Annotated in this window: 51 protein-coding genes and 3 tRNA genes (2 of these 54 running past the window's edge); 28 read left to right on the top strand and 26 right to left on the bottom strand. The window is 69.7% G+C overall.

The features are described from left to right. From ACFY0K_RS30850 to rpmH, 7 genes are all read right to left on the bottom strand, one after another. On the bottom strand, positions 1-992 hold the 5' portion of the coding sequence (locus ACFY0K_RS30850; protein ID WP_093508184.1) for a ParA family protein. It extends 82 nt beyond the left edge of the window; 992 of the gene's 1074 nt are visible here — the first part of the coding sequence; it begins with the start codon at positions 990-992; the stop codon falls past the left edge of the window. 298 nt (positions 993-1290) lie between these two features. Beyond that, complete coding sequence (gene rsmG / locus ACFY0K_RS30845) at positions 1291-2007, bottom strand: 16S rRNA (guanine(527)-N(7))-methyltransferase RsmG (protein WP_351956821.1); 717 nt, start codon at positions 2005-2007, stop codon at positions 1291-1293. Between the two features lie 116 nt (positions 2008-2123). Beyond that, the gene (locus ACFY0K_RS30840; protein ID WP_294009301.1) at positions 2124-2636 is read right to left on the bottom strand and encodes a R3H domain-containing nucleic acid-binding protein; all 513 of its coding nucleotides are present in this window, start codon (positions 2634-2636) and stop codon (positions 2124-2126) included. A gap of 15 nt (positions 2637-2651) precedes the next feature. Continuing rightward, positions 2652-3989 carry a membrane protein insertase YidC gene (yidC, locus tag ACFY0K_RS30835; RefSeq protein WP_390642561.1) on the bottom strand — a complete coding sequence of 446 codons (1338 nt, stop codon included), beginning with the start codon at positions 3987-3989 and terminating at the stop codon, positions 2652-2654. Between the two features lie 3 nt (positions 3990-3992). Continuing rightward, on the bottom strand, positions 3993-4358 hold the full coding sequence (gene yidD / locus ACFY0K_RS30830) for a membrane protein insertion efficiency factor YidD (RefSeq protein WP_294011403.1): 366 nt from the start codon (positions 4356-4358) through the stop codon (positions 3993-3995). Continuing rightward, entirely contained in the window at positions 4355-4726 is a 372-nt protein-coding gene (rnpA, locus tag ACFY0K_RS30825; RefSeq protein ID WP_352355774.1) for a ribonuclease P protein component, read from the bottom strand. Before rnpA ends, yidD begins: the two co-directional genes overlap by 4 nt. A gap of 21 nt (positions 4727-4747) precedes the next feature. After that, positions 4748-4885, bottom strand: a complete 138-nt coding sequence (rpmH, locus tag ACFY0K_RS30820; protein ID WP_015659252.1) for a 50S ribosomal protein L34 — start codon at positions 4883-4885, stop codon at positions 4748-4750. 373 nt (positions 4886-5258) lie between these two features. On the opposite strand from rpmH, the gene dnaA reads away from it, so the two are divergent. From dnaA to ACFY0K_RS30775, 9 genes are all read left to right on the top strand, one after another. Beyond that, positions 5259-7214 carry a chromosomal replication initiator protein DnaA gene (gene dnaA, locus ACFY0K_RS30815; protein WP_390642560.1) on the top strand — a complete coding sequence of 652 codons (1956 nt, stop codon included), beginning with the start codon at positions 5259-5261 and terminating at the stop codon, positions 7212-7214. Between the two features lie 968 nt (positions 7215-8182). Beyond that, positions 8183-9313 carry a DNA polymerase III subunit beta gene (dnaN, locus tag ACFY0K_RS30810; RefSeq protein WP_365695064.1) on the top strand — a complete coding sequence of 377 codons (1131 nt, stop codon included), beginning with the start codon at positions 8183-8185 and terminating at the stop codon, positions 9311-9313. 188 nt (positions 9314-9501) lie between these two features. Next, positions 9502-10377 (top strand): phosphogluconate dehydrogenase (NAD(+)-dependent, decarboxylating), encoded by an 876-nt coding sequence (gene gnd / locus ACFY0K_RS30805; protein WP_382725191.1) that lies wholly within the window; start codon positions 9502-9504, stop codon positions 10375-10377. A gap of 91 nt (positions 10378-10468) precedes the next feature. Beyond that, positions 10469-11590 carry a DNA replication/repair protein RecF gene (gene recF, locus ACFY0K_RS30800; protein WP_390642559.1) on the top strand — a complete coding sequence of 374 codons (1122 nt, stop codon included), beginning with the start codon at positions 10469-10471 and terminating at the stop codon, positions 11588-11590. Beyond that, the gene (locus tag ACFY0K_RS30795; protein ID WP_390642558.1) at positions 11587-12120 is read left to right on the top strand and encodes a DUF721 domain-containing protein; all 534 of its coding nucleotides are present in this window, start codon (positions 11587-11589) and stop codon (positions 12118-12120) included. Before recF ends, ACFY0K_RS30795 begins: the two co-directional genes overlap by 4 nt. Positions 12121-12494: 374 nt before the next feature. Beyond that, entirely contained in the window at positions 12495-14576 is a 2082-nt protein-coding gene (gene gyrB / locus ACFY0K_RS30790; RefSeq protein WP_351956814.1) for a DNA topoisomerase (ATP-hydrolyzing) subunit B, read from the top strand. A gap of 42 nt (positions 14577-14618) precedes the next feature. Further along, positions 14619-17213 carry a DNA gyrase subunit A gene (gene gyrA, locus ACFY0K_RS30785; protein ID WP_351956813.1) on the top strand — a complete coding sequence of 865 codons (2595 nt, stop codon included), beginning with the start codon at positions 14619-14621 and terminating at the stop codon, positions 17211-17213. Positions 17214-17232: 19 nt separating this feature from the next. Next, the gene (locus tag ACFY0K_RS30780) at positions 17233-18012 is read left to right on the top strand and encodes a DUF3566 domain-containing protein (protein WP_390642556.1); all 780 of its coding nucleotides are present in this window, start codon (positions 17233-17235) and stop codon (positions 18010-18012) included. Positions 18013-18123: 111 nt separating this feature from the next. Then, positions 18124-18200 (top strand) — tRNA-Ile (locus ACFY0K_RS30775). A gap of 267 nt (positions 18201-18467) precedes the next feature. Here ACFY0K_RS30775 and ACFY0K_RS30770 read toward each other — a convergent pair. From ACFY0K_RS30770 to ACFY0K_RS30760, 3 genes are all read right to left on the bottom strand, one after another. Continuing rightward, positions 18468-22520, bottom strand: coding sequence for a WD40 repeat domain-containing protein (locus ACFY0K_RS30770; RefSeq protein WP_390642733.1), 4053 nt, complete (start codon positions 22518-22520; stop codon positions 18468-18470). A gap of 344 nt (positions 22521-22864) precedes the next feature. Further along, positions 22865-23359 carry a hypothetical protein gene (locus tag ACFY0K_RS30765; RefSeq protein ID WP_390642555.1) on the bottom strand — a complete coding sequence of 165 codons (495 nt, stop codon included), beginning with the start codon at positions 23357-23359 and terminating at the stop codon, positions 22865-22867. 124 nt (positions 23360-23483) lie between these two features. Continuing rightward, positions 23484-23933: a DoxX family protein gene (locus ACFY0K_RS30760; protein WP_388602565.1), complete on the bottom strand. Its 450-nt coding sequence runs from the start codon at positions 23931-23933 to the stop codon at positions 23484-23486. A gap of 228 nt (positions 23934-24161) precedes the next feature. Here ACFY0K_RS30760 and ACFY0K_RS30755 point away from each other — a divergent pair, with 228 nt between their 5' ends. Genes ACFY0K_RS30755 through ACFY0K_RS30745 form a run of 3 tightly spaced genes read left to right on the top strand, consistent with a single transcriptional unit; the run spans position 24162 to position 26631 of the window. Beyond that, the gene (locus tag ACFY0K_RS30755) at positions 24162-25373 is read left to right on the top strand and encodes an amidohydrolase family protein (protein WP_352355756.1); all 1212 of its coding nucleotides are present in this window, start codon (positions 24162-24164) and stop codon (positions 25371-25373) included. A 49-nt stretch (positions 25374-25422) separates the two neighbouring features. Further along, on the top strand, positions 25423-25638 hold the full coding sequence (locus ACFY0K_RS30750) for a ferredoxin (RefSeq protein ID WP_382725202.1): 216 nt from the start codon (positions 25423-25425) through the stop codon (positions 25636-25638). 3 nt (positions 25639-25641) lie between these two features. Next, positions 25642-26631 carry an FkbM family methyltransferase gene (locus ACFY0K_RS30745; RefSeq protein WP_390642554.1) on the top strand — a complete coding sequence of 330 codons (990 nt, stop codon included), beginning with the start codon at positions 25642-25644 and terminating at the stop codon, positions 26629-26631. Between the two features lie 53 nt (positions 26632-26684). Here ACFY0K_RS30745 and ACFY0K_RS30740 read toward each other — a convergent pair whose 3' ends face one another. The 3 genes from ACFY0K_RS30740 to ACFY0K_RS30730 all read right to left on the bottom strand — a co-directional run bounded on the left by ACFY0K_RS30740 (position 26685) and on the right by ACFY0K_RS30730 (position 28805). Next, complete coding sequence (locus ACFY0K_RS30740) at positions 26685-27434, bottom strand: glycosyltransferase family 2 protein (protein WP_390642553.1); 750 nt, start codon at positions 27432-27434, stop codon at positions 26685-26687. Positions 27435-27442: 8 nt separating this feature from the next. After that, positions 27443-28231, bottom strand: coding sequence for a GntR family transcriptional regulator (locus tag ACFY0K_RS30735; RefSeq protein ID WP_390642552.1), 789 nt, complete (start codon positions 28229-28231; stop codon positions 27443-27445). A gap of 232 nt (positions 28232-28463) precedes the next feature. Then, positions 28464-28805: a DUF6344 domain-containing protein gene (locus ACFY0K_RS30730; RefSeq protein ID WP_390642551.1), complete on the bottom strand. Its 342-nt coding sequence runs from the start codon at positions 28803-28805 to the stop codon at positions 28464-28466. A 351-nt stretch (positions 28806-29156) separates the two neighbouring features. Here ACFY0K_RS30730 and ACFY0K_RS30725 point away from each other — a divergent pair, with 351 nt between their 5' ends. Both ACFY0K_RS30725 and ACFY0K_RS30720 read left to right on the top strand, forming a co-directional pair. Beyond that, entirely contained in the window at positions 29157-29285 is a 129-nt protein-coding gene (locus ACFY0K_RS30725; RefSeq protein ID WP_003999697.1) for a DLW-39 family protein, read from the top strand. Positions 29286-29557: 272 nt separating this feature from the next. Further along, positions 29558-30826 carry a hypothetical protein gene (locus ACFY0K_RS30720; protein WP_390642550.1) on the top strand — a complete coding sequence of 423 codons (1269 nt, stop codon included), beginning with the start codon at positions 29558-29560 and terminating at the stop codon, positions 30824-30826. Here the strand turns inward: ACFY0K_RS30720 and ACFY0K_RS30715 are convergent. Both ACFY0K_RS30715 and ACFY0K_RS30710 read right to left on the bottom strand, forming a co-directional pair. Further along, positions 30790-32418 (bottom strand): protein kinase, encoded by a 1629-nt coding sequence (locus ACFY0K_RS30715; protein WP_390642549.1) that lies wholly within the window; start codon positions 32416-32418, stop codon positions 30790-30792. The two genes, ACFY0K_RS30720 and ACFY0K_RS30715, sit on opposite strands and share 37 nt — an antisense overlap. Positions 32419-32580: 162 nt before the next feature. Beyond that, positions 32581-33129, bottom strand: coding sequence for a DNA-binding protein (locus ACFY0K_RS30710; RefSeq protein ID WP_093500792.1), 549 nt, complete (start codon positions 33127-33129; stop codon positions 32581-32583). A 184-nt stretch (positions 33130-33313) separates the two neighbouring features. Here ACFY0K_RS30710 and ACFY0K_RS30705 point away from each other — a divergent pair. Continuing rightward, positions 33314-33386: transfer RNA gene (locus ACFY0K_RS30705), tRNA-Ala, on the top strand. Between the two features lie 83 nt (positions 33387-33469). On the opposite strand, the gene ACFY0K_RS30700 is transcribed toward ACFY0K_RS30705, so the two are convergent. Continuing rightward, positions 33470-34684: a DUF6183 family protein gene (locus ACFY0K_RS30700; RefSeq protein WP_390642548.1), complete on the bottom strand. Its 1215-nt coding sequence runs from the start codon at positions 34682-34684 to the stop codon at positions 33470-33472. Between the two features lie 145 nt (positions 34685-34829). After that, on the bottom strand, positions 34830-35531 hold the full coding sequence (locus tag ACFY0K_RS30695) for a DUF5324 family protein (RefSeq protein ID WP_390642547.1): 702 nt from the start codon (positions 35529-35531) through the stop codon (positions 34830-34832). Positions 35532-35821: 290 nt separating this feature from the next. Between ACFY0K_RS30695 and ACFY0K_RS30690 the strand changes: the two genes are divergently transcribed. After that, a complete protein-coding gene (locus ACFY0K_RS30690; protein WP_390642546.1) occupies positions 35822-36355 on the top strand; it encodes a peptidylprolyl isomerase in 534 nt (177 codons plus the stop codon). A gap of 99 nt (positions 36356-36454) precedes the next feature. Then, positions 36455-37354, top strand: a complete 900-nt coding sequence (locus ACFY0K_RS30685; RefSeq protein ID WP_390642545.1) for a rhomboid family intramembrane serine protease — start codon at positions 36455-36457, stop codon at positions 37352-37354. Positions 37355-37612: 258 nt separating this feature from the next. Here ACFY0K_RS30685 and crgA read toward each other — a convergent pair whose 3' ends face one another. Further along, positions 37613-37867, bottom strand: coding sequence for a cell division protein CrgA (gene crgA / locus ACFY0K_RS30680; protein WP_351956796.1), 255 nt, complete (start codon positions 37865-37867; stop codon positions 37613-37615). A gap of 152 nt (positions 37868-38019) precedes the next feature. Between crgA and ACFY0K_RS30675 the strand changes: the two genes are divergently transcribed. From ACFY0K_RS30675 to ACFY0K_RS30650, 6 genes are read left to right on the top strand one after another with little or no spacing between them, the layout of a single operon-like run. Continuing rightward, positions 38020-38844, top strand: coding sequence for a DUF881 domain-containing protein (locus ACFY0K_RS30675; protein ID WP_390642544.1), 825 nt, complete (start codon positions 38020-38022; stop codon positions 38842-38844). Between the two features lie 27 nt (positions 38845-38871). Further along, positions 38872-39555 (top strand): class E sortase, encoded by a 684-nt coding sequence (locus tag ACFY0K_RS30670; protein WP_390642543.1) that lies wholly within the window; start codon positions 38872-38874, stop codon positions 39553-39555. 52 nt (positions 39556-39607) lie between these two features. Continuing rightward, positions 39608-39769, top strand: a complete 162-nt coding sequence (locus tag ACFY0K_RS30665) for a hypothetical protein (protein ID WP_099930115.1) — start codon at positions 39608-39610, stop codon at positions 39767-39769. Further along, positions 39766-40404: an aminodeoxychorismate/anthranilate synthase component II gene (locus ACFY0K_RS30660; protein WP_352355730.1), complete on the top strand. Its 639-nt coding sequence runs from the start codon at positions 39766-39768 to the stop codon at positions 40402-40404. Before ACFY0K_RS30665 ends, ACFY0K_RS30660 begins: the two co-directional genes overlap by 4 nt. Continuing rightward, positions 40401-41432: a class E sortase gene (locus ACFY0K_RS30655; RefSeq protein WP_390642542.1), complete on the top strand. Its 1032-nt coding sequence runs from the start codon at positions 40401-40403 to the stop codon at positions 41430-41432. The genes ACFY0K_RS30660 and ACFY0K_RS30655 overlap by 4 nt, the downstream gene beginning before the upstream one ends. Positions 41433-41451: 19 nt before the next feature. Further along, a complete protein-coding gene (locus ACFY0K_RS30650) occupies positions 41452-42204 on the top strand; it encodes a class E sortase (protein ID WP_390642541.1) in 753 nt (250 codons plus the stop codon). Positions 42205-42294: 90 nt separating this feature from the next. Here the strand turns inward: ACFY0K_RS30650 and ACFY0K_RS30645 are convergent, their stop codons facing one another. From ACFY0K_RS30645 to ACFY0K_RS30615, 7 genes are all read right to left on the bottom strand, one after another. Next, on the bottom strand, positions 42295-43314 hold the full coding sequence (locus tag ACFY0K_RS30645) for a restriction endonuclease (RefSeq protein ID WP_390642540.1): 1020 nt from the start codon (positions 43312-43314) through the stop codon (positions 42295-42297). A 255-nt stretch (positions 43315-43569) separates the two neighbouring features. Further along, positions 43570-45561 (bottom strand): Stk1 family PASTA domain-containing Ser/Thr kinase, encoded by a 1992-nt coding sequence (pknB, locus tag ACFY0K_RS30640; RefSeq protein ID WP_390642539.1) that lies wholly within the window; start codon positions 45559-45561, stop codon positions 43570-43572. A gap of 169 nt (positions 45562-45730) precedes the next feature. Then, entirely contained in the window at positions 45731-47215 is a 1485-nt protein-coding gene (locus ACFY0K_RS30635; protein WP_351956788.1) for a penicillin-binding protein 2, read from the bottom strand. Continuing rightward, complete coding sequence (locus ACFY0K_RS30630) at positions 47212-48651, bottom strand: FtsW/RodA/SpoVE family cell cycle protein (protein ID WP_351956787.1); 1440 nt, start codon at positions 48649-48651, stop codon at positions 47212-47214. The genes ACFY0K_RS30635 and ACFY0K_RS30630 overlap by 4 nt, the downstream gene beginning before the upstream one ends. 27 nt (positions 48652-48678) lie before the next feature. Beyond that, positions 48679-50241, bottom strand: coding sequence for a Stp1/IreP family PP2C-type Ser/Thr phosphatase (locus ACFY0K_RS30625; RefSeq protein ID WP_390642732.1), 1563 nt, complete (start codon positions 50239-50241; stop codon positions 48679-48681). Between the two features lie 98 nt (positions 50242-50339). Further along, positions 50340-50864, bottom strand: coding sequence for an FHA domain-containing protein (locus ACFY0K_RS30620; RefSeq protein ID WP_093500760.1), 525 nt, complete (start codon positions 50862-50864; stop codon positions 50340-50342). Between the two features lie 10 nt (positions 50865-50874). Beyond that, positions 50875-51744 carry an FhaA domain-containing protein gene (locus tag ACFY0K_RS30615; protein WP_390642538.1) on the bottom strand — a complete coding sequence of 290 codons (870 nt, stop codon included), beginning with the start codon at positions 51742-51744 and terminating at the stop codon, positions 50875-50877. A gap of 419 nt (positions 51745-52163) precedes the next feature. Between ACFY0K_RS30615 and ACFY0K_RS30610 the strand changes: the two genes are divergently transcribed. Next, positions 52164-52247 (top strand) — tRNA-Leu (locus ACFY0K_RS30610). 254 nt (positions 52248-52501) lie between these two features. Here the strand turns inward: ACFY0K_RS30610 and ACFY0K_RS30605 are convergent. Continuing rightward, positions 52502-53071, bottom strand: a complete 570-nt coding sequence (locus ACFY0K_RS30605) for a TetR/AcrR family transcriptional regulator (RefSeq protein ID WP_390642537.1) — start codon at positions 53069-53071, stop codon at positions 52502-52504. A 490-nt stretch (positions 53072-53561) separates the two neighbouring features. On the opposite strand from ACFY0K_RS30605, the gene ACFY0K_RS30600 reads away from it, so the two are divergent. The 4 genes from ACFY0K_RS30600 to ACFY0K_RS30585 form a co-directional block, all read left to right on the top strand. Then, positions 53562-54497, top strand: a complete 936-nt coding sequence (locus ACFY0K_RS30600) for an NAD(P)H-binding protein (protein WP_390642536.1) — start codon at positions 53562-53564, stop codon at positions 54495-54497. A gap of 529 nt (positions 54498-55026) precedes the next feature. Beyond that, positions 55027-56490, top strand: coding sequence for a DUF2252 domain-containing protein (locus tag ACFY0K_RS30595; RefSeq protein WP_390642535.1), 1464 nt, complete (start codon positions 55027-55029; stop codon positions 56488-56490). 58 nt (positions 56491-56548) lie between these two features. Beyond that, entirely contained in the window at positions 56549-57028 is a 480-nt protein-coding gene (locus ACFY0K_RS30590; protein WP_351956760.1) for a hypothetical protein, read from the top strand. A gap of 9 nt (positions 57029-57037) precedes the next feature. Then, positions 57038-57324, top strand: partial view of a hypothetical protein gene (locus ACFY0K_RS30585; protein WP_351956759.1) — the beginning only. The gene runs 526 nt beyond the window's last position; 287 of the gene's 813 nt are visible here — the first part of the coding sequence; its start codon is at positions 57038-57040; its stop codon lies off the right edge, out of view.

The following is a 57324-nucleotide window of genomic DNA, read 5'->3' as shown; positions in this document are numbered from 1 at the left end:
TTCAGCGCGATTTCTCGGGCCGCCTCAAGGTACGAGAGGGCACCGCTCGATCCAGGATCGTATGTCAGTACCGTCTGCCCGTAGCTCGGCGCCTCGGAGATACGGACCGAGCGGGGAATGCTCGTCCGCAGCACCTCGTCGCCGAAGTGGCTGCGCACCTCGTCCGCGACCTGGGAGGCGAGACGCGTCCGGCCGTCGTACATGGTGAGCAGGATGGTCGACACGTGCAGGTTGGGGTTCAGGTGCCCCCGCACCAGGTCGACGTTCCGCAGCAGCTGGCCCAGGCCCTCCAGCGCGTAGTACTCGCACTGGATCGGGATGAGCACCTCGGCCCCCGCGACGAGCGCGTTGACCGTCAGCAGGCCGAGCGAGGGCGGGCAGTCGATGAGGATGTAGTCCAAGGGCTGCTCATACGCCTGGATCGCCCGCTGCAGCCGGCTCTCCCGCGCCACCAGGGACACCAGCTCGATCTCCGCACCGGCGAGATCGATCGTGGCGGGGGCGCAGAAGAGACCTTCGACGTCCACCACCGGCTGGACGACCTCGGCCAGCGGCTTGCTCTCGACCAACACATCGTAGATGGACGGGACTTCGGCGTGATGGTCGATCCCCAGCGCAGTGGACGCATTGCCCTGTGGGTCGAGGTCGATCACCAGGACGCGGCCGCCGTGCAGGGCCAGGGACGCGGCAAGGTTGACGGTGGTCGTCGTCTTGCCCACGCCGCCCTTCTGGTTGGCGACCACGATGACTCTGGTCTGCTCCGGGCGTGGCAGTCCTTCGCCGGCGCGGCCCAGAGCCTCCACCGCGAGTTGGGCAGCACGACCGATGGGAGTGTCGTCCATCGGAGGCGGTGTTTCACGTGAAACATCCGCCCCCATCGACTCGGTACGGGGACCGGGGACCGGATCGGTCATCGGTCCCGCGATGTTGGCGTCGGACCGCAAGGATTCACTCTCCTCGACTTCAGGCTCGCAATGAACAGAGCCTCCCATGTCTTCGGGGTCGTGAACCAGTGAGGCCTGTTGTTCTGTGGAGAAATCCACCTCTGTGGACAACTCCGTGCCCCTCAAGGGGGACGGAGTGTCACCAGAGGCCCCCTCTCCAAGGGCTCCGAGAGATTTTCGGTCGCGTGGATCGGCCGCAGCGCGGGTCCGACCGATGATGCCGTGCAGCAGAGAGCGACGTTTCACGTGAAACACGATGCACAGCGAGCAGTACCAAAAAGCCGCGACACTCCGTCATGCGTAGGTTTGGCAGCTTGTGTGGAGTACGTCTGGTCGTCAGGACGGATCAGCGGCGCCTACGTGCCCTCCCCGTCCGGGCCGCCTTAGCCCGCTTGGCCGCGAAGCGCACACCGCCCGGGCTCTCCCCGACCTCCACACGGACGACCGTGGACAGCGGATCCACCACGCCCTCACCCACATGCAGGATGGACGTGGACACCGCCCCGAGCTTGGTCAGCGCGGTGGCCGCGGCCTTCAGCTCCTCCTCCGCCGTGTCTCCCTTGAGGGCGAGCATCTCGCCGTAGGGGCGCAGCAGGGGGACGCCCCAGGTGGCCAGCCGGTCCAGCGGGGCCACGGCACGGGCCGTCACCACGTGCACCGGGGGCAGCTTCCCCATGACCTCCTCGGCGCGGCCGCGCACCACGGTGACATGGTCCAGGCCGAGCAGCTCGACGACCTCGGTCAGGAAGTTGGTCCGGCGCAGCAGAGGTTCCAGCAGGGTGATGTTGAGGTCCTCCCGGACCAGCGCCAGCGGAATGCCAGGCAGACCGGCTCCGGAACCCACGTCGCACACCGTCACCCCCTCGGGGACGGCCTCCGAGAGGACCGCGCAGTTCAGCAGGTGCCGCTCCCACAGACGGGGCACTTCCCGTGGGCCGATCAGACCACGCTGCACGCCTGCCTCAGCGAGCAGCTCCGCGTAGCGGACCGCATCGGCGAAGCGCTCGCCGAACACTTCCCGCGCCTGTTCGGGCGCCGGGGGGAGCTCCGCAGCCTCCGTCACGGGGACCGTCCTTCCGTACCGCGCCGGCGCTCCGCGCACCGGCCATCAGAACTACCAGGCTGACAAAGTTCGGCCCCGCCTGCTCAACAGACGGGGCCGGTAATGCGGGGGACCGCTCAGGCGGGCAGCACGACGACGAACCGCTGCGGCTCCTCGCCCTCAGACTCGCTGCGCAGCCCGGCGGACTTGACCGCGTCGTGCACGACCTTGCGCTCGAACGGGGTCATCGGCTTGAGCTTCACGGGCTCACCGGTGCTCTTCACCTCGGCGGCGGCCTTGGCACCCAGCTCGGAGAGCTCGGCGCGCTTCTTGGCACGGTAGCCCGCGATGTCGAGCATCAGCCGGCTGCGGTCACCGGTCTCCCGGTGCACGGCCAGGCGGGTCAGCTCCTGGAGCGCCTCCAGCACCTCGCCGTCGCGGCCGACCAGCTTCTGCAGGTCGCGGCCGCCCGAGTCGCTGATGATCGACACGGAGGCGCGGTCTGCCTCGACATCCATGTCGATGTCGCCGTCGAGGTCGGCGATGTCCAGCAGACCTTCGAGGTAGTCCGCCGCGATCTCGCCCTCCTGCTCCAGGCGGGTCAGGGTGTCTGCACCCTCGGCAGCGGCGGAGGTGGTGCCTTCCGTCACGGGATGGGCTCCTTCTTACTTCTTGGACGGGGACTTGGGGCGCTGCGGACCGCCCTTGCGTTGACCGGACTGGGCCCTGCTACGGCCGTTGGAGCCGCTCTTCGGGGCCTGCTTGGCGGCCGGCTTGGCGTCCTGCGGCTCGTCGGACTTCTCCAGCGAGGTCGTCTTGCCCTCCGAAGCCGACGGGCCCGAGGAGGCCGACGCGTCCGAGTCAACCGACGCGTCCGAGGCAACCGAGGTGGAGTCGCCGGCCGCCTTCGCCGCGCCGGACTGCCGCTGGGCCTTGGTCTGGCGCTTGGGCTGCTGGCGCCTGGCGGCGCCGGTGGTCGTGACGCCGTCCTCGGTCTGCGCGACGGCCTGAGCCTCGCCCTTCACCACGGTGCCGTCGGCCTGGGCCACGAGGCCGGCCTTGGTCAGCGCGTTGATGAACGAACGCTCGAACTCGTTGCGGTCCCGGCCCTTGGCGACGATCGCCTTGACGATGGTCTTCTCGCTGCGCCGACGGGTCTTGCCGTGGTGCGTGACGTGCTTGGTGAGGCGCTCCAGGTAGGCGGCCTGAGCCTTGGAACCCGGGGTCGGGTTGTTGCGGATGACGTACATCTGCTGGCCCATGGTCCACACGTTGGTGGTCAGCCAGTAGACGAGGACACCGACCGGGAAGTTGATGCCGAAGACCGCGAACATGACCGGGAAGACGTACATCAGCATCTTCTGCTGCTGCATGAACGGTGTCTTCACCGTGGTGTCGACGTTCTTCGTCATCAGCTGGCGCTGCGTGTAGAACTGCGACGCCGACATCAGGACGATCATGACCGCGGTGACGACCCGGACGTCCGTGAGGGAGGCACCGAGCGCCTCCACCTTCGAGGAACCGTCCGTGAACTTCGCGGCGAGCGGTGCCCCGAAGATGTGGGCCTTACGGGCGCTGTTGAGCAGCGACTCGTTGATGACGCCGATCGTCGAGCCCGTCGCGATGCCGTTGAGCACGTGGTACAGGGCGAAGAAGAACGGGGACTGCGCCAGGATGGGAAGGCACGAGGAGAGCGGGTTGGTACCCGACTCCTTGTACAGCTTCATCATCTCTTCGGACTGACGCTGCTTGTCGTTCTTGTAGCGCTCCTGGATCTTCTTCATCTCGGGCTGGAGCGTCTGCATGGCCCGGGTCGCCTTGATCTGCTTCACGAAGAGCGGGATCAGGCAGATGCGGATCAGGATCACCAGGGACACGATGGACAAGCCCCAGGCCCAGCCCGTGTCGGGACCGAAGATCTTCCCGTACACCGAGTGGAACTGGACGATGACCCATGAGACGGGTGTCGTGATGAAGCTGAACAGGCTGGCAATCGTGTCCACTAATCATGCTCCTTGGGCATGGGACGAAGTCTCTGCGGCCGGGCTCGAAGGAAGCTCGGAGGGAGTCTTCTCCTCGGTGGCCGGTTCGGCGGCGGAGGGCCCGCCCCTGCGTGCACGCCAGGCGTCACGCAGCATTTCGTGCCACCGCGGGCGCTTGCGCGGCGGAACATGGTCCACACCGCCGAGCGACCACGGATTGCACCGCAGGATGCGCCAGGCCGTGAGTGCCGTGCCCTTGATCGCACCGTGCCGGTCGATGGCCGTGTAGCCGTAGTGGGAACACGACGGGTAGTACTTGCACACCGGCCCCAGCAGCGGACTGATCGTCCACTGGTACAGCTTGATCAGAGCCAGTAGCGGGTACTTCATCGCGCGCCCCCTCCCAGCAGCCGCTCGATGGCGGCATCCAGGTCTCGGGCCAGCTGTGCATGGTCGGCGTCGCCCGCTCCGGGCAGCGCTCGTACGACTACCAGGCTACCGGGGGGGAACAGGGCGACTCGCTCACGCATCAGATGGCGCAGTCTGCGCTTCACTGTGTTGCGCACAACGGCACCACCCACGGCCTTGCTCACGACGAAACCCGCACGCGTCGGGGGAGCGCTCTCCCCAGGCGCGTGCGGGTCCGTGGCACCGCTACGAAGGTGGACGACGAGGGTCGGGCGACCTGCCCGGCGCCCCCGTCGTACCGCGGTCGCGAAGTCCTCGCGCCGCCTCAGCCGATGCTCGGTAGGCAGCACGACGTCATGACCTGATCGGGATCAGGCGGACAGGCTGGCGCGACCCTTGGCACGACGGTTCGCGAGAATCGCGCGGCCGGCACGGGTACGCATCCGCAGACGGAAGCCGTGGGTCTTCGCGCGACGACGGTTGTTCGGCTGGAAGGTGCGCTTGCTCACTCGGGGGCTCCAGAAATCAATCGGTGGTGGCGGGTGCCGTCCTGGCTGTCACCGTGCGCCCACGAGTAGCTCGCATCACGCCCGAGTGCACCGCTTCCCGATCACCTTCAGCGATCTGTGCCCATCGGAGGCAGGCGGCAGCAGCCATCGACAACTCGACCTGGTTACGGTACGCGGGGCTACGCCATTCGGTCAAACCAGCAGTGACCGAGAGACACTATCCACAGGCTGGGGACAACAACTTGAACCGCACCCGCCACGCTGACTACCGTGGCTGAACTCCGATTCGTTCCTTTATCCCCGCCCGACCTGATATTCATCCCGACCCGTCCTCGAACCACACGTTCGTGGGACCTGTGAGAGAGCGTGCCCTGTGGCTGACGTACCTGCCGATCTTGCCGCAGTGTGGCCACGAGTACTGGAGCAGCTCCTCGGCGAGGGCCGCGGACAGGGTGTGGAGGCGAAGGACGAGCACTGGATCAGGCGCTGCCAGCCGCTCGCGCTGGTGGCGGACACCGCTCTCCTCGCCGTACCGAACGAATTCGCGAAGAACGTACTGGAGGGCCGTCTCGCACCGATCGTCAGCGAGACCCTGAGCCGCGAGTGCGGGCGCCCGATCCGGATCGCGATCACCGTGGACGAGTCCGCGGGCGAGCCCCCGGCCCCGCCGGCACCCCCCGTGCAGAAGCAGCGCTACGACGAGCCCGAGCCCCCGTCGTCACAGTACGACGGCGGATACGGCCGGCACCGCGCCGAACAGCTGCCGGACCAGGGCGGCCGTGACCAGCTGCCCACCGCCCGCCCCGCCTACCCCTCGGAGTACCAGCGCCCCGAGCCGGGCGCCTGGCCGCGCCCCGGTCAGGACGAGTACAGCTGGCAGCAACCGCGGCTGGGCTTTCCGGAGCGCGACCCCTATGCCTCGCCGTCCCAGGACGGGTACCGCTCGGACGGCTACGGCGGCCAGGACGCGTACGCCCAGGAGTACCGCCCACAGCAGCCGCTGGACCGGCCTCCATACGAGCAGCAGCGTGCGGAGTACGAGCCGCCGCGCCCCGACTACGACCGCCCCGACTACGAGCGGCCCACCCACGACCGCTCCGAATACGACCGGCCCACCCACGACCGGTCCGACTACGACCGGGACTCCGGGCGCCGCGAGCTGCCCGAGCCCTCCGGCGGGCCGGGCCAGGGGCACCGCGGCGGTCCCGGACGGCCGGACCTGCCGGCCATGCCGAGTGCCGGCGGTCCCGGGCCGCTGGGCGCGAAGCCCGCGCCGGCCGGCGGCCCCGGTGAGCCGACCGCCCGCCTGAACCCGAAGTACCTCTTCGACACGTTCGTCATCGGCGCCTCCAACCGCTTCGCGCACGCGGCCGCGGTCGCCGTCGCCGAGGCGCCCGCGAAGGCGTACAACCCCCTCTTCATCTACGGGGAGTCGGGACTCGGCAAGACGCACCTGCTGCACGCGATCGGGCACTACGCGCGGAGCCTCTACCCGGGCACGCGCGTGCGGTACGTGAGCTCGGAGGAGTTCACCAACGAGTTCATCAACTCCATCCGCGACGGCAAGGGCGACAGCTTCCGCAAGCGCTACCGCGAGATGGACATCCTGCTCGTCGACGACATCCAGTTCCTCGCGGACAAGGAGTCGACGCAGGAGGAGTTCTTCCACACCTTCAACACGCTCCACAACGCGAACAAGCAGATCGTGCTCTCCAGCGACCGGCCGCCCAAGCAGCTCGTCACGCTGGAGGACCGGCTGCGGAACCGGTTCGAGTGGGGCCTGATCACCGACGTCCAGCCGCCGGAACTGGAGACGCGGATCGCGATCCTCCGCAAGAAGGCGGTCCAGGAGCAGCTGAACGCCCCGCCGGAGGTGCTGGAGTTCATCGCCTCCCGCATCTCGCGCAACATCCGTGAGCTGGAGGGCGCGCTGATCCGGGTGACGGCGTTCGCGTCGCTCAACCGGCAGCCGGTCGATCTCGGGCTGACCGAGATCGTGCTGAAGGACCTGATCCCCGGCGGGCAGGACTCCACTCCGGAGATCAGCGCGACGGCGATCATGGCGGCGACCGCGGACTACTTCGGGCTCACCGTCGAGGACCTGTGCGGAAGCTCGCGCGGCCGGCAGCTGGTCACGGCGCGGCAGATCGCCATGTACCTGTGCCGGGAGCTGACGGATCTGTCCCTGCCGAAGATCGGGGCGCAGTTCGGGAACCGGGACCACACGACCGTGATGCACGCCGACCGGAAGATCCGGGCGCTGATGGCGGAGCGGCGGTCGATCTACAACCAGGTCACCGAGCTGACCAACCGCATCAAGAACGGCTAGCGGTTCGGCCGACGGTTCCACGGCGTTCAGGGCGCCCTTGGGAGAGATCCCGGGGCGCCTTTTCGCGTTCTGGGGTGGCTCGGGAAGTGGTCTGCCGCGGGCCCGGAGGGGGCTTGTCGCGCAGTTCTCCGCGCCCCTGACGGCGCGCGTGCCCTGAACGGGGTGGCAAGCAGACGCCCCCCGCTGTTCGATTAACAGCCTGGTTACGGGCGTCCTCCACAGATTTGCCGGCTTTCTTGCGTCCACACCCTGGGGACTGTGAAGTTGTCCCGAGGGTCGTCCACAGGCTGGGGGTTGAAACCGCATCACGGCAGCTCAGGTGGCTGTGGAATCGTGGACAACGGATCTCCACAGACTGTGGACGAAGGAAAGATCCACAGGCTGTGTACGAAGTTGTCCACCGGTCGCCCACAGGGTGAGGGGCGGTTGTCCCCAGCGATCCCCGGCTTCTCCACACCGCTGTCCACTGTTCGGCAACGCGACGCGCCTGCTCACCGGGTCGAGTGAAAGGCGTCACACAAAGGTGCCGGGATGGGCTGTGGGAAAGGTGGGTAAAGCTGGGGACGGCGCTGGGGAGAAGTCCCCCCGGGCTGTGCACGGCGTGTGCAGAACTTTCCGTTCTCCACAGCGACACCCAGTTGTCCACCGGGTCCGCCCACAGGGGCAGTGGACAAAATCTCGGCCCTGAGCTGGGCAAACGAGGTTATCCACGGTATCCACAGCCCCTACTACTACTGACAACTAGAGAGAGCTGGGAATCCGTTTCGAAGAGGGCCCTGTGCACAACTCGCTCTCCGGCCTCTGACCGCGCCTCGTCACGACTTGACCGCGAGAGGCACCAGCTGTCAGTGCGGTGCGTCAGACTGGTCCCCGGTGTTCTTCCCCTCCCCGGGGCCGGCGACACCGGGACAGACGACGAAGACGCAGCAGGGCGAGAAGCCCCGGCGACAGCAGGAGGCGGGCTTACGGTGAAGATCCGGGTGGAACGCGACGTACTCGCGGAGGCAGTGGCGTGGGCGGCACGCAGCCTCCCGGCCCGTCCGCCGGCGCCGGTCCTCGCCGGCCTGCTGCTGAAGGCCGAGGACGGCCAGCTGAGCCTGTCCAGCTTCGACTACGAGGTCTCCGCGCGGGTCAGTGTCGAGACCGAGGTCGAGGAGGAGGGCACGGTCCTCGTCTCCGGCCGGCTGCTCGCCGACATCTGCCGCGCGCTCCCCAACCGGCCGGTGGAGATTTCCACAGACGGTGTACGGGCCACGGTGGTCTGTGGATCGTCCCGGTTCACGCTGCACACCCTGCCGGTGGAGGAGTACCCGTCCCTGCCGCAGATGCCGAACGCGACGGGCACGGTCCCCGGCGAGGTCTTCGCCTCCGCGGTCTCCCAGGTGGCCATCGCCGCCGGACGTGACGACACGCTGCCGGTGCTGACCGGTGTGCGCATCGAGATCGAGGGCGACACGGTCACCCTGGCCTCCACCGACCGCTACCGCTTCGCGGTCCGCGAGTTCCTGTGGAAGCCGGAGAACCCGGAGGCCTCCGCGGTCGCCCTGGTGCCCGCCAAGACCCTCCTGGACACCGCCAAGGCCCTCACGAGCGGCGACAGCGTCATCCTGGCCCTGTCCGGCTCCGGCGCGGGCGAGGGGCTCATCGGTTTCGAGGGCGCCGGCCGTCGTACCACCACGCGGCTGCTCGAAGGCGACCTGCCGAAGTACCGGTCGCTGTTCCCGACCGAGTTCAACTCCGTGGCCGTGATCGAGACCGCCCCCTTCGTGGAGGCCGTCAAGCGTGTCGCCCTGGTCGCCGAGCGGAACACCCCGGTGCGGCTCAGCTTCGAGCAGGGCGTGCTGATCCTGGAGGCCGGTTCCAGCGACGACGCACAGGCTGTGGAGCGGGTCGACGCGCAGCTGGAGGGCGACGACGTCTCCATCGCCTTCAACCCGACCTTCCTGCTCGACGGCCTGAGCGCCATCGACTCGCCGGTGGCCCAGCTGTCGTTCACGACCTCCACGAAGCCCGCGCTGCTGAGCGGCAAGCCCGCGCTCGACGCGGAGTCGGACGACGCGTACAAGTACCTGATCATGCCGGTGCGGCTCAGCGGCTGACCAGCGGCCGAGTTGTCCACAGCTGTGCACGGTGCCGGGTGTCCCTTGTGGGTATCCGGCATCGACGTCCGGTGGGTTTCCCCAGGTGAGCGGCTATGCCCACAACTGTGCGCAAAGGGCCGGGATTAGGCTCGGACGCGGGCACGAACGTGCCTCTCCTGCCACACCGCAACCTAAGGAACCAACTGATGGAGCTCGGTCTCGTCGGCCTCGGCAAGATGGGCGGCAACATGCGCGAGCGGATCCGCCGCGCGGGCCACACCGTCGTCGGATACGACCGCAACCCGGACCTCGCCGATGTCCACAGCCTGGAAGAGCTTGTGGGCAAGCTCAGCGGGCCGCGCGTGGTGTGGGTGATGGTCCCGGCCGGGGCGCCGACCCAGTCCACGATCGACGAGCTGGCCGAGCTCCTGGAGCCCGGTGACGTGGTCGTCGACGGCGGCAACTCCCGCTGGACGGACGACGAGAGGCACGCCGAGGAGCTGGCGGCCAAGGGCATCGGGTTCGTCGACTGCGGCGTCTCCGGCGGTGTCTGGGGCCTGGAGAACGGCTACGCCCTGATGTACGGCGGCGACGCCGAGCACGTCGAGACGGTCCGGCCGGTCTTCGACGCGCTCAAGCCCGAGGGCGACTTCGGTTCGGTGCACGCCGGCAAGGTCGGCGCGGGCCACTTCGCGAAGATGGTCCACAACGGCATCGAGTACGCGATGATGCAGGCCTACGCCGAGGGCTGGGAACTCCTGGAGAAGGTCGACTCCGTCACGGACGTGCGCGAGGTCTTCCGCTCCTGGCAGGAAGGGACGGTCATCCGTTCCTGGCTGCTCGACCTCGCGGTGAACGCCCTCGACGAGGACGAGCACCTGGACCGGCTGAAGGGTTATGCACAGGACTCCGGCGAGGGCCGGTGGACTGTGGAAGCCGCCATAGACAACGCGGTGCCGCTGCCCGCGATCACCGCCTCGCTGTTCGCGCGGTTCGCCTCCCGGCAGGACGACTCGCCGCAGATGAAGATGATCGCCGCGCTGCGCAACCAGTTCGGCGGCCACGCGGTGGAGGCGAAGTAGCACCGCAGCAGAGCCAGAAGAGCCAGCAGAACCGAGAAGCAGTACCGAGCAGAGACGAAGCAGCAGGTCACGGGGAGGTCGGCGAGAACCCATGCACGTCACGCATCTGTCGCTGGCCGACTTCCGCTCCTATGCCCGGGTCGAGGTCCCGCTCGACCCGGGCGTCACCGCCTTCGTCGGCCCCAACGGCCAGGGCAAGACCAACCTCGTCGAGGCCGTCGGCTATCTCGCCACCCTCGGCAGCCACCGGGTCGCCTCCGACGCTCCCCTGGTCCGCATGGGCGCCGACCGGGCGATCATCAGGGCGCAGGTCCGGCAGGGCGACCGGCAGCAGCTGGTCGAGCTGGAGCTGAACCCCGGCAGGGCCAACCGCGCCCGCATCAACAGGTCGTCGCAGGTCAGGCCGCGTGACGTGCTGGGGATCGTACGGACCGTGCTGTTCGCGCCCGAGGACCTCGCGCTGGTGAAGGGCGATCCCGGGGAGCGGCGCCGCTTCCTGGACGAGCTGATCACCGCGCGCTCTCCGCGGATGGCGGGCGTGCGGTCCGACTACGAGCGGGTGCTCAAGCAGCGGAACACCCTGTTGAAATCCGCCGCCCTCGCCCGGCGGCACGGCGGCCGTTCCATGGATCTGTCCACGCTCGACGTGTGGGACCAGCACCTGGCGCGGGCCGGCGCCGAGCTGCTCGCCCAGCGGCTCGACCTGGTCGCCGCGATCCAGCCCCTGGCGGACAAGGCGTACGAGCAGCTGGCGCCGGGCGGTGGTCCCGTCGCGCTGGAGTACCGGCCGTCGGCGCCCGGCGAGGCGCACACCCGTGAGGATCTGTACGTCCAGCTGATGGCGGCGCTGGCGGACGCCCGCAAGCAGGAGATCGAGCGGGGCATGACCCTGGTCGGCCCGCACCGCGACGACCTGGTGCTCAAGCTGGGGCAGCTGCCCGCCAAGGGCTATGCCTCGCACGGGGAGTCCTGGTCGTACGCGCTGGCGCTGCGCCTCGCGTCGTACGACCTGTTGCGTGCCGAGGGGAACGAGCCGGTGCTGGTGCTCGACGACGTGTTCGCCGAGCTGGACGCCCGGCGCCGGGAGCGGCTGGCGGAGCTGGTCGCGCCCGGTGAGCAGGTACTGGTCACCGCCGCCGTGGACGACGACGTACCGCACATCCTCACCGGTATGCGGTACGCGGTGGCCGACGGGACGGTGGAGCGGGCATGAGCACCGAAGGACCCGCGCCCAGTCCGCGGGAGGAACCCTCCGGTGTCGACCTCGCGCGCGTGGCGCTCAGGGCGGCCAAGGAGGCGGCACGCGCGCGTGGTGACGCGGCGCAGCAGAAGAAGCAGGCGCGGCGCGGTGGCCTGCGCTCCGGCGCGCGCGCCGACGGCCGCGACCCCATGGCGCTGGGTTCCGCGATCAACCGGCTGATCACCGAGCGCGGCTGGGAGACACCGGCCGCGGTGGGCGGGGTGATGGGCCGCTGGCCGGAGATCGTCGGCGAGGATCTGGCCAAGCACTGTGTGCCGGAGCGCTACGACGAGGACGAGCGGGTGCTGGTCGTCCAGTGCGACTCCACGGCGTGGGCGACCCAGCTGCGTCACCTCGCGCCCGCGCTGGTCGCCCGCCTGAACGAGGACCTGGGGCACGGCACCGTACGCCTGATCAAGGTGCTCAATCCCGGCGGTCCGGCCCGGCGCTACGGCCCGCTGCGCGCCCCTGGGAGCACGGGTCCCGGGGATACCTACGGGTGACTTACGTCACGATCCCGGCCGGGTGCGGTGCCGTTCCACGGCCGGCCCGGCTGATCGTCGTATGACCGCACGCGGTTGCGAATCGCGACCTGACGCCTGAGTAGCCAAGGGTTGACAGCCGGAAGCGCTGAGTGCCGCCGTGAGCCTCTTGGAGCCCCCATCCGCATATCGGGAGTCGGCACAGGCCGGTTCAGGGCGGCACATGCGGACTCAGGTACCGGCAAACCCCCATCACTGTCGGCGCTACCGGTAGACTGGAAGACAATCCCGCCCCGAACGTGGGGACCGTCCGGGAAAAGCTGAGCAACGCTGATCAAGGCTTACCAACGCAACATGCCGCAGCCGCTCCGGCAACCCGCCGACGAGCCCGGCTCGTGCTGTGCCAGAAAGGGCGCTTCGTGGCCGATTCCGGCAACCCCAACGAGAACATCCCGTCCACCGACGCCGGCGCGAACGGTGAGGCCGCTGGTTCCGGCGCCGCCTCCGGTTCGTACGACGCCAGTGCCATCACCGTGCTCGAAGGGCTGGACGCGGTCCGCAAGCGGCCCGGTATGTACATCGGCTCGACCGGCGAGCGCGGCCTGCACCACCTGGTGTACGAGGTTGTGGACAACTCCGTCGACGAGGCCCTGGCCGGCTACGCGGACACCATCGACGTGACGGTCCTGGCCGACGGCGGCGTGCGCGTCGTGGACAACGGCCGTGGCATCCCGGTCGGCATCGTGGCGTCCGAGGGCAAGCCGGCCGTCGAGGTCGTGCTGACCGTGCTGCACGCGGGCGGCAAGTTCGGCGGCGGCGGCTACGCGGTCTCCGGCGGTCTGCACGGCGTGGGTGTGTCCGTCGTGAACGCGCTCTCGTCCAAGGTGTCCGTCGAGATCAAGACCGACGGCCACCGCTGGACGCAGGACTACAAGCTGGGCGTCCCGACGGCTCCGCTGGCCAAGCACGAGGAGACCGGCGAGACCGGTACCTCGGTCACGTTCTGGGCCGACCCGGACATCTTCGAGACCACCGAGTACTCCTTCGAGACGCTGTCGCGGCGTTTTCAGGAGATGGCGTTCCTCAACAAGGGCCTGACGATCCGGCTCACCGACGAGCGCGAGTCGGCTAAGGCCGTGGCCGGGGCGGACGAGGCGGGTGCGGACGAGAAGGCCGAGGTCAAGACCGTCACGTACCACTACGAGGGCGGCATCGTCGACTTCGTGAAGTACCTGAACTCCCGCAAGGGAGACGTGGTGCACCCCACGGTCATCGACCTGGAGGCCGAGGACAAGGACAAGAGCCTGTCCCTCGAGGTCGCCATGCAGTGGAACAGCGGCTACAGCGAGGGTGTGTACTCGTTCGCCAACATCATCCACACGCACGAGGGCGGTACCCACGAGGAGGGCTTCCGCGCTGCGCTGACCTCGCTGATCAACAAGTACGCGCGCGACAAGAAGCTGCTCCGCGAGAAGGACGACAACCTCACCGGTGACGACATCCGCGAGGGTCTGACCGCGATCATCTCGGTCAAGCTGAGCGAGCCGCAGTTCGAGGGCCAGACGAAGACCAAGCTGGGCAACACGGAGGCCAAGACCTTCGTGCAGAAGGCGGTCTACGAGCACCTGAACGACTGGCTCGACCGCAACCCGGTGGAGGCCGCGGACATCATCCGCAAGGGCATCCAGGCGGCCACCGCGCGCGTGGCGGCCCGCAAGGCCCGCGACCTCACCCGCCGCAAGGGCCTCCTGGAGAGCGCCTCGCTGCCGGGCAAGCTCTCCGACTGCCAGTCGAACGACCCCACCAAGTGTGAGATCTTCATCGTCGAGGGTGACTCCGCCGGCGGCTCGGCCAAGTCCGGCCGCAACCCGCAGTACCAGGCGATCCTCCCGATCCGCGGCAAGATCCTCAACGTCGAGAAGGCGCGGATCGACAAGATCCTGCAGAACCAGGAGATCCAGGCGCTGATCTCGGCCTTCGGCACGGGTGTGCACGAGGACTTCGACATCGAGAAGCTCCGCTATCACAAGATCATCCTGATGGCGGACGCCGACGTCGACGGCCAGCACATCTCCACCCTGCTGCTGACCTTCCTGTTCCGCTTCATGCGGCCGCTGGTCGAGGCCGGGCACGTGTACCTCTCCCGCCCGCCGCTGTACAAGATCAAGTGGGGCCGGGACGACGTCGAGTACGCCTACTCGGACCGCGAGCGCGACGCCCTCCTGGAGCTGGGCCGGCAGCGCGGCAAGCGCGTCCGCGAGGACTCGATCCAGCGCTTCAAGGGTCTCGGCGAGATGAACGCCGAGGAACTGCGTGTGACCACCATGGACCAGGAGCACCGGGTCCTCGGCCAGGTCACCCTCGACGACGCCGCCCAGGCCGACGACCTGTTCTCGGTCCTGATGGGCGAGGACGTCGAAGCCCGCCGCGCGTTCATCCAGCGCAACGCCAAGGACGTCCGCTTCCTCGACATCTGAGTCGGTCTCAGCTGACCGCACCAGGAAGGATCTTCACCAGCTATGGCCGACGAGAACACTCCTGTCACCCCTGCAGAGGGCGGCGAACTGGCGATGCGCGTCGAGCCCGTCGGGCTCGAGACGGAGATGCAGCGCTCGTACCTGGACTACGCGATGTCCGTCATCGTGTCCCGCGCGCTGCCCGACGTCCGCGACGGACTCAAGCCCGTGCACCGCCGCGTCCTGTACGCGATGTACGACGGCGGCTACCGCCCCGAGCGCGGCTTCTACAAGTGCGCCCGTGTCGTCGGTGACGTCATGGGCAACTACCACCCGCACGGCGACTCCTCGATCTATGACGCCCTGGTGCGACTCGCCCAGCCGTGGTCGATGCGGATGCCGCTGGTGGACTCCAACGGCAACTTCGGCTCCCCGGGCAACGACCCGGCGGCCGCCATGCGGTACACCGAGTGCAAGCTGGCGCCGCTGTCGATGGAGATGGTCCGTGACATCGACGAGGAAACCGTCGACTTCACGGACAACTACGACGGCCGCTCCCAGGAACCGACCGTCCTGCCGGCCCGCTTCCCGAACCTGCTGATCAACGGCTCCGCCGGCATCGCGGTCGGCATGGCCACCAACATCCCGCCGCACAACCTTCGCGAGGTGGCGGCCGGTGCCCAGTGGTACCTGGAGAACCCGGAGGCCTCGCACGAGGAGCTCCTGGACGCGCTGATCGAGCGCATCAAGGGCCCCGACTTCCCGACCGGCGCGCTGGTCGTCGGCCGCAAGGGCATCGAGGAGGCGTACCGCACGGGCCGTGGCTCGATCACCATGCGTGCGGTCGTCGAGGTCGAGGAGATCCAGAACCGCCAGTGCCTGGTTGTCACGGAGCTGCCTTACCAGACCAACCCCGACAACCTCGCGCAGAAGATCGCCGACCTGGTGAAGGACGGCAAGGTCGGCGGCATCGCCGACGTCCGCGACGAGACCTCCTCGCGTACCGGCCAGCGTCTGGTCATCGTGCTGAAGCGGGACGCGGTCGCCAAGGTCGTCCTGAACAACCTGTACAAGCACACCGACCTCCAGTCCAACTTCGGCGCCAACATGCTGGCGCTGGTCGACGGCGTGCCGCGCACGCTGTCGCTGGACGCGTTCATCCGGCACTGGGTGACGCACCAGATCGAGGTCATCGTCCGCCGGACGCGCTTCCGGCTGCGCAAGGCCGAGGAGCGCGCCCACATCCTGCGCGGTCTGCTGAAGGCGCTGGACGCCATCGACGAGGTCATCGCGCTCATCCGGGCCAGTGAGACGGTCGAGATCGCGCGTACGGGCCTGATGGGTCTCCTGGAGATCGACGAGATCCAGGCCAACGCCATCCTCGAGATGCAGCTGCGGCGACTGGCCGCCCTGGAGCGCCAGAAGATCATTCAGGAGCACGACGAACTCCAGGCGAAGATCACCGAGTACAACGCGATCCTGGCCTCGCCGGAGCGTCAGCGTGCCATCGTCAGCGCCGAGCTTGCCGCGATCGTGGAGAAGTTCGGTGACGACCGCAAGACCATGCTGGTGCCCTACGACGGCGACATGTCCATCGAGGACCTGATCGCCGAGGAGGACATCGTCGTCACGGTCTCGCGCGGCGGGTACGTCAAGCGCACCAAGACCGTCGACTACCGGGCGCAGAAGCGCGGCGGCAAGGGCGTGCGCGGTACGAAGCTGAAGGAAGACGACATCGTCGACCACTTCTTCGTCTCGACCACGCACCACTGGCTGCTGTTCTTCACGAACAAGGGCCGGGTGTACCGGGCGAAGGCGTACGAGCTGCCGGACGCCGGCCGGGACGCGCGCGGTCAGCACGTGGCGAACCTGCTGGCCTTCCAGCCGGACGAGGCGATCGCCGAGATCCTCGCGATCCGGGACTACGACGCGGCGGACTACCTGGTGCTGGCCACCAAGGCCGGTCTGGTCAAGAAGACGCCTCTGAAGGATTACGATTCGCCCCGCTCCGGCGGTGTCATCGCGATCAACCTGCGGGAGCGCGAGGACGGTTCTGACGACGAACTGATCGGTGCCGAGCTGGTTTCGGCGGACGACGATCTGCTTCTGATCAGCAAGAAGGCGCAGTCGATCAGGTTCACCGCCTCCGACGAGACTCTGCGACCCATGGGCCGGGCCACTTCCGGTGTCAAGGGCATGAGTTTCCGTGAGGGGGATGAACTTTTGTCGATGAATGTTGTTCGACCCGGTACGTTCGTGTTCACTGCCACCGACGGGGGGTACGCGAAGCGGACCCGTGTCGACGAGTACCGCGTCCAGGGTCGCGGCGGCCTCGGTATCAAGGCCGCCAAGATCGTGGAGGACCGCGGTTCGCTGGTCGGCGCGCTGATCGTCGAGGAGAACGACGAGATCCTCGCCATCACCCTGTCCGGCGGTGTGATTCGCACGCGAGTCAGCGGGGTCAGGGAGACGGGCCGTGACACCATGGGCGTCCAACTGATCAACCTGGGCAAGCGCGATGCCGTCGTGGGTATCGCACGTAACGCCGAGGCCGGCAGCGAGGCGGAGGAAGTCGACGGCGTTGACGCCGTGGACGAGACCGCCGAGGGTGTCGCGACCAGCGGCACGGACGAGGGTGAGGCGCCCTCGGCCGAGTAGGCACGAGGAGTGAGTCATCGTGAGCGGAGCCACGGGCGCCGGATCGGCCGGTACCTCGACGGGTACGGATGCGGACGGCGGCGGCCGTGGCTCCGCCGCGTCCGACGGGGGCGGTGCGCCGCAGCAGGCGGACACGCACACGACCCAGCTGAAGGCGATCAAGGCGCCCGCGAAGGCGCCCGCGTCCGACGCACCGGGAGCGCAGGGGGGAACCGTGACCGACACCCGAGGGGCGGCCGCGCCGGGCGACCGGCCGGCGCCCGCGCAGCAGCAGGGGGCCTCCCCGCTGCCCGGGGAGCGGCGTGCAGAGCAGCCCGCCGGGCCCTACCACCCGCCGCAGGCCTATCCGGCGGCGCAGCCCGCCCAGGCGCCCGCGGGAGGCGTACGACGGCCGCGCACGGGCGCCGCCGGGGCGCGCACCGCGCCGCGCACCCGCAAGGCCCGGCTGCGGGTCGCCAAGGCCGATCCCTGGTCGGTGATGAAGGTCAGCTTCCTGCTCTCCATCGCGCTGGGCATCTGCTCGATCGTGGCGGCGGCGGTGCTGTGGATGGTCCTGGACGCGATGGGCGTGTTCTCGACGGTCGGCGGCACGATCTCGGAGGCGACCGGTTCGAACGAGTCGAACGGCTTCGACCTCCAGGCGTTCCTCTCCCTCCCGCACGTCCTGACGTTCACGGCGATCATCGCGGTCATCGACGTCGTCCTCGCGACGGCGCTGGCGACCCTCGGCGCGTTCATCTACAACCTCTCCGCGGGGTTCGTCGGCGGCGTCGAGCTGACCTTGGCCGAGGACGAGTAACGCCGGTCCAAACCTCTCCTGACGATCCCCCGACAACCGATTTTGGGACTGCCCCGGTCGTGCGCTAATCTTCAGGAGTCAGCGCGCGGGACATACACCGCAGAGCGCGGCGGGGCTATAGCTCAGTTGGTTAGAGCGCATCCCTGATAAGGATGAGGCCACAGGTTCAAATCCTGTTAGCCCCACCAGCACGAAGACCCCCGGTCCGAATGGACCGGGGGTCTTCGCTTTGGTGTTCCGTCGTCTTCGCCGTGTTCGCCGGCGTTCGTCGTCTTCATCGGTGTTCACAGGCGGGCCCGGGCATGAAAAGGCCCGGCCGCTGGCGACGGGGGATGCACCAGCGACCGGGTTGTGGCCAGCCTAACAAGGTGGCCTGTGCGGCGGGAGTCAACTTCTCGGCCGTCGTGAGCAGTTGTGATCGGGATCACTCAAGTGCGGTCAGAGGTGGGGACGGATCAGGCGTCACAGGGCGGGTCGTAGGCGAGACGGGGGAGGTACTCGCGCCATTTGGCGGGTGTCAGGACGTTGCGGGTGACCGCGCAGATGCGGTTGACCGCCTGGTCGACGCCGAGGCTCCACAGCCGGACCGTGTCGGCGCCGCTGGAGACGCCCAGCATGTTGCTCCGCGGGCTGAAGGAGAGGAAGTTGCCCGTCTTGGCGTTGGGGCTCATGGACTGGCCTATGGGGTGGGCCGAGGAGGGGGACGACACGTTCCACAGGCGGACCGTGTTGTCGTTGCCGCCGCTGGCCAGGGTCCCGCCGTCGCGGCTGAAGGTCAGGGAGACCACCGCCTCGGTGTGACCGGTGAGGGCGGAGCCGAGCCGGGTCGCGTGGGCCGGGTCGGAGACGTTCCAGAGGCGGACCGTGTCGTCGTCGCTGCCGCTGGCCAGGGTGTGGCCGTCGGGGCTGTAGGCGAGGGTGTTGATGGGGCCCAGGTGGCCCTTCAGGGGGCCGTCCAGGGGCCTGGCGCGGGTCCGGTCGGAGACGTTCCAGAGGCGTACGGTGCCGTCCGCGCTGCCGCTGGCCAGGGTGCGGCCGTCGGGGCTGAAGACGAGCGCGTTGACGTAGCCGGTGTGGCCCTTGAGGGGCTCCCCGAGCCGCGTGGGGTGGGCGGGGTCGCTGATGTCCAGGAGCTGGACGGTGCGGTCGTCGTAGTCGGCGGCCACGGTCCGCCCGTCGGGGGTCAGCGCCAGCGCCTCGGAGCCCGCGTACCGGGTGTTCAGCCGGACCGGCGCACCGTACTGGGCGGGGTGCGCGGGGTCCGAGACGTTCCACAGTTGCACCCAGCTGAGGTTGTTCTCGCTGGTGAGGATGATCAGGGTGCGGCCGTCCCGGGTGAACACCATCGAGCGCAGGTCCCGTGACCCGGTCGTGAACGGCTTGCCGAGCGCGGTGGGCCGGGCCGGATCCGTGATGTTCCACAGCCGCATCCTGCTGTCCCCGCCGCCGGTGGCCAGAACCCGGCCGTCCGGGCTGAACGCCCCTGCCGCGCCGATCATGTCCGAGCCCGGGATCGACCACAGCCGCACCTTGCCGTCACCGCTGCCGGTCGCGAGGGTGTGACCGTCGGGGCTCCAGCCGACGGCGTACATCTCACCGCTGCTGCCCGCGAGCGGCTCACCCACCTGGGAGGGGAAGGCCGGGTTGCCGACGTTCCACAGGCTGGCCGTGGAGTCCGCGCTGCCCGCGGCGAGCATGGAGCCGTCGGGGCTGAAGGCCACCGACCAGACGGGCCCGGTGTGGCCGGTGAGCGGCGCGCCGAGGGCCTTGGCGTGTGTCGGGTCGCTGACGTCCCACAGACGTACGGTGTCGTCCTTGCTGCCGCTGGCGAGGGTCCGGCCGTCCGGGCTGAAGGCCACCGAGTGCACGGTCGCGGTGTGTCCCGTGAGCGGAGCGCCGACGAGCTCGGGACGGCGGGGGTCGGAGACGTCGTACAGAAGGATCGAGTTGTCGTCGCTGCCGGCCGCGAGGGTGCGGCCGTCGGGGCTGAACGCGATGGAGCGCACGGCCTCGGTGTGGCCGGTCAGGGTGCCCAGCGAGGTGGGGTGGCGCGGGTCGTGCACATCCCACAACCGGACGGTGTGGTCCTCGTCGGCGGCGGCCAGGGTCTTGCCGTCCGGGCTGAAGGCGACGAGGTAGACCGTGCCGTCGTGCCCGGCCGGCGGTGTGCCCAGGGAGGTGGGGTGCCGCGGGTCGGAGACGTCCCACAGGCGCACGGTGCCGTCGTCGCCGGCGCTGGCCAGGGTCTTGCCGTCCGGGCTGAAGACCGCGCTGGAGACCCAGCTCGTGTGGCCGAGCAGGGGCTTGCCCAGCGCCTTCGGCCGGGTCGGGTCGCTGACGTCCCACAGCCGGACCGTGCGGTCGTAGGCGGCGGTGGCCAGGACCTTGCCGTCGGGGCTGAACGTGGTGAGGTAGACGGCGCCGGTGTGGCCGAGCAGCGGGGTGGCCAGCGGGGCGTTGACGATGGATATCAGGCGGTTGTTGGCGCCTTCGTCGTCCTTGCGCAGGTCGTGGGCCACCAGGTCGAGCTGGGCGGAGAGCGACGGGTCCGAGTACTGGAATCGGTCGGCCTCCGCGACCACCCGCTCGAACACCGCGTCGTCCCGCTGCTGACGGGCGATCACGGCCGAACCGGCCGCCAGTACCGCGAGCACGACCAGTGCCGACACGGCGGCCCGGCTGATCCACACCGTGCGCCGGCGCAGCCGTACCGAGGCGGCCAGGAACTCCACCGCGCTGCGGGTCAGGAAGGTGTCACCGGCCGACTTCGCCCAGGTGTGGGCCTGTTCCAGACGGGAGCCCCGGTAGAGCAGCGCGGAGTCCTGCGACGACTCGTCCCAGGCCCGGCCGTCCTCCTCCAGGCGCTGGCGCAGCAGATTGCCGTTGCGGTCCTCGTCGAGCCAGTCGCGCAGCCGGGGCCAGGCGTGCAGCAGCGCCTCGTGGGTGATCTCCACGGTCTCGGCGTCGAGGGTCACCAGCCGGGCCCGGACCAGGGCTTCGAGCGACTCCTCCGTCTTGTCCGGGTCGGTGGATTCCGCGGCCAGCTGGCGTCGGGTGCCACGCCTGCGGGTCGCCTGGGTGTCCTCGCCGAGCCGCACCAGGCGGAGCAGGAGCAGCCGGGCGGCGCTGCGGGCGGCCGGGTCCAGGCTCGACCAGGCGCGTTCGGCGGTCGCCGCGACGGCGCCCTGGATGCCGCCGGCCGCCCGGTAACCGGCCAGTGTCAGCCGGCCCGCCTTGCGGCGCTGCCAGGTGGCCAGCAGGGCGTGGGAGAGGAGGGGGAGGACACCGGCGTCATGGGCGCCACGTGGGCCGTCCGCGCTCACCTCACGGACGATCAGCTCGGCGAGACCGGGTTCCAGCTCCAGGCCCACGGCCTTGGCCGGACCGGTCACGGCCTCGCGCAGTTCGGTGGTGGTCAGCGGGCCGAGCACCATGTGCCGGTGCTGGAGCGCGTCGGCCAGTTCCGGGTAGCCGAGGCACTGCTCGTAGAAGTCGGCGCGGATACCCAGGACGACGAGGGCGGCCGCCGGTTCACCGGGGGCGGCGGGGTTGCTGGCCGCGTGCAGCAGCTGCACGAAGGAGCGCCGGTCCGCCTCGTCGGTGCAGAGGGTGAAGGTCTCCTCGAACTGGTCGACGATCAGGACCGGGCGGGCCGGCGGAGCCTGAAGGGCTGGAGGAGCCGGAGCCGCAGAGGTCTGCGCGGGCGGTCGTGTTTCACGTGAAACATCGATGGCTGAGTCGGCCGTGGCCCGTCGGGTCCCCGTCTGCTCGGCCAGCTCGGGCAGGCGGCGGGTCAGCTCCTTCACGGGGTCCGCACCCGGGAGGAGGTGAAGTATGCGGCGCGGGCGGTCGAGGTCCCCCTCGTCGGTCAGGGCGCCGTTCTGGACCGCGGTGACCAGGCCGGCGTTCAGCAGCGAGGACTTTCCCGCCCCCGAGGCGCCGACCAGCATCACCAGGCCGCCACCGCCCGACTCCGCGGAACGGAGCTGGGCGACCAGCGCGTCGGTACTGCGCTCCCGCCCGAAGAACCAGCGGGCGTCCTCACGGCGGTAGGAGGCCAGACCCCGGTACGGGCAGACGCTGTCAACCGACGGGGGCCGTTCCGTCTCCTCGGCCGCTTCCGGGGCGGGCAGTTCGCCGACCGGATCGGCCACGGCCCGCTCCCACAGCTTCTGCCACTGGAGCATGTCGTAGAGTCCGCCGGACACCGGTGTCGGCTGGGCACGACGGGCCTGCGGGATCAGGACCTGCAGGACGGCGGAGAGGGCGACGAACTGCGCGGGCACGTTCTTCGCCCGCCGCCAGTCGCTGATCCGCTGGGCGGAGACCCGCACGGGCCGGCCCCGCTCGTCGACGCGATGCAGCCGGTCGACCGCCTCGGCGACGCGCTTGAGCGGGGGATTACCGGCCTCCCTGTACAGCAACGCGAGGCGTTCCGCGAAGGCTGTGCGTGCCCCTGCGTCGGGACCCAAGGCTCTCCACTCCCTACTTCCTCCGTTGCGCGCCATCCGGACCGGAAAACCCACTTTATATGGCTGACCTGCGGCGAAGCCCTGGACCGGACGTCATGCCCTCCTCATACGGGCCCCTCGGCTGGCAGGATTTCGCCTCAGCAACGCGGTGATCGGGGGGCGCCCCGGCAGCCCGACCAGCCCAGCATTCGCAGAGACAGCTCACGGCACCGCACGTTCTCGGTCACCTTCGGCCGGCGGCCCTCCGCCGGAGCGGCCGTACCACGCGAACTGCTCCCGCCACTGAGCCGGACTCCGGCCTCAGGCGGCGGTCCTGCACCTCCCGCGCCGTTCGGCACCGGTCCCCACGTGGGGAGGGACCGGTGCCGAACGGCACGGGATCACATCCAGCCCGCGGTGCGTGCCGCCGCGACGGCCTGTTCCTCCGCGTCGTCCGCCTGCGCGTTCAGGGCCAGGTCCCGTCCGGCCGCGATGCCGGCGGCCGCCGTCGCCGCCGCCTGGGACGCGGTGATGGCCGCGCGCAGGGCCGAAGCCGACCCCGTGCGGCCGTCCTGCAGGGAGGCGGCCACCTGTGCGGCCAGCGCCGCGGTGGCGGCGGCGTTGCGGGCGCAGCGGGCGTCCGCCGCCGGGTCGGGTGTGGTGCCGGCGAGGGCGCCGAGCGACTGGGCCGACAACCGGAGGGCGTTGGCGGCTCGGCCGACGGGACTCGTCGGTACGGTCTGGGCGGCGCCCGGGGCGATTCCCGCGTGGCGGCAGGCGGCAACCGCGCGCTCGTAGGCGCTGTGGGCGCGGGCCGCGTGCAGCACTCTCAGGGTTTCCGCCGAGGGGGAGCCGGAGGGGGAGCCGGAGGGGGGCGTCGAGTGGTCGGTCGTCATCTGTGCCTCCTCGTCGGGAGTGCCGTGCCGGGGCCGGCCGGACGGTCGCTGCGGGTGTGTGGGGGCTGGGCGCGCAGTTCCCCGCGCCCCTTTCAGGGGCGCGCCACAGCGGGGCTCCCGTCGGTCAGCCGAACAGACCCAGTGCCGAGTCCACCGACCAGGTCTGCCAGTTCATCGCGAACAGGCCGACCAGGGAGATCAGGGCCATCATCAGGTTCTGCCCCTGCTCCGCCCAGTCGTGGATCATGAGGACCAGGTAGATCAGGTTGAGCAGGAACCCGGCCGCCAGCGCGATCGGCGTGAGGAAGCCGGCGACCAGTCCGAGGCCGAGGGCGAGCTCCGCGTAGGCCACGACGTAGGCCATCAGCCGCGGGCGTGGCGCGACGACGGTGTCGAAGCCACGCCGGACCACCGGCCAGCGGTGCTTCTCCGCGACACCGGCCGCCCACCGGATGCCTCCGCCGCCGAACCACTGCTTCTTGTCCTTGTGCCGCCAGCTCTCCAGCCACCACAGACCGAGCCCGATGCGGAGCACCGCGAACCATTCGGCACCGTTCAGCAAGGCTGATCGCATCTCGCACCCTCCCCGGAACCCCGTGGACAACTTTCTGACGGCTCGTCAGTTCAGCGGAAGGCGGCGTGCGTCGCAAGAGGGAGGGCGGGACGAACTCCGGGTGGCGGGCGGGGTGCGGGGTGCGGTGGGCCTTGCTGGTGCGGGCTCCTGGGCCTAGCCTGAATGCCGACGGCTTATCTGATGGACCGTCAGATAATTTCGGAACTCCGCAGGCAGCAGGGGGTAGGCATGGCAGAGAACGCGACCGGCACCCAGGATCTGCCCAGGGTGATCAGCGTGGACGACCACGTGATCGAGCCCGCCCACCTCTTCGAGCGGTGGCTGCCGGGCAAGTACCGCGACAAGGGGCCGAAGCCCTTCACCGCCGGCATCGGCGAACTCGCCTACGTCGGCGGCAAGTACCGCTTCACCACCGACCCCGCGGGCCAGACCACCGACTGGTGGGAGTACGAGGGCCTGCTCTTCCCGTACAAGCGCATCATCGCGGCCGTCGGCTTCTCGCGGGACGAGATGACGCTCGACGGCATCACCCGCGAGCAGATGCGGCGCGGCTGCTGGGACCCCAAGGCCCGCCTGGAGGACATGGACATGAACCATGTCGAGGCCTCCCTCTGCTTCCCGACCTTCCCCCGCTTCTGCGGGCAGACCTTCGCCGAGGCCGACGACAAGGAGGTCGCGCTGGCCTGTGTCCGCGCCTACAACGACTGGATGGTCGAGGAGTGGTGCGGGGACAGCGGCGGCCGGCTGATCCCGCTCTGCCTGATCCCGCTCTGGGACGTCGACCTGGCCGTCGCCGAGATCCGGCGCAACGCCGAGCGGGGCGTCCGGGCGGTCACCTTCAGCGAGATCCCCACCTACCTGGGCCTGCCGTCCATCCACTCCGGCTACTGGGACCCGTTCTTCGCGGCCTGCGAGGAGACCGGGACGGTCGTCAACATGCACATCGGCAGCAGCTCGCAGATGCCGGCCGCCTCGCCCGACGCGCCGCCCGCCGTCCAGGCCTCGCTCAGCTTCAACAACGCCATGGCCTCGATGATGGACTTCCTCTTCTCCGGGGTCCTGGTGAAGTTCCCCCGGCTGAAGCTCGCGTACAGCGAGGGTCAGATGGGCTGGATCCCGTACGCCCTGGAGCGCGCCGACGACGTCTGGGAGGAGCACCGGGCCTGGGGCGGGGTGAAGGACCTGATCCCCGAGCCGCCCTCGACGTACTACTACCGGCAGATCTTCTGCTGCTTCTTCCGGGACCGGCACGGCATCGAGGCGATCGAGACGATCGGCGTGGACAACGCGACCTTCGAGACGGACTACCCGCACGTCGACTCGACGTGGCCGGAGACCAAGCGGGTGGCGCAGGAGCACGTGGGCGGCCTGGACCCCGAGATCGCCTACAAGCTGCTGCGCGGCAACGCGATCCGGATGCTGGAGCTGCCGTTCACCTAGCCGGTGCGGCGCCGGTTCAGCGGGTCCCCGGCTGGGCAGGGGACCTTCCATGAAGGTCTCCGTCGACGCCGACGTCTGTTATGGGTCGGGTGAGTGTGCCTTCCGGGCACCCGCCGTGTTCGGTTTCGAGGACGGGTACGGTTTCGTCCTGCCCGGACGCGAGGAGTACGGGAAGCCCGGGGACGACGACGAGCTGATCCGGGACATCGCCGAACGCTGCCCGTCGCAGGCGATCCGGATCAACGGCCGAAGGGTCACCGACTAGCGGATGAGCACCGCCCCCACCGAATCCAGCCGACTCGCCGAACCCGGCCGCCGCACCGAACCCGGCCGACTCGCCGAACCCGGCCTACTCACCGAACTCCTGGTGACCCTGGGCCGCCGCTACGTCCGTGACTTCCCGGGCCCCTGGGGCAAGACCCTCGCGGCCCGCGCGCTCAACCCCTACCTGCGCGACCACCCCCGGCGGCGCGTCGTGGAGACGCTCTCCGGCGACCGGTTCGCGGTCGACACCCAGGACCTCATCCAGCGCTACCTGTACCTCTTCGGGGTGTGGGAACCGCACATGACCCGCTGGCTGCGCGGCCGGCTGGCGCCGGGGGACTGCTTCGTCGACGTCGGCGCCAACATCGGCGTCTTCAGCGTCCTCGCCTCGCGGCTGGTCGGTGAGCGGGGCCGGGTGGTGGCCGTCGAGGCCTCCCCCGCCTTCCACCGCCGCCTCGAGCAGCAGAGCGCGCTCAACGGCTGCCGGAACATCCGCGCGGTCAACGCCGCCGTCTCCGACGCCCACCGCACCCTGACCTTCGTCCTCGCCAGCTCCCGCAACATGGGCGCCAACAGCATCGTCCCGTGGGACGGCCCGGCCGAGTCCAGTTTCGACATCGAGGCCGTGCCGTTGCCGGAACTGCTGCGGCCGGAGGAGATCGAGACCGCGCGGGTCGTCAAGATCGACGTGGAGGGCGCCGAGGGCGCGGTGGTGCGCGGGCTCGCCCCGCTGCTGGACAAGCTCCGCCCGGACGCCGAGATCACCGTCGAGGTCACCCCCGACCGGATGGCCCAGCTGGGCGACTCCGCGGACGACCTGCTGCGCACCATGACCGACGCCGGCTACCACGTCTACCGGCTCGCCAACAGCTATGCGGCCGACAGCTACCCTCGCGCCCTGTACGGCGAACCGGTGGTCCCGGTCCGCTGGGACCGCCCGGTGACCGAGGAGAGCGACCTGGTGTTCTCACGGGTGGACGCGGCGACCCTGTGAGCGGCGTGGCGCGGCGCGGCGGAGCGGTCGCACCGCGTACGCCGGCCGTACCGTCACCCGTACCGCCACCCGAGCTCCGCCAGTGCCCGGGCCCGTGCCGCCACGACCGTCATGCGGGCCTCCCGCTCCGCCGGGTCGGTGTGGGCGGGACGGCCGGTGACCTGGCCCTCCCACTTGCGGTAGAGCAGCCCGACCTCCGCCGAGAACCAGCCCCGGCTGACGGCGTCCAGGGCGAGCAGCAGCCCGGTGTCCTCGGAGGCGGGCAGCGCCATCCAGCCGCCGAGGGCCAGCAGCAGCTCGCGGCGGACGAAGAGGGTGGCCGGATGGACCTGGGCGAGGAAGCCGTTCGCCGTCCAGTGGCCGAGCACCGTCCCGCGCTCGATCGGCCCCTCCTCCGGATCGCCCGGGAAACCGGCCGTGGAGCCGTCCGGCAGCAGGTCCAGAGCCCGTGAGGTGGCCCAGCCGAGGTCCGGGCGGTCCTCCAGCGCGGCCAGGTCACGGCCCAGCGCACCCGGCGGCAGCTGGTCGTCGGCGTCGAGGACCTTGACGTACTCCCCCTGTGCCCGGGCCAGTGCCATGGTGCGCGCGACCCCGGGACCGCCGGCGCGGCCCTGCCGGAACGACACCCGTGCGTCGTCGGGGACGTAGCCGTGGACCTCTTCGCCGTGTCCGTCCTCCTGGATCAGCCACTCCCACTCCCAGCCGTCCGGCAGCCGCTGCTCGCACAGCGACTCGTAGGCCTCGGGCAGAAAGCGGGCCGACGGCGCGTGGACCGCGGTGACGACGGTGATGCGCCGGGTCACGGCAGCACTCACCACCTTTCCAGACGTGTGGTGAAGAGCAGCTCGGTGCGGTCGCCGGGGAGCGTGACGGCGGTGATGTCGACGATGCGGTCGTGGATGTCGTACGACTTCTTGCGCAGCAGGATCACCGAGGTGCCGACCGGCAGGTCCAGCTCCCGGGCCTCCTCCGGCGTCGGGGGCCGGGCGGTGAAGCGTTCCTCGACGCGGTCGACCTCGATGCCGACGGTGTGGAGCTGGTTCTGGGTGCCGCCGGGCCAGGGTTCGTTGGCCTCGTCCAGGAGGTCCGGGTTGGCCGCGATCAGGTCGCGGACGAGGTAGGAGGTCACCAGGCTGAACGGGGCGGTCTCGGCGGCGTGCCTGGTCCGGTAGGTGCGCTCCAGGAGCACGGTGCCCTCCGGCACCCCGAACGCGCCGGCGAGGTCGCCGGGCGCGGTCAGCTCGCGGTAGCGGGCGTAGAAGACCAGGTCGTCGATGACCAGGCCGGTCTCGCGCTCGGTCGCACCGGTCTGGGCCCGGGCGGCCTCCGGCATCAGGGCGCGGTCCTTCTCCCACTGGTGCCGTTCGTTGTCGCGGACCGCGCGGGTGCGTGGGCGGCGTACGAAGGTGCCGCTGCCGTGCCGCTTGTCGATCAGACCCTCCGCGCTGAGCAGCCGCAGCGCGTTCTGGATCGTCGGGACGCTGCGCCGGTAGTACCGGGCCAGCTCCGCCTCGGAGGGCAGCCGGGCGCCGGGCTCGCGCTCGCCCTGCCTGATGGAGCGGCGGAGGTCGTCGGCGATCTCCTCGTACGCCTTGGGCACATGATCAGGCTACGACTCCTCAAGAGGAGTTGATGAGTCGAGTCCGGGCGTGCGGAGACCCGCGGCCGGGTCGGTCCCGTCGCGGGTCTGTGTCGCAGTAGGCGCTGGTACGTACGCAAGTCGCCCTGCGCCGTTGCGTCCGAGTCGTCTGTTACTTCTGCTACTTCTATTACATCTGTTAGGTCTGTTACATCTGTTACGTCTGTCGCTTCTGTGGCTTGTGCCTGCGAGATCAGCAGTCGAGCGGTGCCGCGGGGGGTTCGGCCGTGGTCTCCGACTCGGTGGTGTCCAGGGGGCGGTGCCGGCAGCTGGGGGTCTTGCCGTGGGCCTCGGCCCGGATCCGCTGCTTCATCGTGGGCGGGAGGGACCTTGCCTGGGACCAGAGCCAGTGGGTCTGTGCCGGGATCGTCACCCGGTCCGTGCCGTGCTCCTCACCCGTGCTGTTGCGCGGGGTCTCGGTCTGCGATACCGCGGTGGCGGTGGTGGCGGAGACGAATCCGAGCGCCGTGCACAGCGCGAGGAAGGCGGTGACGATGGCGGTCCACAGCTTCATGACCTTGGAGTTCCGGGCCATGGCCCCTCACTTTCGGGTTGGGCGATTTGCGTACTTTCCTCATGATGTGTATAGGGCTTGCGAAGTGGGGGACGTCGGCCTGTGGCGCGTCGATGTTCTGATGAACACCACACGGATGGGTGCATGGCGTGGGAAAAATCCCAAGAAACACCCCCGAAGGCAGCCGAGAGGGCGCAAAGTAACCGTCCGTGGAGGTGTGATCACCCTCCGATCGGAGCGGTCCGACCTCGTGCAACGCCTTGCGGCGGACCGGAGTTGGGGGTCGGATGCCAGGTCACCGATCGATATCGGTCGGTGTGTATAGTCGGGCGCCAGAGGTCCCCTACGTCAAGGAAGAGACGAGGTCGCGCGGTGAAGAAGCTTCTCCTGGTCGCACTGGCCGCCATCGGCGGGCTCCTCGTGTACCGCCAGATCCAGGCGGATCGCGCCGAGCAGGATCTGTGGACGGAGGCGACTGACTCCGTGCCCACGGGTTCGTGAGTACCGACAACAGACGACACTGAGACCCCGGCCGCCGGTGCGGTCGGGGTTTTGCGTTTCCGGGGCGGCCGGCCCGGTGCGGGGGTTGCGGGCGCTGCCGGTGGGGCGTTACGAGCAGGGTGTTTCGGACGGTCGCGCGGATCGCCGGGTGGCGCGGGGGCGCGCGGGGCAGTATGGGGCCCGGCCGGGCCGTGACTTCCGCGGTCGGCGGACGACGACTGGGGGCACGCGTGATACGGCGGTGGCGTACGGCGGCACGGCGGGGCATCTGCGTGGCGGCCGCCCTCGCACTGACGGCGCTGCTCCCGGCCCTTTCCGCCGAAGCCGACGGCGGCAGCGGCAGCGGATACGCCTTCGCCCCCGGCGCCCGCACCGTCACCGGAGCGGCGAGCACCACGGACGCCGTACCACTGGAGCCCGGCACGACCTACCGCAGCACCCTCCCCGACAAGGGCGAGCTGTACTTCCGCCTCGAACTCACCGCCGGCACCTCGGCCTACGTCCCCGTCACCGCCGTGCCGCCCTCCACCGCCACCGTCTCCGCCAGCGACGGCATCGAGGTCTCTATCGAGGACGCCAACGGCTCCGCCTGCGACTACGACAGCGCCCGCTTCGGCGCCGGGCTCAGTCCGCGGCCGGTCACCGCGGTGGGGCGGCGGGACGCGGGCAAGGCGTTGTGCCGGGACGCGGGCACCTACTACGTGGTCGTCGAGCGGGCCGTCTCCGGCTCGCGGACCACCACCCCGGGCAGCTGGGACCTGGAGATCGCCCCCGTCACCGAACCTGCCCTGGCCAAGGCCGACGCCACCACCGCCCCCGGGACCTGGAACTCCGCGTCACCCGAGCCGCCCACCTCGGACCCCCACCACCGCACCGGGGGCGCCGGCTTCACCACGGCCCGCACCCTGGACCAGGGCGTCTGGAAGACCGGCATCACGCCCGGCCAGACCCTCTACTACGCCGTCCCGGTCGACTGGGGCCAGCAGCTCCACGTCACCGTCGACCTCGGCAGCACCGGAGGCGACGCCCACGGCTATGTCAGCGCCGCGCTCAACCTCTCCCTCTACAACCCGGTCCGCGGCTACGTCGACGACGTCTCCCTCGGCTACGACGGCACCCAGAAGTCGTCCTCCCTCGAACCCCTGCCGCCGGTCGCCTACGCCAACCGGTACGCCGTCTCCGGCACGCAGAACGCCGTCCGGTTCGCCGGCGCCTACTACCTCGTCGTCCACCTCACCGGGCAGACCGCGGACACCTTCGGGAAGGGGCCGTACGGCGTCACCCTCCGGGTCCGCGTCGGCGGCACCCCGAACTCCGGCCCCGTGTACGCCGGTTCGCCGGTCCCGAAGGGCATCTTCGGCGTGTCCTGGAACCGAGGGGGCCTTTTGACCCCGGCCGACGGCGACGACGACACGGCGCTGCGGGCACTCGCGGCCGGCGGCATCGGCACGGGCACGGCCCTGCTGCTCGTCCTCGGCCTGTGGACCCTGACCGCGCGGCGCGCTCAGAGCCGGGCCAGCGCCCAGAAACCGACGGCGTAACAGGCCAGCGCGAACAGCAGGATGGGCACGGCCGCCCTGGCCGGCGGACCGGGCCGGGGCGCCCGCCGCCGACGCCGGCCATGGGTGCGGACCGACGGCGGCGAGGTCTGCGGATCCCGCGCGGTGTACGTGGCCGTGGGGGTGGGGGTGGGGGTGTCGGCGTGCGGCCGGACCGGGGGGAGCGGCTGGGCGGGGGACCAGGACGCGTGGGCCTGCGGGGTCTGGTCGGCCGGTGGCCGGGCGTACTGCGGGTACGGCGGGGTCGGCTCGGGCCGCACGGCGGCGGGGGCCGGGGTGACCGGTGTCCGGGGTGGGGGGAGCCGGAAGCTGCCGGTGTCGGACATGGCGGCGGGGGCGGCAGCGGTTCCGCCGCCGAGGGTGCCGTCGGCGCCGCCCGCCGGGTGCTCTGCGGCGCTCCCGGTCCCACCGGTCTCGGTACGGTCAGCCCCGGTCCCCGTCTCGGTACGGGGGTCGGCCCCGGTACCGGGCGTCGCGGGAGCCGGCCTCGCAGCGGCCGGGCCCGGGTCCGCCTGCGTCCCCGTCCCCGCCGGACCGGCCGGTTCCCCGGCCCTCTCCCGGCCCGGGGCGTCCCCGGCCGCCCGTTGCCCCGTCGCGGTCGCCGCGTCGGGATTCGGCGCGGCCGCTCCCCGCGCACGGGGCCCCGTCGAAGTACCGGACACCACCCGGGCCGTGTCGACCCCCGAAGCCGGACGCACCGGCCCGGTCGGCCCGAACCCCGGAGGCAGCGGCCCCAGTTGGTCGAAGATCTCGATCGACTCGTCGTCGGCGTCCGTCTCCGGGAGGAGTTCGCGGGCCTCGGCGAGGGCCCTGCGGGCTCCGGTCGCCGTGCGGAAGCGGGCACGTGGGTCCGGCTGGAGAAGACTGGCGACGACCTGCCAGAGCGGGTCCGGGATGCCCTTGGGCGCTCCCGGGGTGCCGTGTTCGGCGAAGTACTGGACGAGCGCCTTGGCGTCGGGTTTGGCGCCCTCCAGGAGGTACAGGGCGACCAGGCCGACGGCGAACAGGTCGGCCGTGAAGTCGGGTTCGGCGCCCAGGAGTTGCTCGGGGGCGATGTAACCCGGCGTACCGACGACGAGGTTGGTCTCGGTCAGCCGGGCCTCGCCGAACCGCATGGCGATGCCGAAGTCCGACAGGCGCAGCCGGGGACGGCCGGTACCGGTCGCTTCCAGCAGGATGTTCGCGGGCTTGACGTCCCGGTGGACCACACCCTCGGCGTGCACCGCGGCGAGGCCGGCGAGGAGCTGGTCGAGGAGGGTGCAGACGAACAGCGGGGGCAGGGGACCGTAGTCCCCGACGAGGTGGACCAGCGAGCCGCCGGCGACCAGGTCCATCGTGAACAGGACCTTGTCGTCGTCGGCGGCCCAGCTGGCCGGAGCCAGGACATGGGGGTGGTCGATGCGCAGCGCCTGCTCCCGCACGAAGCGCAGGAGCGCGTGGGCGTCGCTCTGCTGGAGCACCTTGGCCGCCACATAGCGCTTGCGCCGGTGGTCCCAGGCGCGCCAGACGGCGCCCACTCCGCCATGACCGATCGGGTCGGCCAGCTCGTACCGGCCCGCGAAGACCTCACCCATGACTGCCCGTGCCCCTCCCCCTCGGGTTCCCTGCCACCCCCCTTGCCTGCTACCCCCGTTGCTTCCCCCCGATGAGCGATACGACCCCTCTCGCGTGCCCCCGCCGTCCAGGCTTGGCCCCGCCCGGTTCACCGGACCCCCTCCGGTGCGCCGGGCCGAGGCTCAGCTCTGGTGCGACTGGTAGTGCGTGACCGCGTCCGACGTGCGGCCGGCCCCGTACACCCGGAGGAACTCCGCGAGCTCCGGGTGGGACGGAGCGAGTGTGTCGGCCGCGTCGATGATGTCACCGGCGGCGGCCACCGAGCGCAGCAACGACTGGATCTCGCGAACCACCCGCTTGACCGTCGGCGCCCCCGAACCACTGGTCGTCTGCGTGGTGTTGCTGAGCACCGAGCCCCCCTGGGACTTCTTGATCTCGTCCATGCGCTCCGTCGCCTCGGCCGCGCTCACGCTGCCGTCCGCGACCTGAGCCGAGAGGTCCTGGAGCAGCTGCACCCGCTGGACCACGGCCGGGTTGCCGATCTTCGCCCGCTGCCCGCTCATCAGCTGCGACAGCATGGGCGCGGACAGTCCGAGGACCGCCGCGAGACGTGCCTGGTTGAGCCCCAGGTCGTCGATGAGCTTACGGAAGAGCGCCCCCAGCGGCTCTCCGTACCAGTTCCGCTGCAGCTCCCGCGCTCTGGCGGTGGCTTCCTGCTGTGCGGCGTCCATTGCGTCTCCCCATCGCTTCCCCAAAAAAACCACGGTTCGCTACAGCGAACCCCGCCGAGCATCTTACGGAGAGTGGTCATCTGCGGGGACCCCCAATCTTTTTGCGAGGTACGGGGGGTGACCCGGTACTCTGGTCTGCGGCACCGACCTCGCGGACCTTCCGCCGGCCGGTCGCTTCCCGTACGGGGCCTTAGCTCAGTTGGTAGAGCGCCGTCTTTGCATGGCGGATGTCAGGGGTTCGACTCCCCTAGGCTCCACAACAGACCCCTCTGACCTGCGGAGACGCAGTCAGGGGGGTCTCTTTTTGCCTCCCTTCCGGTCGACGGCTCTCGTGGAGGGATCAGTCGGTGTCCGTGGCGGTGAGGACCGCGATCTCCTGCCCGCCCGCGCGCAAGACGGCCACAGCCAGGTCCCAGGCCACCAGGCAGAACCAGTCCGACGACGGGTCGGCCACGAACCAGTGCGCCTGCTCGACCAGCCTGGCCGTGTGCCCGATCGGCGCGTCCGGAGCGGCGCCGACCAGGCCGCCGAGGGAACGCCAGGCAGCGAGCCGCCCATACGCACCGAACCTGGCGTTGCCGTAGGCGGGACTGCGCACCGCCGCGGTGAGCAGTACCCGCAGCACCCTGCCGGAACTGGCCGGGTGCAGCCGGACCCTCGTCTCTCCCGCGGGCCACGCGGTGAGCGGCAGCCGCTCGAAGACGACTGCGAAGTCGTCCGGTGAGACGGCGGAGGCGGACCAGAACTCCTGCGCGGCGACCACGCCGTTGGACTCCTCCACCCAGTGCCGCACCGCGGCGCTCATGGCCTCGGCCGACTCCGCAACGGTGATCTCCGCCGGATCGGCCGCGCCGCCGCGCCGGCGCATCTCCGGCGAGACACGGAGTCCGGGCTGGTCGCTCTGCCTCTCCACCGCTGCCGGGGACAAGGCCCACGTCCAGTCGGGCGGGGCGTGCGGCGGCCGGAGCAGCGCCCGCTCCGCCGGCAGCAGGTACAGCGGCAGCGGCGCGAGCGGATGCCCCTCCGCCACGAGCGCCTCGCCGAAGAACTGCAGAACGGGGTGCTCCGGGACTGCGACGCCCCGGAGCACCAGCTCCTGCAGCAGGCAGGCCTTGAACTCGTCCGACGCCGCGCTGCCGAGCTGCTCGCCGTAGACGGCCGGGACGATGTCCGCGGGCCGGTGCCCCAGGGCCACCAGGTGGGCCAGGCGCCGCTCGGCCCGGGTCTGTGCCGGCCCTCCGGCCTGCACGCTGACCGGCAGGCACAGCAACGCGCGCAGGCTCTGCCGCCCCTCCGATGCGGCAAGAGCTGTCTGCAACCGGTCGAGCAGGAAGACGTGTGCGGACGGATCCTCGCCTCCACGGGAGGCCCGCCGGGCGAGCTCCGCGCCGAGCAGCGTCGTCCACTCGAAGTCCCCGGACGAAACCCGATGCCGGATCTCCTCACCGAGTGCGCTCGCGGCCGAGAAGCCGCCGTCCAGGAGTTCTTCGATCCGTCGAGTCGTGTCGCCGTCCATGGTGGAGTCACTCTGCCGCACGATCGTCCCGGCGGACATCGATTTCCGCTTCGGCCCCTCTGTGCTCCACAGCAAACCCCCCTGACCTGCGTAAACGCGGTCAGGGGGGGTTGCGGGTCCCGTCCGTGCGGTCAGCCGTCCGGTTTCACGTGAAACGACGTGCGCCCAAGCGCGGCCGACCGGCTCAGCGGTTCTTGTCGTCCCGGGACCGGGACCCGTGCTCCTCGGCCTCCTTCGCCTGGACCTCGGGGTCGAGCGGGGAACTGCCGTCCACCGAGCCGAGACGGCCCGCGTCCGGGACCTCCGTGGCGGCCGGGGGCTCGACCAGCCAGTCCGGGTTGGCCTGCTTGTCCCACCACTTCCAGGCAGCGAAGGCCGCACCGGCCAGCACGCCGAACACCGCGAACGCCTTGAACGCACGGCCGCACGACGACCGCCGCTGATTCCGGCGGGCCAGCTTCTCGATCTGATCGGCCGAAACGTTGCCGCGCAGCGCGGCCAGCGCGGCGGCACCCCGCGCGGTCGCCTCCTCACGGACCGGCACGGCTGCCGCCACCGCCTGCTCGATCCTCGGGCGCGAGTAGTCGGCGGCCTGTCGGGCGGCCTTGCGTGTCAGGTCGGCGGCGTCGTGCGCCGCCTGGTCCATCCTCGGCGGTACATGGGTGCGGGCCTGCTCCAGGCGCGGCACGAGACGGGCGTCGTACTGGACGCGGGCCTGCTCAGCGGCCTGCGACACCACGGGCGCGAGCCGTACGCGTGCCTCCTGTGCGTAGTACGCGGCACGCTCCTTGGCCGTGTCGGCGTAGGGCGCCACCGCTTCCGCGGCGTGCCGCACGCTGTCCTTCGCCGAACTGGTCGCGGCGCGCACGCTGTCTTTGCGGGTCACGGGTTTCCTCCTCCTCGGTGGCGTACGGTAATTCGACTTTCCACCCTTTTACGGATCATGCCTGTCCGCGCGCCGGGCGGCGCGCGAGGACGGGCATACGGGTGCAACCAGAGCTAAGAGGGGCTTGTCCACGACAATGCCACGGATCGACGCCACGCGCCCCCGCATGACAGAAGGGGTTCCGCAAGTGATTCGTGAGGATCCGCGCCCGGAAGCTCCAGGCGGGCATCGAAGACGCCGTACCGTGCGAGGATCGGGGCACTGAACCCGAGCACAACGGAAGGCAGACCGTGGCCGAGCAGCTCTACGCCACCCTGAAGACCAGCCTCGGCGACATCGAGGTCCGGCTCTTCCCGAACCACGCGCCCAAGACGGTCAGGAACTTCGTCGAACTGGCGCAGGGTGAGCGTGAGTGGACCCACCCGGCCACCGGCGCCGTCACCACCGACCCGCTCTACGACGGCACCGTCTTCCACCGGGTCATCAGCGGCTTCATGATCCAGGGCGGCGACCCTCTCGGCACCGGCATCGGCGGCCCCGGCTACAAGTTCGAGGACGAGTTCCACCCCGACCTGCGCTTCGACCGCCCCTACCTGCTCGCCATGGCCAACGCCGGCCCCCGCACCAACGGCTCCCAGTTCTTCATCACGGTCAACCCCGCTCCCCACCTCAACCGCAAGCACACCATCTTCGGCGAGGTCGTGGACCCGGCCGGCCAGAAGGTCGTGGACAGCATCGCCGCCGTCCCCGTCAGCGGACCCAACAAGCGGCCGGTGAACGACGTGGTCATCGAGACGGTCGTCGTCGCGAAGCGCGCCGGCTGACCGGGGACGAAAGGAAAGCACCCGAAGGGAACCAAACGCCCCGCTCGTCCGTAAGGATGAGCGGGGCGGAACACTGCCCACGACGAGCGAGGGGACCCCATGGAGGACCAGGCGACAGGCAGCGCGCGCGACGCCCACAGCCTGCCCAAGTGCTACCGGCACCCGGACCGGGAGACCGGCGTGCGCTGCACCCGCTGCGAGCGCCCCATCTGCCCCGAGTGCATGGTCAGCGCCTCCGTCGGCTTCCAGTGCCCCGACTGCGTCCGCGGCACCACCGAGGGCCACAGCGGCCCGCCCCCCGCCGCCTCCCGGCCCCGCACCCTCGCCGGCGGCACGATGACCGCCGACCCACGCCTGCTCACCAAGATCCTGATCGGCATCAACATCGCCGTCTTCCTGGTCGAGCTCTCCGTCGGCAACAGCTTCACCAACCGGTTCGACCTGATCGGCCAGGCCTATTTCCCGCAGTACGGCGACGTCGAGGGCATCGCCCAGGGCCAGTACTACCGCATGCTGACCTCGATGTTCCTGCACGACAGCTCGAGCCCCATGCACATCGTGTTCAACATGCTCAGCCTCTGGTGGATCGGCGGCCCCCTGGAAGCCGCCCTCGGCCGCGCCCGCTACATCACGCTCTACTTCGTCTCCGGACTGGCCGGCAGCGCCCTCACCTATCTGCTCGCCGCCCAGAACCAGCCCTCGCTCGGCGCCTCCGGCGCGATCTTCGGCCTCTTCGGCGCCACCGCGGTGCTCATCCGCCGGCTCAACTACGACATGCGGCCGATCATCGCCCTGCTGGTGATCAACCTCATCTTCACGTTCAGCGGCGGCATCGCCTGGCAGGCCCACATCGGCGGCCTGGTCGCCGGTGTCGTCACCGGCTACGCGATGGTGCACGCCCCGCGCGAGCGGCGGAACCTGATTCAGTACGGCACATGCGCCCTGGTGCTGGTGGTGGCGGTCGTCCTGACCCTGGTCAGAACCGCTCAGCTCACCTGATCACGGCGGCTCACCGCACCGATACCGAACCGTTGTCCACAGTCGGTCGCGGATCTTGTGCACAACGTGCGCGCACAACTGTGCCCCCTGCCTCTCACTTGCGTTTCCGCAGGTCAGGTAGGGGGCGAACAGTCAGGCGAAGGGTGTTGTGGTAGTCGTACCGGCGTCAACACCCAACGGGTTATCCACAGATCGTCTTCTTTTCCCCAGGTCCATACACAGGCCTGTGGATAACTCAGCGGATAACCCTGGGCAGAGCTACTTCCACTGCGTGGAGACGCCGAAGCCGGCCGCGATGAAGCCGAAGCCCACGACGATGTTCCAGTTGTCGAGGCTGTCGATCGGCAGTGAACCGTCGGTCACGTAGAAGACGACGATCCAGGCCAGCCCGATGAGGAACATGGCCAGCATCACCGGCGCGACCCAGGCGCGATTGTTGAGCTTGATGGCGGTCGCCTGCTTCGCCGGGGGCGGCGTGTAGTCGGCCTTCTTGCGGATACGTGACTTCGGCACGAGGGTCTCTCCTGTCGATGCGCTGCGTGGCCGCGCAGGTAACTGGGTCGGGCTCGGGGCAGCGTACAAGGGGACAGTAAGGGCAGACTGAGCGCTCCCCCGGGCGTCCGTTAGCGTAGTGCTTCCGTGGCGCTGAAGGAGATAAGGGTACGTTGAGCAATTCTGCCGACTCCAACGCGACCGGATCAACGGGTTCCGGCCCCGTCGGCGAGGGCGGTTCCCGGCCCGGCCTCCGCCCACGCTTGCGGCCAGGCTTCCGTCCGGCGCGGATCCTCACCGTGGGCGTCTTCGCCCTGGCCGGTCTGCTCTTCTTCACCAGCTTCAACACGGCCAAGGGCACCGACATCCGCTCGGACGACAACCTGCTCAAACTCTCCGACCTGATCCAGGAGCACAGCCGCAAGAACAAGGAGCTGGACGAGTCCAACGCGAGCACCCGTGACCAGAACGAGAAGCTCGCCAAGCGCGACGACGGCTCCACCAAGGCCCAGGACGACCAGCTCGCCGGCCTGGAGAAGGACGCGGGCACCCAGAAGCTGACCGGCAAGGCGATCACCGTCACGCTGAACGACGCCCCGCCGAACGCCACCGCCAAGCTTCCGGGCTACCCCGAGCCGCAGCCCGACTACCTGGTCATCCACCAGCAGGACCTGCAGGCCGTGGTGAACGCCCTGTGGCAGGGTGGCGCCCAGGGTGTCAAGGTCATGGACCAGCGGCTGATCTCCACCAGCGCCGTGCGCTGCGTGGGCAACACGCTGATCCTCCAGGGCCGGGTCTACTCACCGCCGTACAAGATCCAGGCGATCGGCGACCCGGCGAAGATGCAGAAGTCGCTCGCGGACTCCGAGGCGATCCAGAACTACATGGTGTACGTGAACGTGTACGGACTCGGCTGGAAAGTGACCGAGGACGGAACGGTGACTCTTCCGGGCTACTCGGGCACAGTGGATCTGCACTACGCGAAGCCCGTGGAGTAAGCAGCTCGTCACTTTCTGGAGCCGCCGGTGCGCGTGATCGTCAGGACCGTCAGCGAGCTCTGCATCACCGTCGGCACGCTCATCGTGCTCTTCGTCGCGTACGTGCTGTTCTGGACCGGTGTGAAGGCCGACAGTGTGATGCACGACCAGATCGACCAGTTACAGCGGCAGTGGTCGGCGAAGGCGACGGTGCACCCCACGGCGAAGGCGAGTACCGCACCCGTGATCCCCGCCGCGTACCACTACGGCAGGCCCTTCGCGATCATGTACATCCCCCGGTTCGGTTTCACGTGGAACAAGCCGGTCCTGGAGGGCACCGGCACCGATGTGCTGAAGAAGGGCCTCGCCCACTACGCCCGGACCGCCGGGCTGGGCCAGGTGGGCAACTTCGCGGTCGCCGGCCACCGGCGCACCTACGGCGACCCGTTCCTCGACTTCCCGGAGCTGCGCAAGGGCGATGCGATCGTCCTGACGGACGGGACGACCTGGTTCACGTATCGGATCGACAAAGGGCCCTACAAAACAGTTCCGACGGACGTTGAAGTGATCGACCCTGTGCCACGTAAGTCGGGGTATACGCGTCCGGGGCGCTATCTCACGCTGACCACGTGCGATCCGGAATGGGGGCACAGCCATCGGCTGATCGTCTGGGCGCACTTGGACTCCACACAGCCCGTGGAGTCAGGCAGACCCAAGGCGCTGCGCCGTTAGTCTGGTGCAGTACGGCGGGATTCTGGTGCCGTGGTGGAACGGAAGGGACGGCATGTACGGCTGGATCTGGCGGCATCTGCCGGGCAACGCGTGGGTGAAGGCGCTGATCTCACTCCTGCTGGTCCTGGCCGTGGTCTACGTCCTCTTCCAGTACGTCTTCCCCTGGGCCGAACCGCTGCTGCCCTTCAACGATGTGACGGTGGACAACCAGTGAGCGCGCGGATTCTCGTCGTCGACAACTACGACAGCTTCGTCTTCAACCTGGTCCAGTACCTGTACCAGCTGGGCGCCGAGTGCGAGGTGCTGCGCAACGACGAAGTGTCGACGGCGCATGCCCAGGACGGGTTCGACGGGGTGCTGCTCTCGCCCGGTCCCGGGACGCCGGAGGAGGCGGGCGTCTGCGTGGACATGGTCCGGCACTGCGCCGCGACCGGCGTCCCGGTCTTCGGCGTCTGCCTCGGCATGCAGTCGATGCAGGTGGCGTACGGCGGTGTGGTGGACCGGGCGCCGGAGCTGCTGCACGGCAAGACCTCGCTGGTCGAGCACGGTGGCAAGGGCGTCTTCGCGGGCCTGCCCTCGCCCTTCACCGCGACCCGCTACCACTCGCTGGCCGCGGAGCCGGCGACGGTGCCGGCGGAGCTGGAGGTGACCGCCCGCACCCACGACGGGATCATCATGGGCCTCAGGCACCGTGAACTCCCGGTGGAGGGCGTGCAGTTCCATCCAGAGTCGGTTCTGACCGAGCACGGGCACCGGATGCTGGCCAACTGGCTGGTGGAGTGCGGTGACCAGGGTGCCGTGGCGAGGTCGGTGGGGCTCGCCCCGGTGGTGGGCAGGGCCACGGCGTGACCGCGCTGCGCCCCGAGCGCGAGACCGGTGCCTCGTACGGGGGTCAGCCGTACGAGGGGTCAGGCGCGCTCGGGGAGACGGCGTTCCTGCCGCCCCTTCCGCAGATCGACGAGGAGACGGTCGCGCTGCGGATCCCTGATCCGCCGCCCATATCGGCCTCTGCGGGCACAGCAGCCCCTTCAGGCACGGGAACCCCAGGAGGCGGCCGAGCGGCCCGCAGAAAGGCCGCCAAGCGGCGCGGCGGGCGCCATGGCGGCGCACCGGAGACCGTGTCGCCGGAGAACGCCGCGCCCGGCGCCGCGCCGGGGCGGCCGCTCTCCCGGGTTGAGGCCCGTCGGCAGCAGCGGCTGCGCAAGCCCAGTCCGGCCGTCATGGCGAGCCGGGCCATAGGCGAGGTGTTCATCACCACGGGTGTGCTGATGCTGCTGTTCGTCACCTACCAGCTGTGGTGGACGAACGTCCGCGCCCACGCCCAGGCCGGCAGCGAGGCCAGCAGTCTGCAGAAGGACTGGGCGAGCGGCAAACGCGCCCCCGGTGTCTTCGCGCCCGGGCAGGGCTTCGCCATCCTGCACATCCCCAAGCTGGACGTGGTGGCGCCGATCGCCGAGGGCGTCAGCAACAAGAAGGTCCTCGACAAGGGGATGGTCGGGCACTACGGCGAGGGCGCGCTGAAGACCGCGATGCCGCAGGACAAGACCGGCAACTTCGGTCTGGCCGCGCACCGCAACACGCACGGTGAGCCGTTCCGGTACATCAACAAGCTGGTGGCCGGTGACGCGGTCGTCGTCGAGACGCAGGACGAGTACTACGTGTACAAGGTGACGTCGATGCTGCCGGTGACGTCCCCGAGCAACGTGAGCGTGCTGGACCCGGTGCCGAAGGGTTCGGGATTCACCCAGCCCGGCCGGTACATCACACTCACCACCTGTACACCGGAGTTCACCAGCAAGTACCGGTTGATCGTGTGGGGCAAGATGGTCGAGGAACGCCCGCGCAGCAAGGGCAAGCCGGACGCGCTCGTCGAGTAAGGGCAGAGGCAGAGGAACTGTGGCAGCGACCACCGACGACACCGAAGAGCAGACCGACGCGCCCGACGCGGCGCCCGCCGCGCGCCGCCGGCCGACCGGCCCGATCGCCATGGCGGTCAGCGTCTTCGGTGAACTCCTCATCACGGCGGGCCTGGTGCTCGGCCTGTTCGTCGTCTACTCGCTGTGGTGGACGAACGTGATAGCGGACCGCAAGGCCGACCGGGCGGGCGAGAAGGTCCGGGAGACCTGGGCCCACCAGCAGGACACCGGTCCAGGCGCGCTGGACACGAAGAACGGCATCGGCTTCCTGCACGTGCCGTCGATGAAGAACGGCGAGGTCCTGGTCGAGAAGGGCACGTCCACCGACGTCCTGAACAACGGCGTGGCCGGCTACTACACGGACCCGGCCAAGGCCGTGCTCCCCACCACCGGCAAGACCGGCAACTTCACCCTCGCCGCGCACCGCGACGGCCACGGCGCCAAGTTCCACAACATCGACAAGGTGAAGGTCGGCGACCCGGTCGTCTTCGAGACCCGCGACGACTGGTACGTCTACAAGGTCTACGACATCCTTCCCGAGACCTCGAAGTACAACGTCAAGGTCCTCTCCCAGATCCCCAAGGAGTCCGGCAAGACCAAGCCGGGGCACTACATCACCCTGACGACGTGCACGCCGGTGTACACGAGCCGCTACCGCTATGTGGTCTGGGGCGAGCTGGTCCGCGTGCAGAAGGTGGACAGCAAGCGCACGCTGCCGAAGGAACTGAGCTGACAGGCCTGCTTGCTGGGCATCTGTCGCCTAGCATGGCGGAGGCCCGAAGCCGCAACTAGGACTTGCGGCTTCGGGCCTTGTTGCTCGGGGTCACCTCAGGCCTTTGAGGGGTGCTCCCGCGCTCCACGCCTCCAAATCGTGGCGGTCCACCATGACGACCCCGCTCAGTTCGGCGATGGCCTGGGCTTCGCTGCTGCAGTTGCAGGTGGCTACGAAGAGGGCGACATCCACTCGATCGACTGCTCGTGCGGCGCCCGCGAACTTCTGCATGTCGGCGCTGCGGATGGATCGTCGGCTCGTGTGGTTCTTGCACTGTACGGCCACGGTGCGTCCCTCGGCGGTGCGTGCTGTGACGTCGATGCCTCGGTCTTTGTGTGCCTGTCGCACGACGATGTCCGTGCAGCCGTCGCGGCGCAGGAGATCGGCGACGTGTCGTTCGAGTGCCTGCCAGGTCATGCCCTTGAGCTCCGCGGAGACTTCTGGAGCGCGTCCTTCCTCCAGGAAGCTGATGCGCCGGTGGTGCTGGCACAACCTGCGTTCCACGTGCTCGATGTCCTGCCGGAGTTCGAGGAGCTCGTGGCGGTGTTCGCCGGCTGAGGCAATGAGGGCGTTGAACATCGGAACGACGGTCTTCCCGAGGATGTGGGTGATGCGCTGGTCGATGCGGTCGTCGAGAGACGCGACGTGGGTCGCGACCGGGTTTTCCACAGACTGTGTCCGGGCCAGGTACTCCATGTCGAGCAGGTACACACGTACCTGACGTGCGACTTCGCTGTCGCGGAGCAGCATGGCGACGTTGAGGACGCCTCGGCGGGAGAAAAGGGCGAGGGATGCGGTGCGCGACTGAATCCCACTGAGTTGCTTGAAGTCACTCAGTTCCGGGCCTGTCAGCACTCGATAGCCGTTCGCTTCCAACTCCGCCCTGTGATCATGCACCAGGGCCCGGACTGCCTCGGCTGTGACTTCGAAGTACGCCGCCACCATCGCCGTGGTCACATGCATCCCGTCCGGCAGCAGTGACAGCGCCTTCACCCTGTCGAGCACGTCGGTGCGGTCCAGCACGCTGTTGCGCAGGCTCTGCGATTCCAGTAGTGCCGATTCGTTGATCACGCTCTGCCCCTTCGATCGTGATGTGGCCAGACGGCCAGGGCAGAGCTGCGAGTCCCCACCCGATCTGATCAACGACTTGTCGGAGGGGAAGGCACGATCGATACCAGAGCGGATGTTCAAGGGCAGCGTGTCCTGCGCGGGTGCATGAAGCGCTCGGCCCCGCCGAGCCGAAGCTCGGCGGGGCCGAGGAGAGCCTGTCTTGGGCTGACCAGGAGCTTCGCCCTGGCAGGCTCCTTTGTCGATGCGTGCGGAACGTCAGCCGAAGGTACCGCCGAAGAAGTTGGTACCGCCGTTGTTGCCGCCGTTGTTGCCGTTGCCGACGCTCTGCGTTGTCAGCGTGATCGTCGTGCTGCCGGGGTCGGTTTCGGGGGTGTTGGCCGCCGGGTCCTGGCCGGTGACGATCGCGTTGTCGCTGGAGTCGCCGTTGATCTGGATCTGGGTGAAGCCGACCGCCTGCAGGGTCTGCCTGGCCTGCTTCACGGTCTGACCGAACACGCTCGGCACGGCCGTCTGCTGCTGGGCCTTGCCGATCTGGATGTTCACCGTGGAGTTCTTCTTGACCTGCGTGCCCGCCTGCGGGTCGGTAGAGACGACCTTGTCGACCTGGTTGGGGTCGGTGGTGGCCACGTCGGTGCAGTTGCCGACAAGGTTGTTCTGCGCCATCTGGGCCTTGGCCGCGTCACAGGTCTGGCCCGTGACGTCCGGGACCGTGGACTTCTCCTCGGCCTTGGCGACGGTGAGGGTGATCGTGGTGCCCTTCTCCACCTCCGCGCCGAGGGTCGGGTTCTGCTCCAGGACCGTGCCCGGGTCCTCACCGGAGACCTGCTGCTTCGTCTTGACGACGAACTTGTACTTGTCGCCCTCGAGCGTGGTCTTGGCGTCGTCGATGTTCTGGCCGACGACGCTCGGTACGACCACCTTGGGTGCGCCCGTCGACACCACCAGGTTGATCGTGTCGCCCTTGTGCACGTCCGAGTTCGCCGCGGGGTCCTGGGAGCAGACGCTGCCCTTGGGCGCGTTGTTGCAGGTCTTCCGGGTCGGCGTACCCAGCTTCAGGCCCGAGTTGTCGGCCATCTTCTGCGCGTCCGCGTAGGTGTGGCCGACGAAGTCCGGGGCCGCGAAGGGTTTGTCCGCACCGCCCCCGCTGACCACCCATTTCCCGATCAGGATCGAGCCGACCAGCACGAGGATGCCCGCGACCACGAGCAGGATCGTGGACGTGTTGTTCTTCTTTTTCTGCTGGCGGCGGCGGTCCGGGCGTTCGTCGTAGCCGTAGCCGCCGTCGTCCGGGTTCATCGGGGGGAGCATGGTGGTGGCGCCGGCGTCGGAGCGCATGGCCGTGGTCGGCATGTCGTCCGGGTAGCCGCCGTAGCCGACGGAGCCCATGGCCGCGGTGGCCGCGACCGGCTGGCCGTCCAGGCACGCCTCGATGTCGGCGCGCATCTCGTCGGCCGACTGGTATCGGTAGTTCGGGTCCTTGACCAGGGCCTTCAGGACGATGGCGTCCATCTCGGGCGTGATCTCGGGATCGAAGACCGACGGGGGCTGGGGCTCCTCGCGGACGTGCTGGTAGGCGACCGCGACCGGGCTGTCGCCGACGAAGGGCGGCCGTACCGTCAGCAGCTCGTAGAGGAGGCAACCCGTCGAGTAGAGGTCCGAGCGGGCGTCGACCTGCTCGCCCTTGGCCTGCTCCGGGGAGAGGTACTGGGCGGTGCCGATGACGGCCGCCGTCTGGGTCATGGTCATGCCGGCGTCGCCCATGGCGCGGGCGATGCCGAAGTCCATGACCTTGACCTGGCCGTTGCGCGTCAGCATGACGTTCGCCGGCTTGATGTCACGGTGGACGATGCCGCTGCGGTGCGCGTACTCCAGGCCCTGGAGGATGCCGATGGTCATCTCCATCGCGCGCTCGGGCAGCAGCTTGCGCCCGGAGTGCAGCAGCTCGCGCAGCGTCGAGCCGTCCACGTACTCCATGACGATGTACGGGATCGAGACCCCGTCGATGTAGTCCTCGCCCGTGTCGTAGACCGCGACGATCGCGGGATGGTTGAGCGAGGCGGCCGACTGGGCCTCCCGGCGGAACCGGGCCTGGAAGGACGGGTCGCGCGCGAGGTCCGCGCGCAGCGTCTTCACCGCCACCGTGCGGCCGAGCCGCGTGTCATGGGCGAGGTATACCTCCGCCATGCCACCACGGCCGAGCACGTGGCCCAGCTCGTACCGGCCGCCGAGGCGACGCGGCTCTTCCATAGTTCCCTACCAGCCCTCTCCGTCGGTCCCGACCGGCACGGGTGTGCGGTCGGAGGCTGCCGTCCGGGCCTACCGTACCCGGCTGTGTTTGTGTGACCTGGCCAAGCCCGTAACCCGATACAGGACCGGTATGTCAACGTGCACCGATGTGAAGGGGACGTGAGCGGGGTCACTTCTTGGAGTTGATGACCGCCTCCATCACGCTCTTCGCGATCGGGGCCGCCAGGCCGCCGCCGGAGATGTCGTCACGGTTGGCCTGGTCGTCCTCGATCACCACGGCGACGGCGACCGGCTTGCTGCCGTCGGGGAGCTTGGCGTAGGAGATGAACCAGGCGTAGGGGTTCGCGCTGTTCTCCACGCCGTGCTGGGCGGTACCGGTCTTGCCGCCGACGGTGATGCCGTTGATCTGCGCGTTCTTGCCGGTGCCGTCCTTGACGACCGTCTCCATCATGGACTGCAGGATCTGGGCGTTCGAGGAGGTCAGCGGCTGGCTCATCTCCTGGGGGTCGGTCTGGGAGACGGTGTCCAGGTTCGACGACTGCAGCTTGTCGATCATGTACGGCTTCATCAGCTTGCCGTCGTTGGCGACCGCCGAGGCGACCATGGCCATCTGCAGCGGGGTCGCGGCGGTGTTGTACTGGCCGATCGAGGAGAGCGCGGTCTGCGACTGGTTCATGTTGTCCGAGAAGACCGAGGCGCTGGAGCGGACCGGGGTGAACTGCTCGGCGTCGAAGCCGAACTTCTTCGCCTCGGCGAGCATCTTGTCGTTGCCGAGATCGGCGCCGATCTTGCCGAAGACGGTGTTGCAGGAGTACTTGAGCGCGTTCCGCATGGTCGCGTTCTTGCAGGGGATGTTGCCCTCGTTCTTCAGCTCGGTGGTGGTGCCGGGCATGACGTAGGGCAGCGGGGAGTTGGTGTTGTCGTCGGCCGACTTGTAGAGCCCGTTCTCCAGGGCGGCTGCGGCCGTGACGACCTTGAACGTGGAGCCAGGCGGGTAGGTCTCGCGCAGCGCCCGGTTCAGCATCGGGTCGTTCGGGTTGTATTTCTTCTGCAGCTTCTTCCAGGCCGCGGCGTCGGTGTCCGAGGCGCCGGCGAAGCTGGAGGGGTCGTACGACGGGTAGGAGGCGAGGGCCAGGATCTTGCCCGTGGAGGGCTCGAGCGCGACCACCGCGCCCTTGCCGCCCTGTGCTTTCAGGCCGTTGTACGCGGCCTTCTGCGCGGCCGCGCTGAGGGTGGTGACGACGTTGCCGCCCTGCTTCTGCTTGCCCGTGATCATGTCGAGGGTGTTGCGGAAGAAGAGCCGGTCGTCGTTGCCGGTGAGGATGCCGTCCTCCACGGACTCCATCAGGTTGGCGCCGAAGGCCTGGGAGGCGAACCCGGTGACCGGCGACCACATGGGGCCGTCCTTGTACGTGCGCTTGTACTTGAGGTCGTTGAGACCGGAGGAGTTGGTCGCCGTGGAGCCGGTGATCGGGTTGCCGTCGACGATGATGTCGCCGCGCGGGGTGGAGTAGCGGGCGATGGTGACGCGGCGGTTGAGGGTGTCCTGGCGCAGGGTGTCGGCCTTGACGTACTGGAGCCAGTTGTCGCGCAGCAGCAGGGTGAGGACGAGGAGGCCGCAGAAGATCGCGATTCGGCGCAGGGGCTTGTTCATGACGGGCGGACCACCTGGGTCATCTCGGCATCGGGGTTGCTGACGGGGGCGGGCGCCGGGCGCCGTGCGGTGTCGCTGATTCTGATGAGGATGCCGATGAGCGCCCAGTTGGCGATCACGGACGAACCGCCGTACGCCAGGAACGGCATCGTCATACCGGTCAGCGGGATCAGGCCCATCACACCGCCCGCGACGACGAAGACCTGGAGGGCCATCGCGCCGGAGAGGCCGACGGCCAGCAGCTTGCCGAAGGGGTCGCGGGCGGCGAGGGCGGTGCGCACGCCGCGCTCCACGATCAGGCCGTAGATCAGCAGGATCGCCATGATGCCGGCCAGGCCGAGCTCCTCGCCGAAGGTGGCGAGGACGAAGTCGGAGTTGGCGGCGAACCGGATCAGGTCCGAGTGGCCCTGGCCGAGACCGGTGCCGAGGGTGCCGCCGGAGCCGAAGGCCCACAGGGCCTGCATCGACTGCTCGGAGTGGCCGGCCACGCCCTGCTGGCTGAGCTTGTACTCCTTCAGCGGGTTGAGCCAGGCCTGGACGCGCTGCTGGACGTGCGGTTCGAAGCTCGCGACACCGACGGCGCCGGCCGCGGACATCAGCAGACCGAAGACGATCCAGCTGGTCCGCTCGGTGGCGACGTACAGCATGATGACGAACATTCCGAAGAACAGCAGCGAGGTGCCGAGGTCGGTCTCGAAGACCAGGATCAGGATCGAGATGAACCAGACGACCAGGATCGGGCCGAGGTCGCGGCCGCGGGGCAGGTAGAGGCCGATGAAGCGGCGGCTGGCGAGGGCGAGCGCGTCGCGCTTCACCATCAGGTAGCCGGCGAAGAAGATCGCCAGGACGATCTTCGCGAACTCACCGGGCTGGATGGAGAACCCGGCGACCGAGATCCAGATCTTCGCGCCGTAGATGTTGGCGCCGAGGCCCGGCACGAGCGGCAGCAGCAGCAGGGTCAGCGCGCCGACCATGGAGATGTACGTGTAGCGCTGCAGGACGCGGTGGTCCTTCAGGAAGATCAGCACCACGATGAACAGGGCGATGCCCATCGCGGTGTACATCAGCTGGCGGGGTGCCGCCGTGCCCGCCTGCTTGATGGACTGCAGCAGCTTGGACTGGTCCAGCCGCCAGATGACGACGAGCCCGAGGCCGTTGAGGAGCGTGGCCAGCGGCAGCAGCAGCGGGTCGGCGTACGGCGCGAACCGGCGTACGGCGAGGTGGCCGACGCCGGCCAGCAGCCCGAGGCCGAGACCGTAGCTGAGCAGGCCGGCCGGCACCTTGTTGTCGATGGCAAGGCCCACGTTGGCGTAGGCGAACACCGGGATGACGACGGCGAACACCAGGAGCGCCAGCTCGGTGTTGCGTCGGCTGGGTGCGCCGATGGCACCGATCGTGGACGTGTGATGGGTCGAGCTGTTGGTGGAACTACTCATCGTGTGACGGGGCCTCTCACGGCTTGCCTACTGCTTACCGCACAGCGAGACGACCTTCTGCTCATCCTCCGAGAGGGTGGGGCCGGGGCTGGGGGTCGCTGAGGGGGACGGGGACGGTGACGCCGTGGAGGACGCCGAGTGCGAAGGGCTTGGCGAGGCCTTGGACGTGAGAGAGGTCTTGGTGGTTCCCGTGGTGCCGCCGGCCTCGCCCTGGCCGGTCTTGGAGCTCGTCCTGGACTCGGCGGCGGTGCGCTCCGACTCCTTCTTGCAGGCGGAGGCCTGCACGGCCAGCTCCTGGACCTTCGACCGGGCGTCCTTGATGCCGCCCTCGGCGATGGTCGCCTTGACCTGCTTCTGCTGGTAGGGCGGCAGGTACTTGAGTTCGATCTCGGGGTGGTCCGTCTCCACCTTCGACAGCGAGACCCAGGCCAGGTCCTGGCTGATGCCCTGGTAGAGCGCGACGTGCTCGCCGTTGGCGCCGACGTAGTACTGCGTCTGCGTCCAGCGGTAGCCGCCGTACAGGCCCCCGCCGATCACGGCGAGGGCGAGCACGCTGAAGAAGGATCTCTTCAGCCACTTGCGGCCCTTGCGGGGCTTGACGAAGTCGTCGTCGGTGTAGCCGCCGAAGCTGTCGGTGGGGACGTAGCCGGTGGTGTCGCCGGAGCCGGGCGGGCCGAACTCGCCGCCGCCGCCGTGGCCCTGCCTGCCGAGGTTGGCGGCGCGGCCCGCCGGGGTCTGCATGTAGCCGTTGTCGTGCAGGTGGTGGTGCTGGTTCTCGGCGACCGCGCCGACCACGACCGGGGTGTCGGAGAGCTGGCCCGCGAGGGTGTCGCCGGTGTCCAGGTCGAGGACGTCCGCGATGATGACCGTGATGTTGTCGGGGCCGCCGCCGCGCAGCGCGAGCTGGATCAGCTCCTGCACGGTCTCCTGCGGGCCCTGGTAGCTGGCGAGGGTCTCCTCCAGGGTCTGGTGGGAGACGACCCCGGAGAGCCCGTCGGAGCAGATGAGATAACGGTCACCCGCGCGCACCTCGCGGATCGAGAGGTCCGGCTCGACGTGGTCGCCGCTGCCGAGCGCGCGCATCAGCAGCGAGCGCTGCGGGTGGGTGGTGGCCTCTTCCTCGGTGATCCGGCCCTCGTCGACGAGGCGCTGCACCCAGGTGTGGTCCTGGGTGATCTGCGTGAGCACGCCGTCGCGGAGCAGGTACGCGCGGGAGTCGCCGACGTGCACGAGGCCGAGCCGCTGTCCGGTCCACAGCAGGGCGGTGAGGGTGGTCCCCATGCCTTCCAGCTGCGGGTCCTCCTCGACCATGGCGCGCAGCTGGTCGTTGGCGCGCTGCACGGCGTGGCCGAGGGAGGTGAGGATGTCGGAGCCGGGCACGTCGTCGTCGAGCGTGACCAGGGTGGAGATCACCTCGGAGGAGGCGACCTCGCCCGCGGCCTGGCCGCCCATGCCGTCGGCGATGGCGAGCAGGCGGGGACCGGCGTAACCGGAGTCCTCGTTGCCCTCCCGGATCATGCCTTTGTGCGATCCGGCGGCGAAGCGCAGTGACAGACTCATGCGCACCTCGCCCGTCGGCTCCGGGTACATCCGCACGGTGCCCACCCTCCGGTCGGGAGCGCGCCGGGGACCGGCGTCCGGTCCGCCGCTGCGTGCTCGCTCCGCTCGCGCCTATCCATGATGTAGCACTACTTCCGCAGCTCGATGACGGTTTTGCCGATGCGGATCGGCGCGCCCAGCGGGATCGGCGTGGGAGTCGTCAGCCGGGACCGGTCCAGGTAGGTGCCGTTGGTCGAGCCGAGGTCCTCGACGATCCACTGGCCGTCGCGGTCCGGGTAGATCCTGGCATGACGGCTGGAGGCGTAGTCGTCGTCCAGCACGATCGTCGAGTCGTGGGCGCGGCCGAGGGTGATGGTCTGGCCCTGGAGGGCGACCGTCGTACCGGTGAGGGTGCCCTCGGAGACGACCAGTTTGGTGGGGGCGTTGCGGCGCTGCCGGCCGCCGGCCGCGGGCTGCTGGCCACGCTGCTGCGGGGGCGCGGCCTGCTGCCGGGCGGCGGGCTGCTGCCGCCGTCCTTCTTCCCTACGCGATCCGCGCTGGGTGACGCGCGTACCGAACAGGTCGCTGCGGATGACCTGCACGGCCACGATCACGAACAGCCACAGTACGGCCAGGAAACCCAGCCGCATGACCGTGAGGGTCAGCTCTGACATTGCCCCCGCTTCACCCTTCGGCTTGCCGGTAAATGATGGTGGTGCTGCCCACGACGATCCGCGAGCCGTCGCGGAGCGTAGCGCGGGTGGTGTGCTGCCCGTCCACCACGATGCCGTTGGTGGACCCGAGATCCTGGATCGTCGAGGGCGAACCGGTCCGGATCTCGCAGTGCCGGCGGGAGACGCCGGGGTCGTCGATCCGCACGTCGGCCTCGGTGCTGCGGCCCAGCACGAGCGTCGCGCGGGAGATCTGATGGCGGGTGCCGTTGATCTCGATCCAGTAGCGAGTGCGGGCTCCGGGCGCCGGGGCGCCGACGGGACCCGAGGGCGGCCGCTGGTCGGCCGGCTGGGTCGGCTGCGGGTACCCGTAGCCGCCGGGCCGGGCGCCGGGCGGCGGCGCGCTCGGCATGGGCGGGGCGGCGGCGCTCTGCTGCGGGTAGCCGTAGCCACCGGGGCGCTGCGGGGCACCGCCCGCGGGGGCGCGCTCGGGGGCCTGCTGGTTGCTGGAGGAGGCCAGCGTGCGGCTGCGCACCCGGTACAGGCCGGTGTCGAGGTCGTCGGCCTTCTCCAGGTTGACCTTGATCGGCCCCATGAAGGTGTAGCGCTGCTGCTTGGCGTAGTCGCGGACCATCCCGGCGAGCTCGTCGCCGAGCTGCCCGGAGTAGGGGCTGAGCCGCTCGAAGTCCGGCGCGCTCAGCTCCACGATGAAGTCATTGGGTACGACGGTCCGGTCCCGGTTCCAGATGGTCGCGTTGTTGTCGCACTCGCGCTGCAGCGCGCCGGCGATCTCCACGGGCTGGACCTCGGACTTGAACACCTTCGCGAAGGTGCCGTTGACCAGACCTTCGAGACGCTGCTCGAACTTCTTCAGGACTCCCACAGGGCACCTCCTCTGTCGCCTTGCCCGTACTGCCTGCCGTTGCCGTTACCGCTCACTGATCGTATCTACGCGCCCGGCAATCAGCCGGTTCCCCCAGCGACCCCTCTTCGAACTCCTCGGCGTGCTTCCCCGTGCTTCTCCTGCCCGGGATCGGCGCTCGTTCTGCCATGGATCGTAGAGGTGGCCCACGACCAGTGTCCCGCACCTGACTGTGGACCCGATCCGTCTCCTGGACAGATGGGCTGGACCGGTACGAGGTTGATACGTGACCGCAGACCGCCCGGTACGTGATCACCAGGTGAGCGCTGCCCCCGGACAAGGGATGTGAACCCACCCTGCCCCACGTGCTAGTGTTCTCGGTGTCGGAAGGGGCCAACCCGAAGGAAACAACGGGGCTGAAGCCGGAAGACACACCCAATGCGCGGGTGGCGGAATAGGCAGACGCGCTGGATTCAGGTTCCAGTGCCCGCAAGGGCGTGGGGGTTCAACTCCCCCCTCGCGCACAGAGAGAAACCGACGGAACGGGTCTCTGCTGGTGACGGAAGTCACCGCAGGGGCCCGTTTCTCGTTGCCCGGTGATCGTCCGATGACTGTGAGGCATCGCACGGTCTTGGCAGGCCGGTGGAAGACCCCGACTCGTGAGCTATCTCACGGGTGGGGCCGTCTTGGGTGTGGTGCGTCTGGCGGCGAGGGGCGCGGAGTGCCGACAGCGCGGCACCGGCGTTCATCCGACGCCTGCGGATGAAGCACGACGGTCTCAGAGTTCCTTGAGCGCGGCGGCCGTCTCGGAGAGGATTTCCGCGGACAGTTCCCGGTCGTCGACGGCCCGAGCCATGGCAACCGCCCCGACCAGGGCGCTGAGTACCAGACATGCCTGCCGACGCTCGGCAGCGGGATCGTCGCCCGACGCGAGGTCCGCCAGGATGTTCAGGTAGTTCTCGACCTGCCGGCCGTACGCGGCCCGCGTTCTGTCATCGGCCCGTGAGACGTCCTGCGGCAGAGCGGCGACCGCGCACCCGTCCTCCGGCGTGTCTCGGTGGGCGGTGCTGAGGTAACCGTCGACGATCGCCGTGAACGCCTGCTGTCCACCACGGTCGGCGGCGGTCAAGAACCGCTTGTTTCCCTGCTCCAAGGCGTGTTCGACCGCCTCGGCGACGAGAGCGTCCCGCGAGGCGAAATGGCGGTAGAAGCCGCCGTGGGTAAGACCGGCCTCCTTCATCAGCTCGGCCACACCGATCCCGTTCACGCCGTCGCGGCGGAAACGTGCCGCGGCCGTGTTCACGATCCGGGTGTGGCTCGCCGCCTTGTCCGCCTGCGAACTGACCATGATCGAACCTCCAACCCACGGGGCCACCGTCAGCCCGCGACATTTGAAGATTGTAGGCATCATCTTGGGGCGTCTGCCGTCCCGTGACGCACGCGCTTCTTCCCTGGCGGCACGGTGCCACTATGCCGGGGCCGGCATCTCCGTCACCCAGCCGTCACCCTCGGCTCTGCGAGCAGTTCTTCGGCCGGGAGTCGGGAGGAGTCGGGAGGAGTCGGGAGGAGTCGGGAGGAGTCGGGAGGACGGCGGGGCGAAGAAATCGGCCGGTGAACTCGATGCACGCGTTCGTGAGCAGTCCCGAGAGAACTGCGTGCCCCTATAACGGTGTTGCCCCGTACCTGCGCGGCCTCACTCAGCGTCCCTCCGCGATCCGTCGGCTGTGAGGCGCCGCACCCGTGAGCTGTCTCACGGCCCGAGGCTTGGGGCCGGGGCCCCGCGGGGGGCGGATCCCACCCCGGTTGCGACCTGCTCGGGCCGGCCGCAGGCTGCCCCCATGGACTACAGCGCGGAAGCAGGCGTGCGGCCCATCCTGGTCACCGGTGCGGCGGGCAGCGTCGGGGCCGTAGGCAGAACGGTCGTCCAGGGGCTGCGGCGCCGGGGCCTCGAGGTCCGTGCTCTGGTGCACCGGGACGACGACCGTGCCCAGGCGCTGCGCGCGACGGGCGCCGAAGTCGTGGTCGGGGATCTGACGCGTCCCCGTGACGTCGCCGACGCCCTCGACGGCTGCGGGCGGATGTACTTCGGCATGGCCGTCTCGTCGGAGTACCTGCTGGCCGCGGTGACCACGGCCACGGTCGCGCGCGCCTACGGAGGGCTGGAGGTGTTCGTGAACATGTCGCAGCTGACCGTCTCCGAGATGGACGCCACCAGCGGCTCGGAGTCGCATCAGCATCGTCAGCAGTGGCTGGTCGAGCAGGTTCTCGACTGGTCAGGGCTGCCCGTGGTCGAGGTCAGGCCCACCGTCTTCATGGAGAACCCGCTCTTCCGGACGCTTTTTTCGTCGGTCGCCGCGGGCGGCACCCTCCGGTGGCCCTTCGGCAAGGCGAAGACCTCCCCGATCGCGGCCGGTGACGTCGCCGCGGTCGTCGAGGAGATCCTGGCCGATCCGGCCCGGCACATCGGCCGGACCTACGAGCTGACCGGGCCCCGGTCCCAGGACGCCGCCGCTCTGGCCGCGGAGATCTCCGATGCCCTCCACCGCACGGTCGGCTGCACCGAGGTCCCGCTGCAGGAATGGCTCGACGGCGATCTCAAAGAGCTGGGCCTGCCGGACCATGTCTTCCAGCACATCTCCACCATGGCCCGCCTGCACGCGGCCGGCCGCTACGACCGCCAGGCGGACGGCATGACCGAGGTCACCGGACGGCCCGCCGAGGGAGTGGGCGATTTCGTCCGCAAGAACCCCGAGTTGTTCGGCCACAGCCACTGAACCGGTTTGCCGGCCGGACTGCCGAGGACGCTGAGGACCGCCGAGGACGCCGAGGACTCCCGAGACCCGGTGGTCCGCCGGATCGACGGGGTCCGGCAGGCGTCGCGCTGAGGACGGTCGCGGTCCGGCAGGCGTCGCGCTGAGGGCGGCTCACTCAAGTTTCCCCGTGAGCTTCGCCGTTCCCGCCACATCCCCGCCAGTTCTCGCACCGCGACCAGCAGCCCCAGCAGCGCCGCGACCACGACCGCGACCGCTGCCAGCGCCAGGTTCGTCACGGTGAGCAGGGCCACGCCCGGCGCAAGCGCGGTGAAGCTGCTGGCGAAGGTGACCAGGCGGGCACGCCGGGCGCGTGCCCCCAGACAGGTGGGTCCGCTGGTCTCACTTCAGAAGGGGCGCGGGGAACTGCGCGAACAACCCCCGCCGGGTGCCAGATATACGACGACGGCGCCCCACCCACCCCAAACCGCCCCGAAGTTGTCCACAGGGTCTGACGGCCTTCGGCGCCCGCCTGTACCGTCTCCACGAGTTGATGTTCGTGCGTGTGCGTGCGTGGAGTACGGGGGAGGCGGTCGACGTGACCGGAGTGGAAGAGCGGACGGCGGCCGGCGGGCGCAAGCTGCCCGCGCCGAAGGGGTTTGCGCAGTGGCCTTCGCAGGGCTCCCCCAAGGAGGAGGGCAAGGCGCTGCGTTCGGCGGTGCCGCGCCGCAGCCACGACGCCCTTGACCTGGACGGCTCCCGTCCCGACGCGGTCCGCGCGGTCGAGGAGTCCAACCGGGACCGCATCCCGGAGCTGGTCCCGATAAGGGTCGGCAGGATGGCGGCGAGCCCGTTCGCGTTCCTGCGCGGCTCGGCCGGCCTGATGGCGCACGACCTGGCCCGCACCCCGATGACCAGGATCGCCACCCAGATCTGCGGCGACGCCCACGCGGCCAACTTCGGCCTGTACGGCGACCCGCGCGGCGACCTCGTCATCGATCTGAACGACTTCGACGAGACGGTGATCGGTCCCTGGGAGTGGGACCTCAAGCGGCTCGCCGCCTCCCTGGTGCTGGCCGGCCGGGAGGCGGGCGCCGACGAGGACACGTGCCGCAAGGCGGCCGGCGACGCGACCGGCGCCTACCGCCGCACCATGCGCCTGCTGGCCAAGCTCCCGGTCCTGGACGCGTGGAACGCGATCGCGGACGAGGAGCTGGTCTCCCACTCCGACGCCCACGACATGATCGGCACCCTGCGCCGGGTCTCGGAGAAGGCCCGCGCCAACACCAGCGGCCGGTTCGCGGCCCGCGCCACCGAGCCCACCGAGGACGGCGGCCGCCGCTTCGTGGAGGCCGCGCCGGTGCTGCGCCGGGTCCCGGACGCGGAGGCGGAGGCGGTCACCGCCGCCCTGGAGCACTACGTGACCACGCTCTCCGAGGACCGCCACCCGCTGCTCGCCCGGCACACCCCGCACGACGTCGCCTTCCGGATCGTCGGCACGGGCAGCGTCGGCACCCGCTCCTACGTCGTCCTCCTCCTCGACCACCGCGGCGAGCCGCTGATACTCCAGGTCAAGGAGGCCCGTCCGTCCGCGCTCGTCCCCCATCTCGCCACGGCCGGCTTCGAGACGCCGGCCGTCGACCACGAGGGCCGCCGGGTGGTCCTCGGCCAGAAGCGGATGCAGGTGGTCAGCGACATCCTGCTCGGCTGGACCACGGTGGACGGCCGCCCGTTCCAGGTCCGTCAGTTCCGCAACCGCAAGGGCAGCGTCGACCCCGCCGCCCTGTCCCCCGACCAGATCGACGACTACGGCAGGATGACCGGCGCCCTGCTGGCCCGCGCCCACTCGCACAGCGCCGACCCGCGCCTGATCGCCGGCTACTGCGGCAAGAACGAGGAGCTGGACGAGGCGATCGCCGCCTTCGCGGTGACCTACGCCGACCGTACGGAGGCGGACCACGAGGAGCTGGTGACCGCGGTGCGGGCGGGCCGGATAGCGGCGGAGCCCGGGGTGTGATCCGCGTGATCCGCGTGATCCACGGCTCGCGGCCTCCGGCGTCCCGAGAGGTGCTGACGTGAAGTACGTCGAAATAAGCGAGGGCGCCACGGGCGAGGGCGCTGCCGTGGTCTCCATCGACCCCGGCCCCTACCTGGCGCGGCTGCCGGAACTCGCCGACGGCCTGCCGCCCGGCGCCCGCGCCTTCGCCACCGACCCGCGCCACTACGAGTTCGGCGGCCGCCGCTGCGTGAAGGACCTGCGCCCCCTGGCCATGCGCCGCACGGCCACCGCCGGCATAGAACTCCGCTTCCGTCACAACTGCCACAAGCACGACGAGGACCTGATCGTCCGCTACACGGGCGTCTCCCGCTTCCAGACGGACATCCTGGGCGCCTGCGACCTCACCTCGCTCGGCGAGGTGATCCTCGACGAGATCCTTCCGCACCCCGGCGGCTGCACCCACGAGCTGGCCTGCCGCCCCGGCACCCTCGTCGTGGCCTGCACCGATCTGGTCGCCGAGTGGGTCCCGGCCACCGACGGCGACGACAGGCCCTAGGCTGGTCGGGTGACGACCCCGGAAGCTGAGCAGTCCCAGGCACCGCGGCCCGAGGAACGGCTGGAGCAGGCCGTACGGGCCGCCGAGCAGGCGTTGATCGAGTACGAGATCGCGGTCGAGACCTTCCGCGTCGAGGTGGAGAACTTCTCTCGCCTGCACGAACAGAAGCTCGGCCCCCTCTACCTCCGCATCGAGGAGCTGGACGCGCGGATCGCCGAGGCCAAGGCCGCCCGCACCGGCGACCCCGAGGACATCCGCGCCGCCGAGGAGGCCCGCGCCCGGGTCCTGCCCATCCC

The sequence above is a fragment of the Streptomyces sp. NPDC001507 genome (assembly GCF_042894765.1).
GTDB lineage: Bacteria > Actinomycetota > Actinomycetes > Streptomycetales > Streptomycetaceae > Streptomyces.
Note: the sequence above shows the minus strand (reverse complement) of the source record. Positions and strands in the feature narration are given on the sequence as shown.

What these genes read in the sequence shown, in the direction of transcription:
- yidD (WP_294011403.1), bottom strand. Translation starts at nt 4,358, where the DNA reads ATGAAGTACCCGCTACTGGCTCTGATCAAGCTGTACCAGTGGACGATC.
- gnd (WP_382725191.1), top strand. Translation starts at nt 9,502, where the DNA reads ATGGAGCTCGGTCTCGTCGGCCTCGGCAAGATGGGCGGCAACATGCGC.
- recF (WP_390642559.1), top strand. Translation starts at nt 10,469, where the DNA reads ATGCACGTCACGCATCTGTCGCTGGCCGACTTCCGCTCCTATGCCCGG.
- ACFY0K_RS30795 (WP_390642558.1), top strand. Translation starts at nt 11,587, where the DNA reads ATGAGCACCGAAGGACCCGCGCCCAGTCCGCGGGAGGAACCCTCCGGT.
- gyrA (WP_351956813.1), top strand. Translation starts at nt 14,619, where the DNA reads ATGGCCGACGAGAACACTCCTGTCACCCCTGCAGAGGGCGGCGAACTG.
- ACFY0K_RS30770 (WP_390642733.1), bottom strand. Translation starts at nt 22,520, where the DNA reads ATGGCGCGCAACGGAGGAAGTAGGGAGTGGAGAGCCTTGGGTCCCGAC.
- ACFY0K_RS30765 (WP_390642555.1), bottom strand. Translation starts at nt 23,359, where the DNA reads ATGACGACCGACCACTCGACGCCCCCCTCCGGCTCCCCCTCCGGCTCC.
- ACFY0K_RS30760 (WP_388602565.1), bottom strand. Translation starts at nt 23,933, where the DNA reads ATGCGATCAGCCTTGCTGAACGGTGCCGAATGGTTCGCGGTGCTCCGC.
- ACFY0K_RS30755 (WP_352355756.1), top strand. Translation starts at nt 24,162, where the DNA reads ATGGCAGAGAACGCGACCGGCACCCAGGATCTGCCCAGGGTGATCAGC.
- ACFY0K_RS30750 (WP_382725202.1), top strand. Translation starts at nt 25,423, where the DNA reads ATGAAGGTCTCCGTCGACGCCGACGTCTGTTATGGGTCGGGTGAGTGT.
- ACFY0K_RS30745 (WP_390642554.1), top strand. Translation starts at nt 25,642, where the DNA reads ATGAGCACCGCCCCCACCGAATCCAGCCGACTCGCCGAACCCGGCCGC.
- ACFY0K_RS30730 (WP_390642551.1), bottom strand. Translation starts at nt 28,805, where the DNA reads ATGGCCCGGAACTCCAAGGTCATGAAGCTGTGGACCGCCATCGTCACC.
- ACFY0K_RS30715 (WP_390642549.1), bottom strand. Translation starts at nt 32,418, where the DNA reads ATGGGTGAGGTCTTCGCGGGCCGGTACGAGCTGGCCGACCCGATCGGT.
- ACFY0K_RS30710 (WP_093500792.1), bottom strand. Translation starts at nt 33,129, where the DNA reads ATGGACGCCGCACAGCAGGAAGCCACCGCCAGAGCGCGGGAGCTGCAG.
- ACFY0K_RS30700 (WP_390642548.1), bottom strand. Translation starts at nt 34,684, where the DNA reads ATGTCCGCCGGGACGATCGTGCGGCAGAGTGACTCCACCATGGACGGC.
- ACFY0K_RS30685 (WP_390642545.1), top strand. Translation starts at nt 36,455, where the DNA reads ATGGAGGACCAGGCGACAGGCAGCGCGCGCGACGCCCACAGCCTGCCC.
- ACFY0K_RS30665 (WP_099930115.1), top strand. Translation starts at nt 39,608, where the DNA reads ATGTACGGCTGGATCTGGCGGCATCTGCCGGGCAACGCGTGGGTGAAG.
- pknB (WP_390642539.1), bottom strand. Translation starts at nt 45,561, where the DNA reads ATGGAAGAGCCGCGTCGCCTCGGCGGCCGGTACGAGCTGGGCCACGTG.
- ACFY0K_RS30635 (WP_351956788.1), bottom strand. Translation starts at nt 47,215, where the DNA reads ATGAACAAGCCCCTGCGCCGAATCGCGATCTTCTGCGGCCTCCTCGTC.
- ACFY0K_RS30630 (WP_351956787.1), bottom strand. Translation starts at nt 48,651, where the DNA reads ATGAGTAGTTCCACCAACAGCTCGACCCATCACACGTCCACGATCGGT.
- ACFY0K_RS30625 (WP_390642732.1), bottom strand. Translation starts at nt 50,241, where the DNA reads ATGTACCCGGAGCCGACGGGCGAGGTGCGCATGAGTCTGTCACTGCGC.
- ACFY0K_RS30620 (WP_093500760.1), bottom strand. Translation starts at nt 50,864, where the DNA reads ATGTCAGAGCTGACCCTCACGGTCATGCGGCTGGGTTTCCTGGCCGTA.
- ACFY0K_RS30605 (WP_390642537.1), bottom strand. Translation starts at nt 53,071, where the DNA reads ATGGTCAGTTCGCAGGCGGACAAGGCGGCGAGCCACACCCGGATCGTG.
- ACFY0K_RS30600 (WP_390642536.1), top strand. Translation starts at nt 53,562, where the DNA reads ATGGACTACAGCGCGGAAGCAGGCGTGCGGCCCATCCTGGTCACCGGT.
- ACFY0K_RS30595 (WP_390642535.1), top strand. Translation starts at nt 55,027, where the DNA reads ATGTTCGTGCGTGTGCGTGCGTGGAGTACGGGGGAGGCGGTCGACGTG.